The sequence below is a fragment of the Microcoleus sp. Aus8_D2 genome (assembly GCF_036702665.1).
In the GTDB taxonomy this organism is placed as follows: Bacteria; Cyanobacteriota; Cyanobacteriia; order Cyanobacteriales; family Microcoleaceae; genus Microcoleus.
Genome location: NZ_JAUBUN010000003.1, coordinates 60951 through 118621, shown reverse-complemented (window position 1 = coordinate 118621; position 57671 = coordinate 60951). Strand labels below are relative to the sequence as shown.

Annotated in this window: 49 protein-coding genes and 1 tRNA gene; 27 read left to right on the top strand and 23 right to left on the bottom strand. The window is 46.6% G+C overall.

Features of this window, described 5'->3' with window-relative positions; genetic code table 11:
- Nucleotides 1-504 precede the first annotated feature (504 nt).
- The gene (locus QUB64_RS03640) at nt 505-2577 is read left to right on the top strand and encodes a serine/threonine-protein kinase (RefSeq protein WP_333267597.1); all 2073 of its coding nucleotides are present in this window, start codon (nt 505-507) and stop codon (nt 2575-2577) included.
- 302 nt (nt 2578-2879) lie between these two features.
- Here QUB64_RS03640 and QUB64_RS03635 read toward each other — a convergent pair whose 3' ends face one another.
- The gene (locus tag QUB64_RS03635; RefSeq protein WP_333267595.1) at nt 2880-3518 is read right to left on the bottom strand and encodes a transaldolase family protein; all 639 of its coding nucleotides are present in this window, start codon (nt 3516-3518) and stop codon (nt 2880-2882) included.
- Nucleotides 3519-3904: 386 nt separating this feature from the next.
- Between QUB64_RS03635 and QUB64_RS03630 the strand changes: the two genes are divergently transcribed.
- Nucleotides 3905-4132, top strand: coding sequence for a hypothetical protein (locus tag QUB64_RS03630; RefSeq protein WP_333267593.1), 228 nt, complete (start codon nt 3905-3907; stop codon nt 4130-4132).
- Between the two features lie 455 nt (nt 4133-4587).
- Nucleotides 4588-5847 carry a glycosyltransferase gene (locus tag QUB64_RS03625; RefSeq protein ID WP_333267591.1) on the top strand — a complete coding sequence of 420 codons (1260 nt, stop codon included), beginning with the start codon at nt 4588-4590 and terminating at the stop codon, nt 5845-5847.
- 104 nt (nt 5848-5951) lie between these two features.
- Here QUB64_RS03625 and QUB64_RS03620 read toward each other — a convergent pair whose 3' ends face one another.
- Nucleotides 5952-7115, bottom strand: coding sequence for a quinone-dependent dihydroorotate dehydrogenase (locus QUB64_RS03620; RefSeq protein ID WP_333267589.1), 1164 nt, complete (start codon nt 7113-7115; stop codon nt 5952-5954).
- Between the two features lie 361 nt (nt 7116-7476).
- Here QUB64_RS03620 and QUB64_RS03615 point away from each other — a divergent pair, with 361 nt between their 5' ends.
- Nucleotides 7477-10395 (top strand): sensor histidine kinase, encoded by a 2919-nt coding sequence (locus tag QUB64_RS03615; protein ID WP_333267587.1) that lies wholly within the window; start codon nt 7477-7479, stop codon nt 10393-10395.
- Between the two features lie 301 nt (nt 10396-10696).
- Here the strand turns inward: QUB64_RS03615 and QUB64_RS03610 are convergent, their stop codons facing one another.
- On the bottom strand, nt 10697-11155 hold the full coding sequence (locus QUB64_RS03610) for an ABA4-like family protein (protein ID WP_333267585.1): 459 nt from the start codon (nt 11153-11155) through the stop codon (nt 10697-10699).
- Nucleotides 11156-11638: 483 nt separating this feature from the next.
- Here QUB64_RS03610 and QUB64_RS03605 point away from each other — a divergent pair, with 483 nt between their 5' ends.
- On the top strand, nt 11639-12652 hold the full coding sequence (locus QUB64_RS03605; RefSeq protein ID WP_333267583.1) for a leucine-rich repeat domain-containing protein: 1014 nt from the start codon (nt 11639-11641) through the stop codon (nt 12650-12652).
- 336 nt (nt 12653-12988) lie between these two features.
- Here QUB64_RS03605 and QUB64_RS03600 read toward each other — a convergent pair whose 3' ends face one another.
- Nucleotides 12989-14488 carry a phytoene desaturase family protein gene (locus tag QUB64_RS03600; protein WP_333267581.1) on the bottom strand — a complete coding sequence of 500 codons (1500 nt, stop codon included), beginning with the start codon at nt 14486-14488 and terminating at the stop codon, nt 12989-12991.
- 339 nt (nt 14489-14827) lie between these two features.
- Between QUB64_RS03600 and QUB64_RS03595 the strand changes: the two genes are divergently transcribed.
- The 4 genes from QUB64_RS03595 (at nt 14828) to QUB64_RS03580 (ending at nt 20588) form a co-directional block, all read left to right on the top strand.
- Entirely contained in the window at nt 14828-16537 is a 1710-nt protein-coding gene (locus QUB64_RS03595) for a hypothetical protein (protein ID WP_333267579.1), read from the top strand.
- Nucleotides 16538-16794: 257 nt separating this feature from the next.
- Entirely contained in the window at nt 16795-17790 is a 996-nt protein-coding gene (locus QUB64_RS03590) for a pentapeptide repeat-containing protein (RefSeq protein ID WP_333267577.1), read from the top strand.
- A 43-nt stretch (nt 17791-17833) separates the two neighbouring features.
- Entirely contained in the window at nt 17834-18064 is a 231-nt protein-coding gene (locus QUB64_RS03585; RefSeq protein ID WP_333267575.1) for a hypothetical protein, read from the top strand.
- A 103-nt stretch (nt 18065-18167) separates the two neighbouring features.
- Nucleotides 18168-20588 (top strand): NACHT domain-containing protein, encoded by a 2421-nt coding sequence (locus QUB64_RS03580; RefSeq protein ID WP_333267573.1) that lies wholly within the window; start codon nt 18168-18170, stop codon nt 20586-20588.
- Between the two features lie 351 nt (nt 20589-20939).
- Here QUB64_RS03580 and ureC read toward each other — a convergent pair whose 3' ends face one another.
- The 5 genes from ureC to QUB64_RS03555 form a co-directional block, all read right to left on the bottom strand.
- Nucleotides 20940-22790 (bottom strand): urease subunit alpha, encoded by a 1851-nt coding sequence (gene ureC, locus QUB64_RS03575; RefSeq protein ID WP_333267571.1) that lies wholly within the window; start codon nt 22788-22790, stop codon nt 20940-20942.
- A gap of 137 nt (nt 22791-22927) precedes the next feature.
- A complete protein-coding gene (locus tag QUB64_RS03570) occupies nt 22928-24058 on the bottom strand; it encodes a glycosyltransferase family 61 protein (RefSeq protein ID WP_333267569.1) in 1131 nt (376 codons plus the stop codon).
- A 334-nt stretch (nt 24059-24392) separates the two neighbouring features.
- Nucleotides 24393-24710 carry an urease subunit beta gene (locus QUB64_RS03565; protein ID WP_333267567.1) on the bottom strand — a complete coding sequence of 106 codons (318 nt, stop codon included), beginning with the start codon at nt 24708-24710 and terminating at the stop codon, nt 24393-24395.
- Nucleotides 24711-24743: 33 nt separating this feature from the next.
- Nucleotides 24744-25046, bottom strand: coding sequence for an urease subunit gamma (gene ureA / locus QUB64_RS03560; RefSeq protein WP_293255018.1), 303 nt, complete (start codon nt 25044-25046; stop codon nt 24744-24746).
- A 325-nt stretch (nt 25047-25371) separates the two neighbouring features.
- Entirely contained in the window at nt 25372-26256 is an 885-nt protein-coding gene (locus QUB64_RS03555; RefSeq protein ID WP_333267564.1) for an urease accessory protein UreD, read from the bottom strand.
- Nucleotides 26257-26535: 279 nt separating this feature from the next.
- Here QUB64_RS03555 and fmdA point away from each other — a divergent pair, with 279 nt between their 5' ends.
- The 4 genes from fmdA to QUB64_RS03535 all read left to right on the top strand — a co-directional run bounded on the left by fmdA (nt 26536) and on the right by QUB64_RS03535 (nt 30602).
- Complete coding sequence (gene fmdA / locus QUB64_RS03550) at nt 26536-27711, top strand: formamidase (RefSeq protein WP_333267562.1); 1176 nt, start codon at nt 26536-26538, stop codon at nt 27709-27711.
- 63 nt (nt 27712-27774) lie between these two features.
- On the top strand, nt 27775-28038 hold the full coding sequence (locus tag QUB64_RS03545) for an FmdB family zinc ribbon protein (protein ID WP_333267560.1): 264 nt from the start codon (nt 27775-27777) through the stop codon (nt 28036-28038).
- 153 nt (nt 28039-28191) lie between these two features.
- Nucleotides 28192-28419, top strand: coding sequence for a hypothetical protein (locus QUB64_RS03540; RefSeq protein ID WP_333267558.1), 228 nt, complete (start codon nt 28192-28194; stop codon nt 28417-28419).
- A gap of 407 nt (nt 28420-28826) precedes the next feature.
- Nucleotides 28827-30602: a sensor histidine kinase gene (locus QUB64_RS03535; protein ID WP_333267556.1), complete on the top strand. Its 1776-nt coding sequence runs from the start codon at nt 28827-28829 to the stop codon at nt 30600-30602.
- A 395-nt stretch (nt 30603-30997) separates the two neighbouring features.
- Here QUB64_RS03535 and QUB64_RS03530 read toward each other — a convergent pair.
- Nucleotides 30998-31082: transfer RNA gene (locus QUB64_RS03530), tRNA-Leu, on the bottom strand.
- Between the two features lie 200 nt (nt 31083-31282).
- Between QUB64_RS03530 and ndhL the strand changes: the two genes are divergently transcribed.
- A complete protein-coding gene (gene ndhL / locus QUB64_RS03525) occupies nt 31283-31498 on the top strand; it encodes an NAD(P)H-quinone oxidoreductase subunit L (protein ID WP_015179358.1) in 216 nt (71 codons plus the stop codon).
- A complete protein-coding gene (locus tag QUB64_RS03520) occupies nt 31499-31804 on the top strand; it encodes a DUF3007 family protein (protein WP_333267554.1) in 306 nt (101 codons plus the stop codon).
- A gap of 186 nt (nt 31805-31990) precedes the next feature.
- Here the strand turns inward: QUB64_RS03520 and QUB64_RS03515 are convergent, their stop codons facing one another.
- A complete protein-coding gene (locus tag QUB64_RS03515; RefSeq protein WP_333267553.1) occupies nt 31991-32200 on the bottom strand; it encodes a hypothetical protein in 210 nt (69 codons plus the stop codon).
- Nucleotides 32201-32226: 26 nt separating this feature from the next.
- Between QUB64_RS03515 and trpA the strand changes: the two genes are divergently transcribed.
- The 5 genes from trpA (at nt 32227) to QUB64_RS03490 (ending at nt 38890) form a co-directional block, all read left to right on the top strand.
- Nucleotides 32227-33024: a tryptophan synthase subunit alpha gene (gene trpA / locus QUB64_RS03510; RefSeq protein WP_333267550.1), complete on the top strand. Its 798-nt coding sequence runs from the start codon at nt 32227-32229 to the stop codon at nt 33022-33024.
- A 723-nt stretch (nt 33025-33747) separates the two neighbouring features.
- Nucleotides 33748-34386: a DUF6658 family protein gene (locus tag QUB64_RS03505; protein ID WP_333267548.1), complete on the top strand. Its 639-nt coding sequence runs from the start codon at nt 33748-33750 to the stop codon at nt 34384-34386.
- Nucleotides 34387-35231: 845 nt separating this feature from the next.
- Nucleotides 35232-35621 carry a hypothetical protein gene (locus QUB64_RS03500; protein ID WP_333267546.1) on the top strand — a complete coding sequence of 130 codons (390 nt, stop codon included), beginning with the start codon at nt 35232-35234 and terminating at the stop codon, nt 35619-35621.
- A gap of 150 nt (nt 35622-35771) precedes the next feature.
- Complete coding sequence (locus QUB64_RS03495; RefSeq protein WP_333267544.1) at nt 35772-38174, top strand: ATP-binding protein; 2403 nt, start codon at nt 35772-35774, stop codon at nt 38172-38174.
- 119 nt (nt 38175-38293) lie between these two features.
- Nucleotides 38294-38890 carry a hypothetical protein gene (locus QUB64_RS03490; RefSeq protein WP_333267542.1) on the top strand — a complete coding sequence of 199 codons (597 nt, stop codon included), beginning with the start codon at nt 38294-38296 and terminating at the stop codon, nt 38888-38890.
- A 351-nt stretch (nt 38891-39241) separates the two neighbouring features.
- Here the strand turns inward: QUB64_RS03490 and crn3 are convergent, their stop codons facing one another.
- The 7 genes from crn3 to QUB64_RS03455 all read right to left on the bottom strand — a co-directional run bounded on the left by crn3 (nt 39242) and on the right by QUB64_RS03455 (nt 46272).
- Nucleotides 39242-39571: a CRISPR-associated ring nuclease Crn3/Csx3 gene (gene crn3 / locus QUB64_RS03485; protein ID WP_333267540.1), complete on the bottom strand. Its 330-nt coding sequence runs from the start codon at nt 39569-39571 to the stop codon at nt 39242-39244.
- Nucleotides 39572-39829: 258 nt separating this feature from the next.
- On the bottom strand, nt 39830-40780 hold the full coding sequence (locus QUB64_RS03480) for a DUF192 domain-containing protein (RefSeq protein ID WP_333267538.1): 951 nt from the start codon (nt 40778-40780) through the stop codon (nt 39830-39832).
- 19 nt (nt 40781-40799) lie between these two features.
- Nucleotides 40800-42611 carry an NAD+ synthase gene (locus QUB64_RS03475; RefSeq protein ID WP_333267536.1) on the bottom strand — a complete coding sequence of 604 codons (1812 nt, stop codon included), beginning with the start codon at nt 42609-42611 and terminating at the stop codon, nt 40800-40802.
- Nucleotides 42612-42698: 87 nt separating this feature from the next.
- On the bottom strand, nt 42699-42992 hold the full coding sequence (locus tag QUB64_RS03470; protein WP_333267533.1) for an isochorismate lyase: 294 nt from the start codon (nt 42990-42992) through the stop codon (nt 42699-42701).
- 208 nt (nt 42993-43200) lie between these two features.
- Nucleotides 43201-43950: an NUDIX hydrolase gene (locus tag QUB64_RS03465; protein ID WP_333267531.1), complete on the bottom strand. Its 750-nt coding sequence runs from the start codon at nt 43948-43950 to the stop codon at nt 43201-43203.
- A complete protein-coding gene (locus QUB64_RS03460; protein WP_333267798.1) occupies nt 43911-44510 on the bottom strand; it encodes a nicotinate-nucleotide adenylyltransferase in 600 nt (199 codons plus the stop codon). Before QUB64_RS03460 ends, QUB64_RS03465 begins: the two co-directional genes overlap by 40 nt.
- 358 nt (nt 44511-44868) lie before the next feature.
- Nucleotides 44869-46272: a nicotinate phosphoribosyltransferase gene (locus QUB64_RS03455; protein WP_333267529.1), complete on the bottom strand. Its 1404-nt coding sequence runs from the start codon at nt 46270-46272 to the stop codon at nt 44869-44871.
- A gap of 494 nt (nt 46273-46766) precedes the next feature.
- On the opposite strand from QUB64_RS03455, the gene QUB64_RS03450 reads away from it, so the two are divergent.
- Nucleotides 46767-46916, top strand: coding sequence for an isochorismate synthase (locus tag QUB64_RS03450; RefSeq protein WP_293182399.1), 150 nt, complete (start codon nt 46767-46769; stop codon nt 46914-46916).
- 188 nt (nt 46917-47104) lie between these two features.
- Here QUB64_RS03450 and QUB64_RS03445 read toward each other — a convergent pair whose 3' ends face one another.
- Nucleotides 47105-47803, bottom strand: a complete 699-nt coding sequence (locus QUB64_RS03445) for a diacylglycerol/polyprenol kinase family protein (protein ID WP_333267525.1) — start codon at nt 47801-47803, stop codon at nt 47105-47107.
- 128 nt (nt 47804-47931) lie between these two features.
- Here QUB64_RS03445 and QUB64_RS03440 point away from each other — a divergent pair, with 128 nt between their 5' ends.
- The 3 genes from QUB64_RS03440 to QUB64_RS03430 all read left to right on the top strand — a co-directional run bounded on the left by QUB64_RS03440 (nt 47932) and on the right by QUB64_RS03430 (nt 49649).
- Nucleotides 47932-48648 (top strand): DUF4336 domain-containing protein, encoded by a 717-nt coding sequence (locus QUB64_RS03440; protein ID WP_333267523.1) that lies wholly within the window; start codon nt 47932-47934, stop codon nt 48646-48648.
- 18 nt (nt 48649-48666) lie between these two features.
- A complete protein-coding gene (locus QUB64_RS03435) occupies nt 48667-48957 on the top strand; it encodes an antibiotic biosynthesis monooxygenase (protein WP_333267521.1) in 291 nt (96 codons plus the stop codon).
- Between the two features lie 185 nt (nt 48958-49142).
- Complete coding sequence (locus QUB64_RS03430; protein ID WP_333267519.1) at nt 49143-49649, top strand: DinB family protein; 507 nt, start codon at nt 49143-49145, stop codon at nt 49647-49649.
- A gap of 237 nt (nt 49650-49886) precedes the next feature.
- Here QUB64_RS03430 and QUB64_RS03425 read toward each other — a convergent pair whose 3' ends face one another.
- Both QUB64_RS03425 and QUB64_RS03420 read right to left on the bottom strand, forming a co-directional pair.
- Nucleotides 49887-50837, bottom strand: a complete 951-nt coding sequence (locus QUB64_RS03425) for a glycosyltransferase family 2 protein (protein ID WP_333267517.1) — start codon at nt 50835-50837, stop codon at nt 49887-49889.
- 140 nt (nt 50838-50977) lie between these two features.
- The gene (locus tag QUB64_RS03420) at nt 50978-51448 is read right to left on the bottom strand and encodes a tetratricopeptide repeat protein (RefSeq protein ID WP_333267515.1); all 471 of its coding nucleotides are present in this window, start codon (nt 51446-51448) and stop codon (nt 50978-50980) included.
- A gap of 76 nt (nt 51449-51524) precedes the next feature.
- On the opposite strand from QUB64_RS03420, the gene QUB64_RS03415 reads away from it, so the two are divergent.
- Together QUB64_RS03415 and QUB64_RS03410 are read left to right on the top strand one after the other, a co-directional pair.
- On the top strand, nt 51525-52937 hold the full coding sequence (locus tag QUB64_RS03415; protein ID WP_333393962.1) for a glycosyltransferase family 4 protein: 1413 nt from the start codon (nt 51525-51527) through the stop codon (nt 52935-52937).
- 37 nt (nt 52938-52974) lie between these two features.
- Entirely contained in the window at nt 52975-54894 is a 1920-nt protein-coding gene (locus QUB64_RS03410; RefSeq protein WP_333267511.1) for a hypothetical protein, read from the top strand.
- A 256-nt stretch (nt 54895-55150) separates the two neighbouring features.
- On the opposite strand, the gene QUB64_RS03405 is transcribed toward QUB64_RS03410, so the two are convergent.
- Together QUB64_RS03405 and upp are read right to left on the bottom strand one after the other, a co-directional pair.
- On the bottom strand, nt 55151-55297 hold the full coding sequence (locus QUB64_RS03405) for a hypothetical protein (protein ID WP_333267509.1): 147 nt from the start codon (nt 55295-55297) through the stop codon (nt 55151-55153).
- A gap of 317 nt (nt 55298-55614) precedes the next feature.
- Nucleotides 55615-56250: a uracil phosphoribosyltransferase gene (upp, locus tag QUB64_RS03400; protein WP_333267507.1), complete on the bottom strand. Its 636-nt coding sequence runs from the start codon at nt 56248-56250 to the stop codon at nt 55615-55617.
- 522 nt (nt 56251-56772) lie between these two features.
- Here upp and QUB64_RS03395 point away from each other — a divergent pair.
- Nucleotides 56773-57348 carry a DUF4360 domain-containing protein gene (locus QUB64_RS03395; RefSeq protein ID WP_333267505.1) on the top strand — a complete coding sequence of 192 codons (576 nt, stop codon included), beginning with the start codon at nt 56773-56775 and terminating at the stop codon, nt 57346-57348.
- Nucleotides 57349-57671 lie beyond the last annotated feature (323 nt).

Below are 57671 nucleotides of genomic sequence, written 5' to 3'. Positions count from 1 at the left end.
TCTCCCCCTCTCCCACTCTCTCCCCTTCTCCCACTCTCCCTCTCTCCCCCTCTTTTATTTCTTCCTTCGAGAGCGGTCGTGGCGATCGTACAAGGTCAAGCGGAAAACGAGCTAGAGTTCACTCCGCTTGACATTAGCGACGCAAAGGATTTAAATCAAGAGTGCTCATCAGTCTTGTACTGGGTGTGATACGATCGTCCTAAGTTGAAAATTGAGTATAACTAGACAACGTAAAAACTTAACTGGATTGTTGAGTACGCAGTCACACCGATCGGTGTTGCCGTCTGGGAAAACTCGGTTTTTAACAAAAACCTCAGTCGATCGAGAGGACTAATTAAGTACGGTAAGGCATACCGGAATTCACGCTTGAGGAGAAGACAGCTTTACTTGACCTGGAGTAATCCAGTCCCAAGCAAGTGACTTCGCTGAATCAAGAATCTCAGTCACCAAGAGTGCTGAGAGTGTCAAAGTAAAACTTGATAGAGCAACCTCAATCAGGGTTATGTGGCTTCTGTGAGTTATTGCCTCAATCCCAAATGCCCGAATCCCTCCGATCCAGCCAACTCTGGCAAATCCGCCTGTATCCACTGCGGGTCTGAACTTTTGTTGCAAGGTAGATATCGGCTAGTCGCGCCTCTCGGAGGCGGCGGCTTTGGCAGAACATTTGAAGTGGACGACAACGGCGCCCGAAAAGTGCTCAAAGTCCTCCTCAAAGAACATCCCAAAGCTGTAGAACTGTTTAAGCAAGAAGCCGACGTATTGGTCAGGCTGAGACATCCAGGTATTCCAAAGGTCGATCGCGACGGTTATTTTACATTTACGCCAGCTCACAGCACAGAGTCTTTTCACTGTCTAGTGATGGAGAAAATTGCTGGGGCCAATTTGCAAGACTGGCTGAAACATCGGGGCCGCCCGATCAGTCAAGAACAAGCTCTGAATTGGCTCAAACAACTGTCGGAAATTTTAGACCAAGTTCACCGACTCAACTATTTTCATCGGGATATCAAGCCGCACAATATTATGTGCAAGCCGAACGGGCAGCTAGTGCTGATTGACTTCGGGACTGCTCGGGAAGTGTCGGCGACTTATTTCGCTAAGGTGGGCCAAGGGCAAAATGTCACTGGTATTGTTTCTCCTGGCTACACGCCACCCGAACAAACTAATGGTAAGGCTGTTCCGCAGTCTGATTTTTTTGCTCTGGGGCGCACTTTTGTTTATTTGTTAACTGGGAAGCCACCGACTGCGTTCCCAGAGAACCCCCGCACGGGCAGATTAATGTGGCGCAAAGGAGCTCCTCAGGTTTCCGACCCCTTGGCTAATGTCATCGATTATCTGATGGCGCCTTTTCCCGGAAATCGACCTCAAAGTCCGCAGATGGTTTTGCAGTGCTTGGAGGAAATTAATCTCGACGGCGCGGAAACTCAGTTGCCGACTCAGTTACCGACGACGGGGCCAACTAAAATTCGCGGAACTTCCGGGGCGTCGGGGGCGACGAAGCAGACTTCCGTAAACCGCCTCAGACCTCTGAATTCTGGTGGCTTGAACAAGCCTGAGCAAGAGGTTTTAGATTGGAAAAAGAAGTTGCTGGCGGGCGCTGCTGTTTTGATGCTGGGTATTGGCGCGTCTCAAATTTACGGTTCGATGCGTTACGGGGTGTTTCCGGCAAATCCGGTGTGGCTGCTTTCTAGTTTGCCTAGCAGTCAGTTTTTGCAAAAAAGTTTGGATAATGTCGGAAGTGTAAATGCGATCGCCCTGTCGCCGGACGGTCAAACCTTGGTGAGCGCCAGCTTTGGGACTATTAGAATTTGGAATCTGAAGACGGGACGCCTGGTGCGGACTCTCAATCCGGTGCATTCTAAAAAATCGGTCAACACGCTGGCGGTAAGCCCGGACAGCTCGATTTTGGCTAGCGGCGGCAATGACAATAATGTGATTTTGTGGGATTTGAAGACGGGGCGGCGGGTGCGGACAATTGCTGCTCACAAAGCCGCCGTCAACGCGATCGCTTTTAGCAGCGACGGTCAAAATCTGGCTAGCGGCAGCGATGACAAAACTGTTCGGTTGTGGAATGTCAGAACCGGCAGCAGGTTGCTGACTTTGACTGGCCACACTGGAGGAGTAAACGCGATCGCTTTGAGCCGGGACGGTGAAACTCTCGCTAGTGGGAGCGATGACAAGACTGTGCGTTTGTGGAATCTCGACACCGGAGAAGTCAGAAGAATTATCACAGGCCACGGGGGTGCGGTTAATGCTGTGGCTTTTAGCCCGAACGGGCAACTTGTGGCTAGCGCTAGCAGCGACAATACGATCCGTGTGTCGAACGTGCAAGACGGGAAGCGCACTCGCACTTTTAAAGGGCATTCGAGCTGGGTGAGGACGATCGCCTTTAGCCCGGACAACCGCAGTTTGATCAGCGGGGGCGGAGATATTATTGTTTGGGATTTGAAGACGGGAAAAGAAAGAAACACTCTTTCTGGTCACAGTCAGTTTGTGAATTCTGTTGCTATTGCTAGAGATAGCAAGACTTTGGTGAGCGGCAGTCCCGATCGCACTATTAAGATTTGGCGAATGCCATAGTCATTTGTCAGTTGACAGTTGACAGTTGACAGTTGACAGTTGACAGTTGTCAGTTGTCAGTTGACAGCGTTAATCAGTTGACAGTTGATAGTTGACAGTTGACAGCGTTAATCAGTTGACAGTTGACAGCGTTAATCAGTTGTCATTAGTCATTAGTCATTCCCATGCCCAATGCCCAATGCCCAATGCCCTATGCCCAATGCCCTATGCCCAATGCCCTATGCCCAATGCCCTATGCCCTATGCCCAATTCCCAATTCCCAATTTTCCAATAATCAAGATGTTGTGCAATGAGATTTGGTATTATCCCAAAATGCCCCGCCCGTTTTTGGCAAATTCATCTACTGTTTGCTGGGACAATTCGTGAACGGCCATCGCTTGCAATATGTCCAAAGGCAATGTCAAATGATGGGCGCCAGCTAATAAAGTCTTTACTGCTTCTTCTGGCGATTTAATGCTTGCTGCCAAAATCTCTGTATTCGTTCTCTGCAAAACATTTGCCATATCTCGCACTAAGGCAAAACCGTCTCCGAGGAGTCGGGTGGCGCGATTCACGTAGGCGATCGCATATTTTGCCCCTGCTTCTGCGGCAACAACGGCCTGGGCGGCGCTGTAAATGGCTGTCACCGCACAAGGAATTTCCGGCGACAATTGCGCTACTGCTTGGAAGCCCGCCGCCGTTGCTGGAACTTTCAAAACTGTTTGTCGCCCGATCGACTCAAAAGCGGCTTTTCCTTCTGCTACCATGCCATCAAAATCAGATGCTGTTAGCTGATAGTACAGTTCCCCTGGAATCAGTTGTGCCAATTGTTTTAGTGTCTCCTGAGGAGATAGCTCGCTTTTTGCCAAAAGTGTCGGATTAGTAGTAATTCCCGCTATCCATCCGAACTTGCTCGCCCGTGTGGCTTCCGCTACAATTGCAGTATCAACATAAATCGCCATCGGCTCTACACCTTTAGTTTCTTAATAATTTCCAGACGCTTGCTTTCAGCTTGATAGCGATCGCAGCAAAATTAATTGTTAAGCTTTAACAATATCATAATCTCGGAAATATTACTGTTAAGTAAATATAACAATTCAGTGATGTGCATCACCTGCAGTAGCGCGAGTTTTGAATTCAATAGAACTTTACGTAAAAGCACCGGCTTTCTCATGGAATGTGGATAGGCGCTGTTGAAGATCGCTCACAAATGAGATCAAAACTTTCAAGTCTGTTGGTAACTGCGATTCTCGGGGACTGAAAAATTTATTTCCCAAATCCCGGATACAGATAAGTTGTATTTGTAGTCATGGTTATGTATCTAATCACTCAAGGAGGTGACTCAGAAATGACCGAAAAAGAAAATCAGTACCCACAATTCAGCTTTGAGACGTCTTCTGAACCAGCCCAATCGGAAAAAGCACCAGAAACCGCTGACGAATTTTCGGCAAATGTTAAGCCTGAAAATGCGTTTCAACTTATTCAAAATATCCAACAAGATACTTTAAAGGCTGTAGAACGTTTCTTGATGGTGAGCATAGATTGGAAGCTGTCAGAAATTTCCAAACGCAAGTAAGTTATGGAGTGCTACCGCAACGGGAAGTTATGAGTTATGAGTTGTGAGTTTAGTGGTAATTTTTGCTAAATTCACAAGTTATAACTCAGGAAATTAAAGAATTTTAGTTCATTATTTTAAAATCCCGTGTGTAGTGAGGACTAAAGTCCTCTTTTTAATGACTTAAATCTTAAACGTAGCGCTGATGACTTTTATTTTATGCCTTTAAACTGCCCCAAAAAAGTGGGTTGAGGACGGGTAACGCGCACTGACCACAGCGCTTTGATGACGGCAAAAAGTTTGTGTCAAATATAGCGATGTATGCTAGGTTGGCGAAATTTCCCGGAATCCGGGGATACCAAACCGCCTGTAGGCCCTGTAGATAGGCCTCTCGGTGCTTCGGAAAGCACCTTACAAATATAATTTGGAATGAACTGGGTTATCCTAGAGGTTATGCCAGTGGAGAGGTTTTGAGGATGAGTCGAATTGTTTTCACTACAATTGGTTCTTTGGGCGACCTCCATCCTAAAATTGCGATCGCCCTGGAAATGCGAAAACGCGGTCATGATGTCGTGTTTGCAACCCACAAGGAATATCAAGCCAAAATACAAGCCTTGGGATTTGAGTATCACTGGATGCGGCCTGATAATAGCGCTCTCGACGATCCTCAAGAGATGGCGCGGATGATGGATTTACAAACAGGCTCAGAATATATAGTGCGAAAGTGGGTTTGTGCGAGTTTGCGCGAAACTTATGCGGACTTGATGAATTGTGCGAAAGATGCAGATTTGATTTTTGCAGGCGAAGGTGTTGTGGCGGCTCGATTAGTGGCAGAAAAATTGGGGATGCGATGGGCGTCAAGTGCGATGGCGCCGATCTCGTTTTTCTCTGTTTGCGATCCGTCGGTGTTACCTATATTTCCATTGCTAGCTAAGCTGCGGGGGTTTGGATCGATCGCCAATCAAGCAGTTATTAACTTTGCCAAATTGGTCAGCAAGTCTTGGGGCGAACCGGTGCATCAATTCCGACAGGAACTTGGATTACCTCCTTTAAAAGGCAATCCCTTTATTGATGACAAGTTTTCACCGGATCTCGTACTGGCCCTGTTTCCTTCTGTTTTGGCAAAACCGCAACCGGATTGGCCGCCCAATACAGTTGTTGCAGGCTCGACATTTTACGACGGAAGTGACGGTGGAACGGAACTAGAACCAAAAGTTAAGCAATTTTTGGATGCAGGGGAACCGCCAATTGTTTTTACTCTGGGTTCGGCCGCAGTGATGGCTCCGGGTAACTTTTATCAGGAAAGTATTCAAGCGGCTAAGCTGTTAAATCGTCGGGCGGTTTTGTTGATTGGTAAAAATGCGCCTCCCAAAAATCTTTCTGAAGATATTCTGGCTGTTAGCTATGTTCCATATTCTCATATTTTCGATCTTGTGGGGGCGATCGTCCATCAGGGAGGGATTGGTACGACAGCTCAAGCACTGCGGGCCGGCCGCCCAACTCTTGTAATGCCGTACAGTCACGATCAACCGGACAATGCAGCGCGAGTGGAACGGTTGGGAACGTCGCGGACTGTGGCGCGCAAAAGTTACACGGCTTTGCGGGCTGCGCGAGAGTTGAGCGAGTTGTTAAATAATTCTATGTACGCGGAGAAAGCGGCAGAATTGGGGCGGATTGTTGGGGCACAAAATGGTGTTTTTGTTGCCTGCGATGAGATTGAAAAACTGCTTGGATAATCTGCTATTTTGGTGTAAAATCATTACTCATTGGTAAGCCAAGGTAATTCATTATTATACATAAAACCAGGTTTTAAACCCTGTCGAACTGTCGGAATGTCGGACTATTTAATATTTTCGGAACCCACGGCTTCGGAAATTGAATTAAATCCTTTTTCTTCTAATTTTTGCAGCAAACCTTGGAGAATGCGGCGCACCATCCAAGGCCCTTCGTAAACCCAACCTGTATAAACTTGAATTAAACTTGCGCCGGCGGCGATTTTTTCCCAAGCATCTTGGGCGGTGAAAATGCCGCCTACTCCAATGATTGGTAATTCGCCTTTTGTATATTGCCAGATAAATCGGATGACTTCGGTCGATCGCTCTCGCACTGGAGCCCCGCTAATTCCGCCCGCTTCTTCGGCGATGGGTTTGCCGGTTTCTCGCAAGATTTGTGTTTTTAATCCGTCGCGGCGGATGGTGGTGTTGGTGGCGATAATTCCTGCTAGTTGGTAGGTTTTTGCTAAGTCGAGGATGGATGCGAGATCCTCTTGTTCCAAATCCGGCGCAATCTTGACTAAAATGGGCTTGATTCCCCGATTTTCTTGTTGCAAAATTTCCAAAATTGTGCTAAGCCCAGCAGCATCTTGGAGCGATCGCAATCCAGGTGTATTTGGAGAGGAAACGTTGACTACAAAATAGTCGCCCCAATCTTTGAGCAGCTTAAAACTCTCCAAATAATCGGCTGCTGCCAGCTCTAACGGTGTTACCTTAGATTTACCGAGATTGATGCCCAAGGGGAAAGGAGACTCAGGCATGGGGCGCTGGGCATCCAATTTTGACTGTTTCTGTGCTGCCTGAAACCGGGCTGCCATTGCTGCGGCTCCTTGATTGTTAAATCCCATGCGGTTGAGGGCTGCACTGTCGCGAGACAAGCGAAACAAGCGAGGTTGGGGGTTTCCCGGCTGCGCTTGCGACGTGACTGTACCGAGTTCGGCAAAGCCAAAGCCAAAATTTGCCCAAATGTCGGCAGCTACGCCGTTTTTATCAAATCCCGCTGCTAAGCCGACAGGATTTTTGAAGCTCAGTCCCCACTTCGATTGTTCGAGGCGAGAATCTTGGACTCCCAAAGATTTCTGCAATCGGGAGAGCATTTGGCTGGTGGCAGGGTTTGACTGGGTTCTGGCTGCGAGTTCGAGAACTTGGAGAGTGCGGTTGTGCAGCCACTCGGCATCGGTTTTTAATACGGAAAACAACAGCGGGCGCACACCTGATTGATAAATATCCAATGACTTGTCCTGGGGCAATTGACAAATGAGCAGGCTAGTAGATTTGAGATTTGAAATTTGAGATTTGAAATTTACAAGGGCAGATGAATCTGGGAGATTGAACTTTAATCTAAAATTTGGGTATCGACCCTCAGGAGCGTCGGAAAGCAAGTATCCGTTTTTTGGGCGGGATCTATAAAAATATTCAGGAGGAGACTGGGAAGGGGAGATTTTTACTTCAACTTGGATCGACTTTATCCAAAGTTTTAGATTGAATCATAATTGAGACGACTATATTATAGGTTGATTCTTTGGCATTTGGATTTTTTTAATTTTTAAGTCGGTAATTGGAAATTGGACAAAGGTGCGGGGAAGGTGGGAAATGGGGCACGAGCAAAGACCGAAGGATTTAGACGAACAAATCGCGGCGCTGGAGCGGGTTCTCCAGACTCTCCGAGAAGAGGAGAATGTGGAAGTGCTGGTGGAGACGGCACTGGCTTACTTGCAAGCTGAATTTGACTGGCGGTTGATTTGGATCGGGTTGTACGATCGACAGGCGCACCGATTGTTAGGGAAAGGCGGCATGACTCCTAACGGCGATTTGTCTTTTCTCAAACAGCGGTTTTCCCTGAGTCCGGGGGATTTGCTGGAACAAGTGGTGATTCAGCTCCGGCCCGTGGGAGTCCCGGATTTGCGATCGGAAAACAGAGCCGGAGAATGGCGCAAAGCTGCTCAAACTTACAATATTCAAGGTACGACTCTGTTTCCGCTGCGCTACAAAGACCGCTGCTACGGCGTGATTTTGCTCGGCACGGAGGTGTGGGGATCGTCGCCCAAGCCGGCGGAAAAAACGCAGTTGGCGATCGTATTTGGAGCGCTAGCAACTGCTCTTTATCAAATAGAAAAAGATTGGCAGCGACAACAGGTCAAACACCCCGACGAGTCTCTTTTGGCGCTGATTTCGCAGTTGCGGGAACTGCGATCGCTCGACCAATATTTGCAAGCGGTAGTGGAACAAGCCCATGAATTTATCGAGCCGACGCGCACCAATGTTTACTGGTTCGAGCGAGAGCGCCGCTATTTTTGGCGCCGAGTCAGCAACCGCCAAGTTGCTCCTGGTTTGGGCTCGATCCGACCGGCTTCGGGCATCACCGTGCAAGACTTGGGCGAATTTTATCAGGCTTTAGCTAGGGAAGAAATTGTTTGGATCGGTGAATCTCACAGTTCTCTGAAAACTGAGCTGACGGGGCGGTTGATGCAGCAAATCCGCGCTCGCTCTCTGTTGGCGGCGCCGATAGTTTTAGAAGGGGAATTGTTGGGATTTTTGGCAGTGGAAGCTGGCGAGCCCAGGATTTGGCAAGACAATGAAAAACATTACCTGCGGGGAGCGGCGCAGTTAGTGGCTCTGACTGCTCCTTTGTCGGAGATGGAGGAGAGGATTGAGGAAACACGGATCGATCGAGATTTAACTGCCGGCATCGCTCGCGCCATCTACAGCGATGCTGACTGGGAGGCGACTTTGAAAAATACGGCCGAGCAGTTGTGCTCTCGGCTCAAGTGCGAATACTTTTTGCTGTTGCTGTACTGCGAAGAACAAAATCGCTTTGAAATTGTCTGCCAAAATCTGCCCCGCAACCGCAGACAAGTGCCGTCGGCGCTCAACGCCCTGGATGCGGCTGACGTGGGGCTGCTGCAAGAAAGCGGGGAACCTCTGGCGATTGAAAATTGGGAGGAAGACGTGCGGTTGGGGGCTTGGCGGGAAGTGCTGGTGGAAGCGGGGGTGCGATCGCTTTTGGCATCGAGCACTCGTGGGAAACACTCCGAGGGAGAAAACCTCAATCGCAAATCAAAAATCAAAAATCCAAAATCGATCGAGGGTTTGCTGGTTGTCGGGCACAGTGCAACTCGCACTTGGAGGCGCACAGAGCGAGAATTAGTTCGGGTAGTCAGCCAACAGTTAGGATTGATCCTGCACTCCTGGCAGCAGAGTTCGGAAATTGAAAAATATCAGCAATTTGAGCGATCGATTAAATCGGGTTTGGCGGTTTTGCAGCATTCTGGCGAGGAGCAATCAGGGCAACAGATATCTGCTGCTTCAGCGAGGATGTTCCCAGAGTTGCCGCTGCAAAAGCTCGATCGTAACTTTGCCCAACACGTTTCTATGACAATTGCCTGTCCTTTAGTAGCCATAATTACTTGGAATCCTGGCTCCGAGTCCGGTTCAATCTCTGCAGCAGTAGCTGCCAATCCCGTATTTGCCCTCAATCCCGAGGCCGTGATTCCCGTGCAAACAGATGCTTTGATCCAACAAACCCTGGTGGCTAACGGCGTGCTGCAACAGAGCATGAGCGAACTGCCGCTGGCGACGAAGCGGTGGCTGCGCAGTCCGGGAATTGGCGAGATTCTGGCGGTGGCGCTGCGGAGTGCGCCTGAACACGCTCCTGCGGGCATAGTGGTGGTTGCGGACGCTGCGGGCCGCCAGTGGTCGGAGTTGTCCGTGAATTTACTGAGTTCGATGGCGTCTCAGTTGGCTTGGTGGCGCAGGTATTTGGCGGTGCAATCGGCCCTGGAGTCGCAGCGATTGGATCTGGAGCTGCTCAACTGGTACAAGCAGCGCCGTTTTGAGGATTTTTACCGCACTGTGGGAGCGGGGGTGAAGGAGTTGGGAGAGTTGAGTCAGTCGATTTTGCAGTCGGCGAAGGAACAAAAGGATGCTCTGAAAACTTTGCGCTACCAACAGGTTTTGCGGCAAATTGGCAATGCTTTGGGGTCAATTCATTTGGTGCTGAAACAGGAACAGTGGCGGCTGCAATTCGGACAAGATGCGGTGCCTGTGAGCGCTTGGTTGAGGCGATCGCTCGATCGCACGGCCCCCCTGGTCAAACAGTCGGAAATCTTGCTGGAAGTGAACAGAGAGACTGCTGTGTCGCTGCCTGCGGGGCAGACTTTGAGCGTTCGCGGCGACAGCATCAAGCTGGATTTGATCCTGTGCGAATTGCTGGCGCAGGCTTGCAGGCGCTCTGGAGTTGGTGACAAGATTGAGATTCGCTCTCTGATGTTGGGGGAAGATTGGCTAGAATTATCTGTGATTGATAGCGGCGAGTGCGATCGACAGTTACTTGCTGGCTTCAACGGCGGTTCTCACCCGGATATATTGGCGGTGGCGTCCAATAGGTCGATCGTCCAAAATCTCTTAATTTGTCAGCGAGCAGTACGCTTAATGGGGGGAGACTTTTCCTTAGAACTTTTAGACAATAACTTAATTGTCGCCCGCTTAGTGCTGCCCCTAGCCACATCTTAAAATTCTACAGGTTCGATCGTTCGGACTTCAGTCCGCAGGCTATACCAATTTAAAAAATCCTTGCTACAATAATGGATGTTTAATTTGTTCGCTCAAATATTGTCGATGGTGCGTCGCTCGATAGATTGTTCGCCTCTTTTGGGATACTATCGATGGATCCACACCCTACCAATATCGTTGCATTGATTTGTCACGCTTGGTATTAGTAGTGAGGACTTCAGTCCGCCTCCTTAAATCCTCACTACCAACACCTGCATCCAAAAATGGATGATTAACATCCAATATCTTAAAAACCCTCTCCTTAAACCGAAGGACTAGCAGTTTCCGCCACATCAGAACTCGGGAAAAACCTTTCAGTAATCCAAGCAGTTAAAATATGAGAAAGCAATCCCATCGGCCCAGCAAACAAACACAAAGCCAAAGAATGAACAGTCCAAACACCTGTCCGCTGTCCTTCCAAATAAATCCAGCGTCCCACAAACAAATCCATCACTAAAAAATGAATCCATCCCGTAGCAGCCGCCGTTTCCTCCCCCAGAAACTTAGCAATATCTGCTAACTTAGGATTCGACAAAGCAGCGGCATTTTCGGGAGTCAGACTGCTACCAAACAAATATATGTACAAGACGGCGAGCACTGCAAAGGGAATAAAGGAATTCATCACTTTTCGGGTAATTCCCCAGTTTGGCAAGAAAATCATAATTGCCCAGAAAGGCAAAACGAATAGATTACCTGCATTGAAAATTAGTTCTGGCGTCATAGTTGGCTGTTGGCTCCTGCGAATGAATGCAATAAACGATGTTAAGATTACTTTACACAATTTTTGCTAACATTTCTCAAAAACCGCAAAAATCCGATTCACAAATTTGCTTGTTACCAGGCTCTTCCTGGCAGGGCATATCTGTGAGGAAGAGCCTCGTTTTACCTCGCAGCTTATAGGAAAAAGGATTATAAGAGGTGTTTAAGTTATTAAGTTTTCGTTCCTAAGAAGGACTGAAGTCCGAACGATCAAACCTGTAAAAAAATTAGTTGGTAGTGAGGAATGCAAGTCCGAGCGAAAGAAGGACTGAAGTCCTCAGTACAAACCTGTTTTATACTGTAGTGAGGAATGCAAGTCCTCATCAAGAAGGACTGAAGTCCGAACGATCAAACCTGTTTGACGCTCTACTTATCGTCGGTGCGCTCTTCTAGAACCCTAAAGATAGGTTTTGCGTTTAGGACTGAAATCTAAAAGCTAAAATCCATGACAACAACTTATAATAACTTTCCCGATTGGTGCAAGCACAAAGACAATCTCTCTCCCGGCGCCAAACATACCGTAGAAATACTGTTGCAAGTATCAGATACTTCCGAGTGCGATCGAGCCAACGAACTGCTTTCTAGTATAACAGAACTCAACCTTAAACTTACTCAAATTACTGATATCAGTCCCCTGTCATCCTTCACTCAACTTACCAGTCTCAGCCTCGACAGCAATCAAATATCCGATCTCGCTCCCCTGCAATCTTTAACCAAGTTGAAAACTCTGGTGATGGATGTCAATCAAATATCAGATATCAGCCCGCTTTCATCTCTGACAAATCTGACTAGACTCGTTCTCGATACCAATCAAATATCAGACATCAGTCCCCTGGCGCCTCTGATTAATCTTATCGAACTTGTCTTGTTTGACAACGAAATATCAGACATCAGTCCAGTGAAAGCTTTAACTAACTTAAAGGCGCTGATTTTATACAAAAATCAAATTACCGATCTCGCTCCTCTGGTAAATTTAACTGAACTTCAGACACTCTACCTTTACAAAAACCAAATATCGGATATCAGTCCGCTGGCTGCTTTAAAAAATCTCACTACGCTGTTTCTGTTCGAGAATCAAATATCTGATTTGACTCCGTTGAAAGCTTTGACTAATCTCAAGAAACTGGTTTTATTTGAAAATAAAATATCGGATATTAGTTTTTTGGCAGATCTAACTAATTTAGTTGAACTAAACCTCGGCAACAATCAAATATCAGACATCAGTTCGCTGAAATCGTTAACTAATTTGACTCAACTTTATTTGTTCAATAATCCGATTGCTGATATCAGCGCGCTGCAAACTTTGAAGAATTTGTTTGTACTCGATTTGTACAACAATCAAATCTCTGATATCAGTGCACTGCAATCTTTGCAAAAGTTAACGACGCTTGACTTGCGCGGGAATTCGATTGTCAATCAGATTTGCCCGGTCACTCCGGCATCAATTTGTCGGTTTTAATTGTTAAGGCGGTGGCGAAATCTGGGTGTTTATGATAAGCTATCCAACGTCAGTATCAGGAGAAAGTTATGAGCGGACACGATGCTTTGATGTTAGGAATGCTGTTGTTGCCCGGTTTGGCTTTGTCGATCGCAGTTATGGGCGCTTTTGCCGCTGGTGGATAAAATGTTCGTAGTGAGGACTTTAGTCCTACTCTAAACGATCGGAGGACTAAAGTCCGAACGATCAAACCTGCGCTTTTGCCGCTGGTGGATAAAATGTTCGTAGTGAGGACTTTAGTCCTCTTCTAATTTTGAAGAGGACTAAAGTCCTCACTACGAACCTGTTGCGACTAATTTACAAAAATTTTGCTGTAATATCGGAATTTACTAAGGTATTAGCGCACAAAATACCCGATGCTGCGACGGCGGGGACTCCAATTCCCGGCATCGTGCTGTCTCCCACCCGATACAAGCCTTTGACTGGGGTTTGTGGCCCGGGCCACGTGCCTTTGCCGGCGGCGATTGCAGGCCCGTAGGTTCCTTGATACCGGCGCAAATATCGGGCGTGGGTTAGCGGTGTGCCGATCGACTCCAGGACTATTCGCGATCGCAAATCCGGTATAATTTTTTCTAAAGCTTTAAACAGAGATTGCGATCGCGCTTGTTTCCTTTCTTGATAACCGTCGCCGTATTTCCAACCTGCATAAGGTTCCAATGTATAGGCGTGAATCGCGTGATGTCCGGGCGGTGCAAGAGTTTGATCCCACACAGTCGGAATCGAAATCATGCAGGTATTTCCGGGTACTGTAATGTCCACTTTGCTGTCATGAACGACGACGTGGTGGCCGGTCAAGCCTGCGATTCCTTCGGCTTTAATGCCTAAATGCAGGTGCATGAAACTGTCTACTGCGGGCATCGCTAAGGCAGTTTTTCGGTAGCTTTCCGGCAAATCTTCAGGCCGTAGCAATTTTGTATAAGTATCCCAAACAGTGGCATTTGAGATGACAATTGGGGCGCGGATAGTTTCGCCGTTTTGCAACCGAACGCCCGTAGTTTTCCCGGATTCAACTAATATTTGCTCGACGGGTGTTCCCAATCGCAACTTTCCACCCCAGCGCTGCAAGCCTCGGACTAACGCATCGACGATCGCACCGCTGCCTCCTACAGGATACTCGATCGCCGATCGCGATCGTTCCCCAATCATAAAAGCGATTTCCGGCGCGACGGTTCCGTGCGCTTTCAAGCCCGATAGCAAGAAGCACTCCAAATCGATCAAGCGCCGTACCCAAGGATCGTGCACGTCCCTATCCATTAATGTACCAGCCGAACTGGCGATCGCACCTAATGACGGTAACAGCTTCAGCAAAGCAGGCGAGTATCGAGACAGCAAAACAGGTATTAACTGCCAGTCGGCTCTCAACGCTAAAGCCGGAATTCCACGCAAACCTTCATACAAAACTAATAAATTTTGTTGAAATTGCTGCAATTCTATGGCGCCTTGCGGTGCGAATTTAGCTACAGCATCTAAGTAATTTCTCGCATTAGCATAAACTGGCAAACTTCCCTCAGGAAAATGGTAATGCCCCAGCGGATCGTAGGCAATTGCTGCGATCGATTCCTCCAAAATATTCAAGACTTGCCGCAAAGGATTCAGCGACTGGGGGTCACTCAAACCGCAATAAAAAGAAGGCCCCGAATCAAAGTGAAATCCCCGGCGCGAAAAGCTGTGAGCAGCCCCGCCCGCTATGGTGTGGCTCTCGCAGACGACTACCCCTTTGCCGTAGCGAGCTAGCATCGAGCCGGCGACTAAGCCGCCAATGCCGCTGCCAATTACGATCGCATCAAAGTCTTGCATTTATCAAATGTGGTATGATTGTATTATTTCTTGCTGACCCACAACAAACTGGTACGGTGCCACGTACAATTGTCGTGGATGCTCATAAAATTTTAGACCATTGTTCCTGCTCCCTGATTCAATGCTGCAAGTCAATCTCAAATCTCAAATCGAAAAATCTCAAATCGACTGACTCTTGACCAGCCCAAAAACGGGTACTGTGCCACGTACTTAAGTCTGGGAGATACTAAAATTTTAGACTCAAGTTCTGGTTCCGGTGATTCCATGCTGCAAGTAAATCTAAAATCTAAAATCTAAAATCTAAAATCGACTGACAGGGTATTTTTTGGGAGGAAAACTATGCAAGCTTTATCTATTTTAGATGAAGTTGTTCGCGAATTAGAACAAGATGTCAATCTTTCGCGCATAAAAAAAATAATATTTTTTGCTTGTAAAGAGTGTTGGGAAAACGATGCTGCCCAACTCGCCAGCGCCGATCTAGGGAACTTAATCGAAGAACTCTGCGCTAAATACAGCAGGTTAGAAGATATTGAAACTGTTTTAAACAGTATAGTTTCCAAGGTTAATAAAAAAACCGAGTACGCTTTAGTGGCAGATCAAATCGTCTGCCAACTTAGCAGGTTTTACGAATACCAAGATTTCACAAAATTAGAAACAAACATATCTAATTTTGGCGGTTACGAAGCACCTGCATTTGATGACCACTTCAGTTCGCAACTGCCCGCAGGGGAGTCGAGCGAAAGAGACCCCGGAAATCTATTTGATGTCAGACAAAAAATTTTACAGCAAACCAATCCGCTGAGGGCAAAAATCCTCATTTTTTCTACTCTTTATCACGAATTCACTTTTAGCGATCGCGATTGGCTGCTGCTGAAAACCCAAGAACTTGACAAGCTGCTGCGACAAATGTTTAATGTCTGTGGCAGCCTAGCCGAACTCGAATCTAATTTGTACGGAACTGCCGATCATCTCGACAACACCGACGAATACGACCAAGCGGCTAGCGTGATTATCAAAGCGATGAATCCTTGTTACGCAAAATTGCAACAGGAAGAACGCGATATAGCCGAAGATTCAGCTACCCAAGATTCGGTTAGCGAAGATTACGATCAGACGCATTTAAATAACAGTGTTTATGAAGACAACGAGCCGGTTAAGAGGCGCAGCGAATATTTTGAACCCGGGGATATTACTCAGATCATTCAAGCTGCTCCGGCTCACTATCATTATGACCCCCAGAAGAGTTACTTAGTGCCGGACACGGCAGAAAATGTACAGTTTAAAGAACCCAAAACCAGCAGCAATAATTCCACTGCCAATTTCAGACAGGAATTGGTAGAAACCTTCCAAATTGCAGAACCGCCGACAATTGTCGAAGGTTTCGAAGCCGCAGCTCCTGTTACTATAAATATTAGCGATTCCATCAAACGCAAGTTGGGATTGGAAGAAGAAATGAAAGGATTAGTCAGTCAAAGTGCTAACTCCGCTACTGCGCAAATAGAAAAGATATTCAGCGAGTTAGAATCTGCTATGAACGCAAAATTTTCTACAGAAAGTGCAGAGGAGCGTTTGTACTGGAAATATAAAAATCTCAGAGATTATGTAGAAAAACTTCAGGGATTTACCGACAAATTAATGGAAATCCTGAGCGAATTGGAGTCAAAAGAAAGCGGGCGCTCTCCTGCTGAAATCCAGGATAATATTGCCGAAAATATTTCAGCCACAGAGCAGCAAAAGTCTAGCCCTCAACCAAATCAGTATCAGCTTGTGGAAATGGCAAAACAAGGCAAACCAAAGGCGATCGCCATTTTGATCAATCAATTGCTACAACCCAAGGGAATTACTGCCACAGCGGGATTTAAAGAGGGTTGGCTCCACGTCATTCTGGAGTCTGCCGAAGTCCCAAGCCAACAGGATACAGCTACATACATTTACAAAAAACTGGGTACTTTAAAATCACAGTCTCTGACTCATGTGAAAATTCACGGGCGACAGTTAGGGCACAAAACAGTCGCTTGGACTCAAGATTTTGTGAATAAAACTAATTAAATGCCAAGATTAAAGTCTGAGTATACAAAAACTTTCGTCCCTATTTTCAGAGACTAGAAATGCCAGAAATATATAAATCAATACGGTTCAGTTAAGCCCGCTCCCCCCGCGCAGGGGGGACAAGAGTGTTCTCTTTCCTCCCCGCAAAGATTCGGGGAATGCGAGGGGTATCTCCGGGTAATAAACAGTGTTAACAATCGCGTATCGATCTATAAATAGTAAGTAGATTTTGCCCAATAATTAACAACCCCAAAAATATGAATGCCAGCGAAATTTTAAGGCGATATACATCAGGAGAACTAGATTTTCAAGGTATGAATCTGAGAGGCGTCCACCTGAGCGGTGCGGATTTAATCGGCGTCAATTTAAGCAGTGCCGATCTCTGCGGTGCAAACTTAGCGATGTCATACCTAAACAGAATTAACCTTCAGCGCGCAAATTTAACTAATGCAAAGTTGTGCGGTGCTAACTTAAATCAGGCAAACTTGAGCGCAGCAAATTTGTCCGATGCAGACTTCCACGGAGCAACTTTGCAAGGTGCAGATTTTCGCAAAGCCAACATCTCTTTGGCAGTTTTTATCGATGCAAATTTGAGCGATGCAGATATGCGAGGCGTCAATTTGCAAGGTGCTGATTTGCGCGGCGCGTGTTTGCGCGGTGCAAATTTGCGCAAGGAACAGCGGATTTTTGAGGGTGCAAATTTACGGGGTGCAAATTTGCAAGGTGCTGATTTGCGGGGTGTCAATTTGCTAGGTGCTGATTTGACTAAAGCTAATCTCAGTCAAGCGAATTTGACTGAAGCTTTTCTGCGGGAAGCAAATTTGACTCAAGCAAATTTGAGCGAAGCTATTTTAGATGGCACTTTTTTGACTGAAGCAACTTTGGTAGAAACAAATTTTTCCTGGGCTATCATGACAAGTGCTAAGTTGGAAAGAGCTGTATTAATTGATGCTGAATTAGCTGGTGCTAATTTGCGCGGTGCATTTCTTCCTGATGTTAAGTTGAGCAATTCTAATTTAGTTATGGCTGATTTGAGTCGTGCTAATTTGGTGCGGGCTGATTTGAGTCGTGCTAATTTTAATCAGGCTAATTTGAGTGAGGCGGATCTGACTGATGCTTATCTTGCTCGAACTGATTTGCGGGAGGCGATTTTGCACCGCACAAGTTTGATTAGGGCTGATTTGAGCACTGCTAATTTAGCGGGTGCTCAATTGCGCGGTACGATTATGCCCAGTGGAGAAGTACACGGTTAGGAATGGGAATTGGGCATGGGGCATTGGGCATGGGGCATGGGGCATGGGGCATGGGGCATGGGGCATTGGGAATTGGGCATGGGGCATGGGGCATGGGGCATGGGGCATGGGGCATGGGGCATGGGGCATGGGGCATGGGGAATTGGGAATTGGGAATTGGGGAATTGGGAATTGGGGCATGGGGCATGGGGCATGGGGCATGGGGCATGGGGAATTGGTAATTGTAAGGTGGATAGCTTATCGCTATAGTTCGATCGCCCAATTAGGTACGTAGTTGCGCTTCAGCGCTCTTTCCATATATCAAAGAGCGCTGAAGCAAGCGCAACTGCATACCTTGAAATTTTATAATCAATCCATATTTTAAAATCTACAATCAAATGGCAAAACCAGTTGATTTTCCTAAATACCTGCAATTCCTGGTTGAGTCTTATCAAGAAAAACAGCATCTCTACACGCTGACGGATTTACAGGTGGAGGTGCGCGAGGAAATGCCACCCCAGGAAAAATTGCCATTTCCCGCAGAAAATAAACCAGAAACGAAAATCGATCGCCTGGAAGTGCTAGCGGGACTCCGCAAATACGTGCAGCAGGGAAATGTGTTGCTGCTGGGAAAGCCCGGTTCGGGAAAATCGACGGTTTTGCAGCGTTTTCGGTGGGAATTGGCACGAGAAGCGTTGGAGAAGGCCGATCGACTGATTCCGGTATTGGTACAGTTGAAGTACGATGAGTCGATCCTAGAGGCAATCTGTGCAGAATTTGAGAATGCACAGCTCAATGTTAGCCCGGAAGAGGTAAACGATTTGCGGGTGCGTGGCAAGTTGCTGCTGTTGCTGGATGGGGTGAATGAGATACCATCGCAAAAACGGCGGCAGGAGTTGCAGCGATTCCACGATAAAAATTCCCATACGCGGATGATTTTCACGACGCGGGATTTGGCGCTGGGGGGATCTTTGGGAATTGAGAAGAAGCTGGAGATGTGCGCGCTGACGGAAGCGCAGATGCGGGAGTTTGTGAGCAAGTATTTGCCGCAACATGGGGATTTGCTGCTGCGACAGTTGGGAAATCGCCTGCGGGAAGTTGCAGAAACGCCGTTGCTGTTGGTGATGATGTGTCAGGTGTTTGAAAATAGCGGGAAAATTCCCCAGAGTAAGGGCGAGTTGTTTCAGGAGTTCGATCGCCAGTATGACGAGTTTAAGGGCGCTCAGTCGGTTTCGGAGGATTTTCGGCGCTTCAAGTCGGATCTGTTGCAGCAGTTGGCTTTTGTGATGTTACAGGGCGATTCGCAGCGCCCTACGGATGGCTGGGTGGCGATTTCTCGCGATCGGGCTGAGGGGATTTTGGAGTGCTGGTTGCGCGATAAGGGGGTGCTGGATGCACCAACCAAGGCGAAGGAATGGCTGGAGGATTTGCTGGAACATCATCTGTTGCAGGTGGCGGCAAAGCGGGAGGAAATTGAGTTTCATCACCAACTGTTTCAGGAGTATTATGCGGGGCGGGCGTTGCGGAAACTGTTTGATGAGAAGCATTCGGATGCTACGGGCGATCGACGGTTGCAGCATTTCTATTTGAATTATTTTAAATGGACGGAGCCTCTGGCGTTCATGCTGTCGTTGTTGGCGGATGAGGTGCAGGCGGTGCGGGTGGTGCGGCTGGCTTTGGATGTGGATTTGATGTTGGGGGCGCGGTTGGCGGGGGAGGTGCAGCGGGAGTTTCAGCAGCGCGCGGTTGGGTTGGTGGATGGGTTGGATGTGCCGGGGTGGTTGAAGGTTGCGCTTTTGGGGGAAGTGCGATCGGATGCGGCGATTCCGGGATTGCTTAAACTCGTTGAACATTCAAACTCTGATGTGCGTAGGAAAGTGCCATATGCCTTAGGTAAAATCGGTTCTGAGGCAGCGGTTGAGGGATTACTTAAACTCGTTGAATATTCAGACTTATATGTGCGTAAGAAGGTAGCAGATGCCTTGGCTAAAATCGGTTTTGAGGCAGCGATTCCGGGACTATTTAAACGTGTTGAAAATTCAGAATGGTATGTGCGTAAGAAAGTGGCAGATGCGTTAGGTAAAATCGGTTCTGAGGCGGCGATTCCGGGATTACTTAAACTCCTTGAAGATGCAGACTCTGATGTGCGTAACATGGTGGTAGATGCGTTAGGTAAAATCACTAAGCAGTACACAGAAAAAGTTGTCTCCCATCTCCCCCATCTCCTTACCTTAATCCCCTCCGAATCCGGCAAAGAAGTTCACCGCCTCATTCTCGCCATCCAAGCCGCCTGCGAATATTACAACTACTCGATTCGTCAGTTATCCCTAACACCGCAGCCAGCCAAACCACCCCAACTAAACGAGCTCCTTGCTAAAATTGACCAAACCACCCAGCAAATCCACAACAGAACAAAACAAATGGCTGACAAACCCACCCAAGACTTCACCAATGCAACCTTCCAATCCCTCGTCAACTTCGGTACCAACAATGGCAATCAAGCCCAAAACCTCCACATCCCTGCCCAGCAATCCTCCCCTGAAGCTGCACTGAATGCAGTGGTGCAAATCATTCAGGCATTAGAAAAAAAGTATACCTACGTGCAAGACGAACAACAGGCCCTCAATATTATTGATGCAGAATTTAAGGAAATAAAAGAGCAAAAACCCATCGAGTGGCAAAACCTAATCAGCGTCAAACGGCTTTGCAACGGTGGCAAAAAAGCAGCGGTAAAAGTTGGCGAACACTTCACCGAATCAAACCCCTGGGGTAAAGGACTTGTTGCCTTCATTGAAGGCGTATCCGAAGAGGTAAAATAGCCATAGGACTGATACACGGGAGGTCAGAAACCGGGTTTTTTACGAAGATACTTCGTTGTTATCCAAAGATTCGGTAAAAACCCGGTTTCTTTGGCGGAGTGCGTCAGTCGTGACGAAACGACAAAATTTGTAGGGGCGGGTTCACCAACAATCTACGGTAAAAATGAATGATCTCATAAACCCGCCCCACCCCACAAACAATCAAAATGTACCATAATTTAGGGCAAAATGTTCATGTAAATTATCGCGGGGGGGGGGCGGGTTTATGAGATTGTTTGTGAATTTCATAGATGGTTGGCTCACGGGCCCCTACAGAATTTTGGGATGTTTTTGATGAGATTACATCACCAATCAAAACAGAAAATATCGCTGCGCCATTGGCAAAACAGTTGCCGGTTCGCAAGTTAACAATTGCCCATCCGCCCTCACTTCATAGGTTTCTGGATCGACTTCCATATGTGGCAAATAATCGTTCAGTTTCATATCTCTTTTACTAATCTGCCGCGTGCCCGAAACTGCTACAGTGGGCTTTTGTAAACCTAGCTGTGCTGCAATATCTCGATCGCGCGCCACCTGCGAAACAAACGTCAAACAAGTCGCCCCAATCGCCCCGCCAAAACTCCCAAACATCGGCCGCATATGCACCGGCTGCGGCGTCGGAATGCTCGCATTAGCATCTCCCATCTGCCCGTAGGCGATCGCACCTCCTTTAATTACCAACTCCGGTTTCACCCCAAAAAACGCCGGCCGCCACAAACACAAATCCGCCAACTTACCCTCTTCCACCGAACCCACATACTGACTAATTCCGTGAGTAATCGCCGGATTAATCGTATATTTCGCAATATACCGCTTCGCCCGAAAATTATCATTCCGACCCTCTATTTCCCCCCCTTGGTAAGGGGTGGTTATCCCTCTTGTTTCCCCCCCTTGGTAAGGGGAGGTTATCCCTCTTGTTCCCCCCCCTTGATAAGGGGGGGTTAGGGGGGGTAAATTTGTTTCCCCCCCTTGGTAAGGGGGGGTTAGGGGGGGTAAATTCCCCCTTTGCACCTTCATTTTATGTGCAGTTTGCCACGTCCGAATAATCACCTCTCCAACCCTTCCCATCGCCTGCGAGTCAGAAGAAATCATACTAAACGCACCCAAATCGTGCAAAATATCCTCAGCAGCAATAGTTTCCCTTCTAATTCTCGACTCAGCAAAAGCCACATCTTCAGGAATCCCCCGATCCAAATGGTGGCAAACCATCAACATATCTAAATGTTCTTCCAAAGTATTGACAGTGTAAGGGCGAGTCGGGTTAGTTGACGAAGGCAAAACATTAGCTTGACCGCAGACTTTAATAATATCCGGTGCGTGGCCGCCGCCAGCACCTTCTGTGTGATAAGTATGAATTGCCCGATTTTTAAATGCCGCAATTGTAGCTTCCACAAATCCCGCTTCGTTGAGAGTGTCGGTGTGAATTGCCACTTGCACGTCGTACTCGTCAGCTACACTCAAACAATTGTCGATCGTTGCTGGCGTAGTTCCCCAATCTTCGTGGAGTTTCAAACCCATTGCACCAGCCAATACTTGTTCGACTAATCCTTGAGGTTGACTGCTATTTCCCTTACCTAAAAATCCCAAATTTACCGGGAAAGCATCGGCTGCTTGCAGCATTCTGTAGATATGCCAAGGCCCCGGAGTGCAAGTGGTGGCGTTTGTACCTGTTGCTGGGCCAGTGCCGCCGCCGATCATCGTAGTGACTCCAGAGGCGATCGCCACTTCGATTTGTTGCGGGCAAATAAAATGAATGTGAGTATCAACTCCCCCCGCCGTCAGAATCATTCCTTCACCAGCAATCACTTCCGTACCGGGCCCGATAATAATATCTACCCTATCTTGAATGTAAGGATTTCCAGCTTTCCCAATTTTGAAAATTTTCCCATCTTTAATGCCGACATCTGCCTTAACAATTCCCCACCAATCCAATATCAAAGCATTAGTAATTACCGTATCAACAGCACCGTCAGCATTAGAAATAGGCGACTGTCCCATGCCATCGCGAATGACCTTTCCACCGCCAAATTTCACTTCATCCCCGTAGGTTGTGAAATCTTGCTCAACTTCTATGAATAATTCAGTATCGGCTAACCGCACGCGATCGCCCGTTGTCGGCCCGAAGGTTTCGGCGTAGGCGCGGCGATCCATTCTGTAACTCATGCTTTCTCCTAATATTAATAATTTTTTTAGTTAGCAGTTGAGGATAGCTTAAATTATACTATGTGCCGAGCCGCTCCATCTGAGTTAGCAAATATTTACAATATTTGTGCGATCGCCCATTTTAGCGATTTGTAAATTCATTCCAGCATTTTCTTGATTTCCCTTCTCAAAACCTGCACATCCACCGTCATATCCATGCCAATTAAACTCCAATCTTCCGAATCATCACTGTCATCAACCATACGGGAGTATTCTAATCCCAATAGCTGCGAAATGTAATAGAAAAACGGCGGCGTGTACCCTCCATAAAAGCATTCCAATACTTTCGTTCCCGGCTGACACCACAGCAAATTTGTAAAACCAGCGCCGTGAGGGCCCACAACCACCTGCGCTTCTGCAAACAGGCGAATTTGTTCATCCACAGTGCGCGAGATATCTTCCAAAATTTCAAAATCAAACTCTTTCAACACCTCTCGTACTTGTGCCTCATTTTTAACCTGGCGCCGCCCGCTTCTAGAAAGATAAAGTTTTCTGTAAGGCTTGACATTTTCCTTAAGACAGAATTTGTTCCGCAAAAGCTCTATATCGTAAGGACTGGGAAAATACCAATCTTGATTGTTTCCCACCACGACACTTTCTGCATGATATCCCGTATCTCTAGCGCGAGTGTCGATTAGCGAACTTTCAGGAATACCGAGTTTTGTCAGAAATCCCAACTCAAAATCTGTATGTCGCAAAGGATAACAAATTTTAGCTTCTTGCCAAATTTCCTTACCTAAAGCCTCCTCAATCCGACAAAGTTTAGCCAGCACAAAAATGACATAATCGTAATAACTGCACCACAAATGCGACCAAGGAGCAACTACCAGCGGATAGGTAATTTGGTGGGGTTTATAAGGCCATTCCAGAATCCCCGCACCGCTAATCCTAAAATCCAAGTCTAAAAGCAACTTGTTATTTAGTAGCGTGTTTCCCGACGTACAAATAGTTAGAGAATCTATTTTTTTATTCACGGAAATTTTCCAAACATAATCTGGATCAAAAGACACGGTTGTTTCTGTGGTAAAAAACCGAGAAGGCACTCCGTTTACTGAGGTTAATGCGGGTATGTTGACTGGTTCGTGCTGTTGTTTGTAAACGATGCTGTTATCTAACAATTTGATGCTGGTGCGCCGATCTAACGGGGTTCTCCAAACACGTCTCGACGTTTCCAGCAAGCTCTGCTTCAACATCTGTTTGATCTGGTCAACTAATTTTGGGTTCATCATGCGCTTTTGCTGTGTATGTTTGCGGTTTTAATAACCAATATCGATCGCAAACTGCAGACTTTAACTCGCTCACAAGTCTGAGATTTAACTAACAAAAGAAAGGCACTTATGCACTGATGCATAGAATTTTTTTTGAGAGTGCTTTGTCACTCTCCAGGGGTAGCACTGGAAGTGATACTATTTTCGATTTTCGATTTTCGATTTTCTCTGGGGATGACTTATCACGATCCTGGTTTGGATCGCGGGCTGACAGTTGCATTTTTTTAACTGGTATGAGTTTTAAGTTAAAAAGTTCCAAATTCAAAACTCAACACTTGCGAACTGTTTTCTGATTTCATGCTTCAGCATCCAGATGACCGTTCACTTTTCCATTAAAGCCGTAGACTTGACGACTACCAACAAACGGCACTAATTGAACTTCCCTTTCATCTCCCGGTTCAAATCTAACTGCTGTACCTGCGGGGATATCCAACCGCATTCCTTTTGCTTGTTCTCGATTAAATTCTAAGGCTTCGTTCGCCTCATAAAAGTGATAGTGGGAACCGACTTGAATGGGTCGATCGCCCGTATTTCCGACCAGCAACCGCACCGTTGGGCGATCGGCATTCAGCACAATTTCACCGTCTGAAACAATCATTTCTCCCGGAATCATATCTGTCTCCTGCGAGTCTCTGCGGTTAAATTTTTAACGAATCGGATCGTGCACTGTCACCAACTTAGTTCCGTCGGGAAAAGTCGCCTCAACTTGCACTTCATGCACCATTTCCGGTATCCCTTCCATCACATCTTCCCGCGTCAGCAGAGTTGTCCCGTAGCTCATTAAATCTGCGACGGTGAGGCCATCTCTTGCTCCTTCTAAAATGGCGGCTGAAATGTAGGCTAGTGCTTCTGGATAGTTTAATTTTAAACCTCTTTGTTTCCGGCGCTCTGCTAGCAGGGCGGCGGTGAAAATCAGCAGTTTGTCTTTTTCTTGGGGGGTGAGTTGCATTTTTATTGTTGTAAGTGCGATCGCATTATTTGTGATCTCTCAACTATCAGCGGCCGTAATTTATCGCTAATTACATCCCATAACCCAACGATAGTGTTAACATCCGGTTTCTGTCAAGGTGGTTTATGCTTTTATTTTTGGACTTTAGCAGAGTACCGGAAAAAGAGTGTTTGTCGATCGCATATTTCTTCTGGTAAAACTCGGCTATCTTGTCGCAGGGAATGTCAATCGGAAGTTGTATGTCTTGTGCTGGGGGCGGGTAATGCATTTGATTTGTTGCAGCGGAAACAGAAACTATCTGAAACTAAAAAACTCACAGAGAATGCTATTTTATCCAAACTCTCGGCAAACAGCAAGGGCGCTCTGAAAAAGACCAACGCAGCAATTGCCAAATGGCGACAAACCAGTCTCTGGCGGCAGCGGTGGACGAACCGCGATATCGGCACAGCAAACCGTTGGGAATGCGAGTAACGCCGGTAGCAGAATTAACTGCTACAGATGCTGGATAAATTGTTTCTTCGCAGCGCAAAGCTCGCACTTTTTCCACCATCTCGGCTGTGACGGCTTCGCCGATCCAAGCGAGGGTAGCGACTACGGGTTTTCCGGCTAAGCCGTGAGGACTTTCGAGCATTTTTCCCCCGCCTTTGAGCCATTGTCTGTCAATCCACAGAGGGCTGTTTTGCTGCCAGATTTCGGTGTGCGATCGCCATTCTCCCGACAAGAACTTTTCGCCCCTAGCACTGCGTCCAAACCGCGTAATTTCCCACAGCAAAATACTGGTTTGCGGTGCCAATTCTACCCGCAAATCTTGTCGATAAATTGCGCCGTCAAAAACGATTGTTTCCTGCGGTAGCCATTCCAAATTACCGCCGGAATCTACTTGAATGTCAATATTTTGTTGTGCTAACTGTCCGCTGCTGCGATATATTTTACCAGCGGCGGCGGTGGTGATTAAGGCTTTGGCGTTTGGTTGGAGGTGGAAATTGAGCGAAAGGCGATCGCCCCCGACAACTCCCCCAGCCGTGTGCAAAACTACGCTGTGACAAACCTCTTTCCCTTCAGGATAAAACGGACGCTGCACCTTGAGGGGTGCTTGCATTTGATTGTGAATGATTTGAGTTGCGCCGTCGCGGTTCGCGTAGGCTAAATTGAGGCTGCCGTGCCAACCATTTATCTTATTTGCAGCTTGTTCAGTTGAAGATTCAGTCACAGATTTTTGCTAAAGACAGCCACTATCAAAAACATACCACGGCTGCTGCGCCCTCCATCAAATTTTTACAAAATGATAATCGCGATCTTAAATATTTTGGCGATCGGCACTTATTCGTATAATATTTTACATTTATCAAATATCAAATCGGGCAAGATGCGTGTAGCACATAAAAATGACGGGATTCACTTAAACCTCAACAGCTTACTCCGCTCTTAGTAGCCTGTCAAACCACTGTTTGCGTCCCAGACTCAATCATTTACTAAAGGAGTGCAGACTATGCCTCAAGTTCTCTTCAAAGTTGACTTGACCAAACCGATGTCCGAACAGGAATTAGTCGGTCACAACCGCTGGCATCCAGATATTCCAGCAGTAGTGTCCGTCAATCCCGGCGAGGTATTTCGCATCGAGTGCAAAGACTGGACAGACGGACAAATTAAAAATGACGACAGCCCCGACGACATTCGCGATGTAGATTTAACAGTAGTTCACGTTTTGAGCGGGCCAATTTACGTTAACGGCGCGCAACCCGGAGATATTTTAGTAGTCGATCTCCTCGACATCGGGGCTTTGCAAGGGGACGAATGGGGTTTTACGGGAATTTTTGCTAAAGAGAACGGCGGCGGCTTCTTGACCGAACATTTTCCGACTGCTGCTAAAGCAATTTGGGATTTTCAGGGAATTTATACCGCTTCCCGACACATTCCAAAAGTCAGGTTTGCTGGGATTACCCATCCGGGTTTAATTGGCTGCGCTCCTTCTGTGGAATTGTTGAATAAATGGAACAAACGGGAAGCGGAATTAGTAGCAACAAATCCCGACCGAGTACCACCTTTAGCAGAACTGCCGAATCCCAAAAATGCAGTTTTGGGTTCGCTGACAGGGGCCGAATTCGATCGAGTTGCTGCGGAAGCGGCGCGCACTGTTCCTCCCCGCGAACACGGCGGCAATTGCGATATTAAAAACCTGTCGCGGGGTTCGAGAGTTTACTTCCCGGTTTATGTCGAAGGCGCGAAACTTTCGATGGGAGACATTCATTTTTCTCAAGGTGATGGGGAGATTTCCTTCTGCGGGGCAATTGAAATGTCGGGGTACATCGACCTCCACGTTGATATTATCAAAGGCGGAATGGATAAATACGCGATGGTAAACCCAATTTTCAAACCCGGGCCTGTGGAACCGCGTTATTCTGAATACCTAGTTTTTGAAGGGATTTCTGTTGATGAGTTTACGGGTCAGCAATATTATCTGGATGCCCACGTTGCTTATCGGCGAGCTTGCTTGAATGCGATCGAATACTTGAAAAAGTTTGGCTTTACTGGAGAACAAGCGTATTTGCTATTAAGCTGTGCTCCGGTTGAGGGTCGAATCAGCGGCATAGTTGATATTCCCAATGCTTGCTGCACGCTTGCTTTACCGACAGAAATTTTCGAGATGGATATTCTGCCGTCTTAATTAGTAGGGCGGGAACTACCCGCCTTCGCTCCTTCCATTCCAAATCTACCATCCAAAATTGCTATGCCTCTTTACGATTTTCGGTGTGAAACTTGCGGCTTGTTTGAGAAGTGGCGCCCTCTTGCAGAATCAGATACTCCTGTGCTTTGTCCAACCTGCGAAACTGCTGCTAAACGCATCTTTTCGCCGCCGATGATTTTAACAGGAAATCTGCGGTTGAAAGGTCAAGAAAATAAGGAACCGCAAGTCGTTAAGCGTTCTGAGGAACCGAAACCGCAGCGGAATCGGGAACACCGAGGGGGACGACCTTGGATGATCGGTCACTGATGCAGTCCGACTGTGCGACAGGGGTTTCAATCCCTGTCTCATAGCTAAAAAAAATGTGCCAATAAATAATTTGGGATTAAAAGAGCAGCGAATCAATGAGTAGAGGAAATTCGCGCAACTGCTGTCGAACTGCACCAATACCCCACTCAACAAATGTTAGCAAAACAGTGGGGAATTACTCAACTTTACAATAAGTTTTTTGAAGAACTAACCAGCCAACTTTATAAACTCCACGCTCAGCTCGATCGCCAAGTCATGCAAGCTGACGGATTTACTGACAGCGACGATATCTTAGCAAAACTCCTCGAATTGAACCTAGATCTCGCAAAAAAAGAAAAACGGGGAGAATCCGTAGTTGGGTCTTGTACCCCAACCAAGTAAAAATACTGATTGCAGTTATCATAAGTTTTGTAAACTTGCGTATAATCACATAAGTTGTTGATACAGATCACAAACACTTTGCTCTAAGAACAGAGATAATTAACAGGGGGTGGGCTAAATCGCCTCGGCTGGCAGCTCAAACAGCGATCGCTCTGGCAGACTTCATAGAAAGATCGGTTTCGACATTTTGTAGGCAACCGAGTGTCCGAAAAAAACCGCAAAAGTTAAAAACCCGAAAAACTCTCGTATCTCCCGCTCGGGTATTTTCAGAAGTATAATACGAAGTATTATGTGTTTTAACTAAGTTAAATGATTAAGTGAAAAATGGAGGTTTAGGCTGTTTATCGATATTGCAAAAAATTGTGCAGGATGTCAACTACTCCTGATTTTTTTGGGAGGAACTTTCGATGTTATTATTTACCGACCCTCAGCCAGAAGATAGCAAAGTAGACCAAGAGAACTCTGCTAAAAAAACATTGTTACAGCATTCATCTATTAATTTCAATTGGCTAAGGGAACGATTCAACCATTTGCGGATCGGCCAAAAAATTAGCTACGGCTATGCTTTAGCTATCGGCATAGCGATTTTGGGCACGGGTACGGGACTGAAAGTGGGAGACTACTTTCGCAAGCAAGCTTTAATTCAGGTAAATGTTGCCCAACAGCAGCAGCAACAGTTGCAAAATTTGCAAAATACCGTGTTTGAAGCCCGATCGCAGGCGGCGAGATTGCCTGCTGTTTTGGGAAACACGGTGTGGCTGCAATACGAACGCGATCGGTTTGTCCAGAAAATCAATCAAGCGAAAAGCCTGATTTCCGAAATACAACTTTTTGCCATAAAAAATCCCGACCGGCTAGCAATAGAAGAGAAAAATTTGCAATCTACATTGCAAAGGTATGCCATCGTCATTGATTACTACGGTCAGCTAATTAAATTGCAGTTAAAAGAAGCCCAAGCTTGGGATTTGCCGGCAAACCGCATCGACTCCGCACAGTTACAAATGTTGAGGACTAGGAGTGGGGAAGAGGCGATCGTATTAGATCAACTTGCCGACAATTTGACCGCTCAAATTGCAGAAATAGAAGTTCAAAAACTGCAAGGGGCAGAAGCATTAGAAGAAGCTGAAGGTTTGCGCAACCGAATTATTCTGGGGAGTATGGTGATTTCAGCACTGATCGCCGTCTTACTGGCGGACAAAACCAGCCGCGCGATCGCCCAACCCCTCGAAAGCGTCACCAACGTCGCCCAGCAAGTCGCTCGCGAATCTAATTTTAACCTGCAAGTACCAGTCACAACCGAAGACGAAATCGGAGTTTTAGCAGCTTCTTTCAATCAATTGATTCAGCGAGTTAGCGAGTATACACAAGAACTCAAACAAACTCAATCCCAATTAATTCAAACCGAAAAAATGTCGTCTCTCGGTCAAATGGTGGCGGGGATAGCCCACGAAATCAACAATCCCGTCAACTTCATCGGCGGCAACATTGACTATGCCAACAGATACATCGAAGATTTGGCAGATTTGGTAACTCTCTATCAAAAATACTATCCAAACCCACCGGATGAAATTCAAGACTGCATTGAAGACATTGAATTGGAATTTCTCAGAGAAGATTTGCCAAAAACCCTCTGTTCGATGAAAATGGGAGCCGATCGCATTCGTGAGATTGTCGTATCCATGCGCAACTTTTCCCGCTTAGATGACGGCCAAATGAAACCGGCAGACATTCACGAAGGAATAGACAGCACCCTGGTAATTCTCAATCATCGGCTTAAACAAGGCATTCAAGTTATTAAAGAATACGGCAATTTGCCTCTGGTTGATTGCTATGGAGCGCAACTGAATCAAGTATTTATGAACGTGCTCGGCAATGCAATAGATGCGCTGGAGGAGGTGAAAAAGTCCGACAAAGGGTTTTCGCCAACGATTTGGATGATCACGGAAGTTACGGCAGACAATACTGTCACTGTCAAGATTCGGGATAACGGGCCGGGAATTGCGGACGCAAGTGCCCAACAGATATTTGACCCATTTTTCACCACAAAGTCGATCGGCAAAGGTACTGGATTGGGATTGGCTATTTCCTATCAAATCGTTGCCAAGCATCAAGGCAAAATTGAGATGAATTCTCAAATAGGACAGGGGACTGAATTTGCGATTACTTTGCCAGTTGCTGCGTAATATCACGCGGGGCGGGGACACTGCTCAAACCCATTGGTGTCAACAATCGCCTAAAACCGTTGATAAATCTCGCTTTTATCCGAGACCCGATCCCCCTAAATCCCCCGAAAGCAAGGGGGACTTTGAGAAGATTCTTGTCCCCCCCTTAAGAAGGGGGGCTAGGGGGGCTCGGGCCTCAGCGGTAAACAGCAGTCTGTAACTACGTTTGATGTTAAGTTGACACTAATGGCTCAAACCCCATCCCACAAATCTTGCAAGAATTACTATAAGCTGGCGCGCATCTAATTTGAAGAATCTTCTTTCTTAAAACTCTTGTGGGGTGGGCTTCTAGCCCGCCCAGAAAAATAAAGTTAAATGCCGCAACAGCTTATTAGCTCACAAAGCATGGAATTTAATGGGGGTGGAGGGACTTGAACCCACACGACCGTTTCGGGTCAACGGATTTTAAGTCCGTAGCGTCTACCATTCCGCCACACCCCCCTTTCGTGAAGCTGCTGCTGTGGGTTTGAGCCACTAACCGCAACAGCCTTTTATTCTACAACCAAAACCCCAATTTACGCAACCCCTAATCGAAAAATTCCCAAAAGTCGCGCGGGATCTCCCCAAGCGGTACAATAGTTAACCAGCTAGCGGAGCGTCTCAGCCCACTTACCCCTGTTATTTTTCCCCTAAATCAATCTATGTATATTACCTTACTGCTTTACGCCGTGTTGGCCGGAACTTACCTCCTGGTAGTACCCGCGGCCACCTACGCTTACCTGAACAGTCGCTGGTACGTGGCCACCTCTTTTGAGCGTGGCTTCATGTACTTCTTGATGTTCTTCTTTTTCCCAGGTATGTTTCTCCTCGCTCCTTTTTTGAATTTTCGCCCCAAACGGCGGCAGATAGAAGCCTAAATGCGACGTATTGACGTAATTGGAATCAGTCTCGGCTTTTTTGTAGCGGGTGGGTTGGCCTACTTGGTGCTACAAATCGCCGGACTCGACAGCATGAATGCAGGGATTTGGAGTCAGTTATTTTTGGTCGCCGGCTTGATTGGCTGGCTGGTGACTTATTTATTTCGAGCGCTTACTCAAAGTATGACCTACAGTCAGCAACTCAAAGAGTACAAAGATGCTGTCTTGCAAAAGCAGCTCGATGAACTCACTCCTGAAGAATTAGCCAAACTTCAAGCCGAAATTGAGCAGGAAAAAGATAGTTAGTCAATGGGCATGGGGCATGGGGGATGGGGGATGGGGCATAGGGCATAGGGCATGGGGCATGGGTCAATAGTCATTGGTCAATAGTCATTGGTCATTGGTCAACAGTCAATAGTCATTGGTCATTAGTCAATAGTTATAAAATCTCTTTCTAATGACGGGAGCATCTGGATTGTGTGGTGCTTGTTTTTAGAAGTGCGATCGCCTCGCTCGCCGGAAGAGTACCTGAAACGATTTGGATTGCGATCGCTCGGAGATTATATAATGACAGACGACTGATGACCAATGACTAATGACTAATGACAGATGACTAATAACTAATGCCCAATGCCCAATGCCCAATGAGCAATGCCCAATGCCCAATGCCCAATGCCCAATGCCCCATGCCCAATTCCCCATGCCCAATGACTGATGACTAATAACTAATGACTATTTCTAATTGTTTTGAAACCTTGCGCAAAAGCAACCAATGTGCATTGATTCCTTTTATTACTGCTGGCGACCCAGATTTGGAGACAACCGCTAAAGCGCTACAAGTTTTGGATGATAACGGTGCAGATGCGATCGAGCTTGGCGTTCCCTATTCTGACCCGCTAGCTGACGGGCCGGTGATTCAAGCTGCGGCTACGAGGGCTCTACAGCGGGGAACGCGGTTAGATCCGGTGCTGGAAATGGTAGCGAGAGTTAGTCCGAATTTGCGATCGCCCATCATTCTCTTCACATACTACAACCCGATTTTGTACCGAGGTATCGAAACCTTCTTGCAGCAAATCAAAAGTGCCGGAGTTCAGGGATTGGTGGTACCAGACTTGCCTTTAGAAGAAGCCGACAGCCTGATCCAACCTGCCAACAAATTAGGGATTGAACTAACATTATTAGTTGCTCCCACAAGTCCCAAAAGCCGCATAGAAGCGATCGCCCGCCAGTCTCAAGGATTTATTTACTTAGTCAGCGTGACGGGTGTGACGGGAGTGCGCGAAGGCTTAGAAACGCGAGTAAAAGAGTTGCTGCAAGAAATGCGCAGCATCACCGACAAACCCATCGGCGTCGGCTTTGGTATCTCGAAACCAGAACACGCTCGCCAAGTGAAAGAATGGGGTGCAGACGCTGCGATTGTTGGCAGTGCTTTTGTCAAACGCTTGGCCCAAGGCACTCCTGAACAGGGTTTAGAGGCGATCGGCGAATTCTGCAAGAGTCTAAAAACAGCGATTCAAAATGATTAGCAACTGTGCAGATACTTTCAGCCATTAGACAGATGTGGGCGATCGGGATGTGCGGCGACAATTGCGATTAAAGACCTTGTTGTACTTGAGATCATACACCTTTTTCCTTCTGGTTCCTGACCGGAAGGTTTTTTTTGTTCCCAAAACGCAAAACATTTCAACGCAGTGCGCGCACGGAGAACCAAACGCCCAGCCAAGTAGGGAAACGGCCCAGCACATTGGTGTCAACAACCAGGTCAAATGTATTACTGGTCTACTGTTTGACAATTAGGACCAGATCCCCCCGGCGCCCCGCAACGATTCGGGGGGGACAGGATTGCTCTCAAAGTCAACCCCTACTCCCCTTAAGAAGGGGGATGCGAGGGGGATCTAGACTTGGATACAAACGAGAGAGACAAAGGTTTTCAAGCTTAAGTTGACACGGCTTTGGGCATGGCCGTGTCCTTACCGGGGTGCTGCGACTTTTAATAATTGGTAGAAGATTGAGGATTGTCGCATGAGTGAAGTACAGATACTGGGTAGGGACACGGCAGTGCCGTGTCCCTACTGTATTTAATCCGATTTAAAAATACTATAACTTGAGGAATGTAACTTGAGATAGATGAAAAGCTCCTGTTTATCTTCGTATATTAAAAAAAGTGTTTAAGTGCCTATTTTTGTAATGCTAGCCATCTACTGAACCACCAGGCATTTAAGCAGATAACAATAGAAAGGAGCATTTTTATGAACAGACTAACTGCATTTCTGAAAAAAATTCGAGCTGTACAAATTTTAACAGTGTTTCTCGCTGGCATTTTAGTATTTGTGAGCACTGCCTGCAAGGGATCTGATGTCATAGTCGGAAAAACGGCCGACCAAATTAGAGAAGAAGTGCCTTCAGAGGCTGTAACTTCCGTATACAAAGGCGGCCAGAATCAATACAGCGATGACGATCCCAGAAACCCAACCGCTACAGCAGCAGAAGCAAAAGCTCAGCTTCTCAAAGAGCAAGCGCAGCACCGGATAGAGACCAAATCTAGCAACAATGTAGGCGAAAACGTGCGGCGAGTAGCAGACGATGCGCCGGACAAACTCGACCAAATTGGCGAAAAACTTAATGACAATGTTCGCACCGCTCAGCGGAAAGCTGATGAGTTTGGCGACAAAACAAAACAAGGCTTTGCTAATCTTAAGGAAAACACTCGCGAAGGCTTGAAAGGAGCCAAAGAGATTGTTAAAGAAGCTACTGAGGGAGCAAAAGAAAGAGTCGCAGAGGGTACTGAGTCGCTGAAATACAATACCGCCCAAGGCCAAGAAAATGTCAAAGATGCAGCGCGAAATGTTAAATACAACGCTGAAGATGCCTCGGATAAGGTTCGCTAGAAAGTGAATCGAGATATTGACAGAACTCAACGAGCAGCAGAAAGAGCGATCGACTAATCTCAAATAACGCTGTTTCCTGCTCTCAAAGCTACATTCCGACAGGGGTTAAAACCCCTGTCGGAATGTAGCTCGCATTCGTCTCAAGACGACTGCATATTAATATTTGAGTCGGTTTCAAACCCCTAAGAGGGCTGATTAGCCCGGAACTAGAGTGCAGGGATCGTTTCAGCAGAATGAAACAGCCGGCACTTTTCTACGTGGGGACGGTCGTGCTGCTGATTTTACAGCGGATTATTTATAATTTCTATAGATTCTCTTTGAAGTTTTTGAGGTAACAATTTTGACATCTGGTAGCGTAAATTTTGCCGCTCGACCTATACCCTTTCTCAGAAAGGTGAGGTACGCTTGGGTTTTCGGTAATCGGGAAAAAGGTAATCGGGAAAAAGGTAATCGGTAATCACCGAAAAGCTTGCGGTTCAAAAGCTTGATCGCCCATTATTCATTACCCATTACTCATTACCCATTACCCATTACCCATTACCAGACATACCTCACTCGGGAGCGATCGACCTCTATTAAATTCACTTAATTACATATTGTATTTCTCATAACACTATACTGCCGTGTTGCTACTGTCTTTTGCGTTCATTTAAGCGCTTTTAATATGAAGGGCAGAAATTTATACGTAAGTAATAAGCTCCAATCGCGCTCGCCCAAGTATAAAATGTTGTTCTGTAGCAAATAAGTAGAATTTGCGATCGACAGCTAGAAAATTGTGCCGTTTATGCCCTAAGATAGATACACTCAGTTTTGTCAACTCAATGTCTGGCTTGAGGTCAGCCGATATGGACGCAACAGTAGATGTAGTAGATTTGACTGCGGTGATCCCTGGCTCTCGCCCGATCGCGCAATTTTACATTGACGATCGATCGGCTGTCGGGCCGTGCGCGATCGAGCGAGAGCAACCCGCCAGGAGCAAACTCTTGGAGTTTCGCAACCGGCTCGCAACGGTCAAAAATCTCGATATTCCGAGCACAATTCCGGCCCGCAGTCTAAAACTCTACGCCCCCAGTTACGTCCTTGTGGAGGATTTCCGCGATCCGGTAGTGCCAGAATGCGATCGAGTTGCATCACCGGCAGTTAATTGCATCGCTCGAAATAGTCCTCAAGCGAACAGACATTCTCGACGAACTCGAACGCAGCCCAGTTATTTAAAAATAGATGAAACCTCATAATTTGGAATTTTTATTGATAGTAACTGGCCAGATTAAGCGGGATAAACTTTAGCAAAACAAGGCGACGGATTCGCCATATATTCGAGCCGTAATCAGAAGCCAATCGACAGGGGAGATGCAGGCAAAAATTATTGGGAAAATTGTGTTGCAATGCTAGTAACGATGATGCACGACTTTTACGATGCGCTGGCACATTTAGCAATCTATGCAGGTGCCGCACCGACGCAGCGCAAACAAATCATTAAGCGCGTTTGGATAAGTCTGAAAAAACTCAAAGAATGCGCGCACCATACCCCCATCGATTACCAGCACAAGCTCGAGCTGGTTGAGGCAGAATGGCTCCGCGTTTTAGGGAAGAAAGCAGAAGCAATGGAACTTTACGATCGAGCTATTGCTGGAGCTAAAGCTAACGAATATTTGAATGAAGAAGCTCTCGCCTGCGAACTTGCTGCTAAGTTTTACCTGTCATTGGGAAGAGAAAAGATTGCCAGACTATACATGATAGACGCCTATGATTGCTATGTCCGCTGGGGAGATCCAGCCAAAATTGATGACTTAGAAAAATGCTATCCTCAATTGTTGTCACCGATTTTGCAGCCAGCAAAACAGGCTGCAAATTCATTAGCAACTTTCGCAACACCTGCTAACCAAAATCAATCGCTGCATCCATCTATTCATCCGTCTGTGTCGGGGAGCGTCTCAGATTTCGGAAGTTTTTCAACTCTGCTAACAGCTTGTCAAGCGCTGTCTAGTGAAATAGAACTCGATCGCCTGATTGCTAAACTGATGCAACTGGCGGTGACAAATACAGGAGTTGACAAAGCAGTGCTGATTTTGCCCAAGGGTAATCAATGGGAAATCGCTAGTGCGATCGCGATCGACGACAATTTGGGTGTCCAGCGGGCGATCGGCTTACCATCCGCAACACTCGATGAAAACAGCGATATCCTGCCCCTGAAAATTGTTGACTGCGTTAAAAACTTATTGAAACCTGTGATTGTGCGGGACATAGCTGAAAAATGTGATTGGGATTCCGACTCTTACATCCTCAAATACAAACCACAGAGCGTGTTGTGTTTGCCGATGCTCCATCGAGGTAAATTAGTCGGCATTTTGTATCTAGAAAATCGGTTAAACGCAGGAGTTTTTACCCGCGAGCGCCTGCAATTTCTCAATCTCCTGTGTTCCCAGGCAGCCATCAGTTTGCCAAATGCTCTGCTCTATCATAAATCTCAGGATTACAGCCAAAAATTAGAGCGATTGCTAACAAAATTCAGCCGCACCGAAGCTCAGCTTGCCGAGCAGAAACAAATGCTGCAAGCGATTCTTGATGTCGCTCCGATTTGGATTTGGATGGTTAATCCTCAGGGAAAAGTACAGTTTTTTAACAAGACATTTTGTCAAGATATCGGCCTGCCTCTGAGCGCTTTCCTAGCTGTCGATCATTACCAAGAGATACTGGGGGAAAATGCAGCCGGGTGTATGGTTTCCGATGCCGCCTGCCTTGCCCAAGATTTGCCGCATTACTCCAGCGAAACTATCACATTGGTAGACGGCAAACAACACTATCTAGAAGTCACGAAAGTGCAGTTAAAAAATTCCGAAGGCGAGACTATCGGGATTATTGGTTTGGGCGTTGATGCCACCGCTCGCAAGCGCTCAGAGGAACTTTTGCAACAGCAAAATCAGCGCCTAGAACAAGCTTTAAAAGATTTACAGCAAGCACAGTTACAGCTCGTACAAAACGAGAAAATGTCGGCTTTGGGTAATTTAGTCGCCGGAGTCGCCCACGAAATCAACAATCCCATTGGGTTTGTTGCTGGCAATTTAAACGAAGCTAAAAGGAGTTTCGGGGATGCTATGGAACACTTGGAATTGTATCGCTCCGGTGCGCCAAAATCGGAAATTGCCGACCACGCCCAAGAGATAGACCTCGATTATATCTTGGCAGATTTACCGAAGATGATTGATTCAATGCAAGTCGGGTGCGATCGCATTTCCAGCATCAGCACGAGTTTGCGTACCTTCTCCCGAGGCGACAAAGACTACAAAGTTGCTTTTAATATTCACGACGGCATTGATAGCGCCCTTTTAATTTTGAAACACCGCCTCAAAGCCAACGAACACCGCCCGCAGATCGAAGTGATGGCTAAATACGGCAGCCTCCCAAAAATCGAATGTTTTCCCGGTCAATTGAATCAAGTTTTCATGAACCTGCTTGCGAATGCGATCGATGCTTTAGAAGAGTCAAATCTCGGACGCACTTTTGACGAAATTGCTGCCAATCCCAACCGCATCATGATTTGCACTGATGTACTGGAATCTGGGTACATTAAAATTAAAATTGCTGATAACGGAACCGGGATGGAAGCAGAAGTGAAAGAGCACATATTCGACCATTTGTTCACGACAAAAGGTGTCGGTAAAGGAACTGGATTGGGGTTGGCAATTGTCCATCAGATTGCGGTAGAAAAACATGGCGGCACTATCGAAGTGAATGCAGAGCCTGGAGTTGGGACTGAGTTTGCGATCGTTTTGCCTGTGAAAGGATAAATTTTAATTAAACTTAAATGTTTTTGGGGCGATCGCGTGATAACATTTTATTTTACCTGTCAACTGTCAACTGTCAAGTGTCAACTGTCAACTGTCAATTCTCTTGGAGGGTTTTTTAAATGCCCTACAGCCAATTTAGGCTCGAACAAATCAAGTCAGAATTTGGAATAACTCTCTGCGAGCAATTCGGACTTTTTGCAGAGATTCCTGATGCTAGTTACAGCCAGTTTTTGTCCGAAACCCTAGAGTACAATATTCCGCTAGCTCTAGCAATTAACTCTGAAAAATCTCGCTCTGAAATGATTGTAGCGCCAATTTTGATTGAACTCAGAAAACAATTTGACAATGGAATAGGCTTATTTTCTGGTAAAGATTTTACGGTAGATACCCAAAGAGGTTTAAACGGATTTTGCGATTTCCTGATTAGCAAATCGCCGGAACAATTAATTATCGAAGCGCCCGTTATTGCTTTAGTCGAAGCCAAAAATGATAATATAGAATCTGGTTTGGCTCAATGTATGGCTGAAACGATCGCAGCTCAGTTGTTTAACCAACAAAAAGGTAATGAAATTAAGAAGGTTTACGGAGTTGTGACAACGGGCAGTCTCTGGAAATTTATGCAGCTAGAAGACCAAACTATCTCGCTCGATATAAATGAGTATTTTGTGGGGAATCCTGGCAAAATCATCGGTATTTTGAAAAGTTTTATCGAATAAGACTGTACAAAAGGTTGGTAGTGAGGACTTTAGTCCTTTCTCAAATCAGATCGCTAAATTCCAAGAGCACTGAAAAAGTCAGAATTATTGGCTAAAAACAATGAGTTTCCTGCAAGGAAAGGGCCTCCGCTACTTGAGTAAATTTCAGTGCCATTGGACATCAGCCGTCGGATGGATGCGGACTGAAGTCCTCACTACGAACCCATCTTACAGTTTGTAGTGAGGACTAAAGTCGTCGGATGGATGCGGACTGATGTCCTCACTACGAACCCATCTTACAGTTTGTAGTGAGGACTAAAGTCGTCGGATGGATGCGGACTAAAGTCCTCACTACAAACCTTTTCTAATTTACTAAGTTGGTAAACTTAATTTTATTACCTGTCCAACTGATACCTCGTGCTTGTGCGTCGCTACTACCACTGCACCTTCTAATCGCGGATCGTAACATCCAACCCAAGCCGCAGGATGAGATTCGTGCACTAAATACCCGTACAGCCAAATTGCTCCTCTACCTTCAATGACAATTCCTTGGCTAAATTGAACGTCTTGAGGAATTTTCAAACCTTGTAAATCTTCGGGTGTGATAATACCGTCTTGAGTTGTAATTCGCAAGCGCAAATGTTGGTAGGCTAAACCGTCTTGAGTTTGATTGGGGATTATTGTTAATTCAATAGGGTTCATTAGGATGCAGAAATGTTGAATGCTGTTTTCAGTTGACAGTTGACAGTTGACAGTTGACGCAAGGAGGGCGACCTTTACGTGGAAGTCCGAGGATTGGAGTAATGAATAGTCTGATTTTAATTTCTCCCGATCGGGCTTTGGGCTTTCAACCAATTCTTTCTGGTAAGGAAGAAGGAAGAATGCTTATAGTAGCTCATTTTGGAGGCATCTGTATTTGACGTTTAATTAGGTGGATTTACTTAAAATCATATACCTTGTTTAGGGCAAATTGGGAATTCGATCGCCAATTTTCAATCCCAACTGGGCCGCCCTACCGCCTTTGATCTCGATCGCTCCGTCAACTGGAAAATCCGGGCCGTAGCTGGGGCAGGTGTCGCTCAAACACGGCGGTACGTTGGGAATTATCGCCTGCACGATGCCTTCGCGCAAAAAAATCATATCGAGCTCGATTTGCACGTTTCTCATCCAGAAACCCACATTTCGCGGGGGGGCGATCGGGAAAAGCATTCCCCTGTCATCCGGTAATTCTGTCCGAAACATTAAGCCAATTGCTTGTTGTTGCGGAGTTTTCGCCACTTCTAGTCCGATCCTCTGCGAGGGCTCCGCTAACGCCCGATCGCCCAAAACAGCATTCACAGAAACTGGCAAAATCTGACCCATATCCATCCCGCCAAACAGCGATATAAAGTTGGATTCAGTCAGATTAAATCTTCCCGAAACGACTCCTAAATAGTTGCCAGAATTTTGATCTTGCATAACAGTTTGGTTATTAGAAACAGAAATGTTCAAATCGCTAAACTTAATGCCATCGGTCAAGACAATTTTATCATTGCCGTTGCCAAAATCTGTAATTACATCCGCTTGGGCGACAGTAGATGCGGCGGAGGTTCTTTCAATCACAAATAAATCATCGCCCGCGCCTCCTGTCAAGATATCTTTGCCTTCGCCACCGATTAGCAAATCGTTACCCCGATCGCCCTTAATCGCATCTTCACCTTGTCCTCCATAGATTGTATCGCTTCCCTGGCCGCCAAACAGCGTATCGGCGCCTTCGTTTCCGGCGATCGAGTCATTGTCGCGATCGCCAAAAATCAGGTCATTTCCCGCCAAACCTTGAATCGTATCATTACCCGCAAATCCTCTAATCGTATCGCTGTTGGGACTTCCCAGCAGAAAATCGAAGCCGAAAGTACCGCCAATGTTAACCATTTTGCGTTTAATGATACGTTTAATAAGAGGAAGATTTGGCGATCGGCATCCGCCAACCGGTACCAAAAGCTCGATCGCTAATTTTCAAACCAGGCGCTGCTTGTCGCCGTTTAAACTCCGATTGCCTGACTAATTTTACTACACGCTGAACTACGGCTTCATCGTGTCCCGCCGCGACAATTTCTTGGACTGATTCGTGATGTTCGATTAACCGCTGCAAGATGTCATCCAAAACATCGTAAGCAGGCAAAGAATCTTGGTCAACCTGTCCCGGTTTCAGTTCAGCACTCGGCGCTTTATTGATAATATTAACCGGAATTATTTCGCTGTCAGGGGACGGGGGCACCGCACCTACATCTCCGCCCGCATTCAGCCACCGACAAAGCGAATAAACCCGAGTTTTCGGCACATCAGAAATGACGGCCAATCCGCCATTCATATCGCCGTAGAGAGTGCAGTAACCCACCGACATTTCCGACTTATTGCCGGTGGAAAGCAGCAAATGTCCGAACTTGTTAGAAATTGCCATCAACAGATTGCCGCGAATCCGCGATTGGATATTTTCTTCAGCAATCCCGAAAGTGGTATTGACAAACAAATCGGCGAGAGTGCGATCGTAAGTTTTCATCAAATCGCCGATCGGCAATAGTTCGATCGCAATTCCCAGATTTCGGGCTACTTCCAAAGCATCATTGACAGAATGATCCGAACTGTAAGGAGAAGGCATCAGCACCCCCAGCACATTTTCCGGCCCGATCGCACAACTAGCGATCGCCGCCACCAAAGCCGAATCTATCCCCCCACTCAAGCCAAGTACAACCTTATAAAAACCGCACTTGCGAACATAATCTCGGACTCCCAAAACCAAAGCCGCCCAAATTTCTGCATCCCCAAATGGCGGTTCAAAACTTAAATCGGTTTTTGTTGTGGAACGGGCATCTTGCCCGTTCCCGCCACTGCTAATTAAACCTAATTTTTGTTCTTCACATAATCCCAAATCACTTGTCGAACGGGCATCTTGCCCGTTGCCACTACCAATTAAATCTTGTTTATTTTCGTCATATTCCACCACCGCCCAATCAGTTTCAAAAGAAGCCAATACCTGAATCAAATCACCCTTTCGATTCACAGCAAAACTGCTACCATCAAAAATAATATCATCATTTCCCCCTACCTGATTAGCGTAAATAATCGGTATCCCTGAGCGGCTGACACTGTGCTGCAACATCGCCGATCGCACTTCCCGCTTCCCGACAGAATAAGGCGATGCCGACAAATTCACCACTAAATCCACGCCCACTTTTGCCAAATCGGAAATAGGATCGCCCGCGTAACTGCGTTTACCCCAAAACTCCTCATTGTTCCACAAGTCTTCACAAATTGTCACGCCGATTTTGACTTCGCCAACAGTCAAGTAATTGCTGTCATCTCCCGGTTCAAAATATCGGTCTTCATCAAATACATCATAAGTCGGCAACAAGCGTTTATGAAAAACTTGTTTAACCGCGCCATTTAGCAACAAAACAGCGCTGTTAAACAATGATTTTCCGCCGAGTTTCACAGCATGAGGATTAGGTACGACAGTGCCGGCGATGACTGCCAACTCCGGCGGCAAATCTTGCGCCAGTTGCTGCAACTGTGCGCCTGCGGCTGCAATGAAACTCGGATTCATCAACAAATCTCGCGGCGGATAACCGCTCAGGGAAAGTTCCGGTGTTAGCAATAGGTTTGCACCCTCAACCTGCGCTTTTTTCGCAGCCTCCAGAATGAGGTTGGAGTTGCCAAAGATATCACCAATCGTCGGGTTGAGTTGTGCGATCGCAATTTTCATATCACCAATTCACCTCATAAATCTTGCTAACAGTCCGCCCGGGCGGACTTAATTTCCTATATTCCTACATTTGAATCTAGGGAAACATTACTCAGATTTGTAATGTTTGAACTCTTCCTCAATATAATAATTTACCAAATCCCGGTAAATATTTTCAACCACATCAGGATTCAAACCTGATTCTATCGCCCACTCGCGCCGCTGCTGTAACATCTCATGAAAGCGATCGGGCGATCTCACGCTAGCTTCACTCGTTTTGAACCTTGCTGCTGCGATGACGTATTGAAATCTCTTGCTCAAAGCATCGATCACTTCTCGATCGATGATATCAATTTCCTCCCGAACCTCGTGAATATTAGCACATTCATCAGGGTCTTTCATCTGCTGCACTCCTTAATAGCTTATTTTTTAATGTTACTAAATTGAGCCCTGAATGTCAGTCGATTTTCCATTTTTCGATTTTCCATTTTTCGATTTACTTGCAGCGCAGAGAATCTGGGAGCTTGAATAAGAGTCTAAAATTTTAGGATCGACCCTAAGCGCTCGGGGGCTTGTACCTGTTTTTTGAGCGGGGTCATGTAGGGAACAGCTAAATAAACACCAGCGGCTTATTTTTGAAAGGAGCAAAAGCTGCCGCATCAAAGCGGTACAAACTCGCAGGGCGGCCGGCCCCCCGCGAAACCTTAACACCCGTATCGCACAAAAAACCCAATTTCAACAATCGAGTTCTAAAATTAGAATAATCCGCAAAATTCTCCCCCAAAATAGTCGTATAAAGTTGATACAAATCGCTCAAAGTAAAAAGCTCTGGCAAAACTTCAAAAGCTACCGGGCTGTATTCAAGTTTGTTGCGCAGTCGTCGGTATCCGTATTCGAGAATTTGATTGTGATCGAAGGCTAGCTTAGGAACTTGTTGCACGGGATACCAAGCAATGCCGCCGACGCGGTGGCCGACACCCGCAACGACACTCCCAGCAATTAACTCAGCTTCCTCAAACCGAACTAAAGCAAAATAACTCACCGAAAGATAGCGATCGCCCCTGGTGAATTCTCTCGGATCGCGCCCCGGTTCTCCAAAAGTATAGAGTTGCTCCAGATACAAATTTTTGACCCGAATTTTCTCAGACAAAATCCGGTAAGCTGCATTTTCCAGAGACTCTCCGTGGCGCACCAAAGTACCCGGAAGGCTCCAAGAATCGATAAACGGTTCGTCTTGCCGCATTACCAACAGTACCAACAAGCGGTTCTGCACGGTATCGACGGAGAAAATCACATTATCTACTCCTACTTTAAAGTCAGCTAATGAGCAACCTTCGCTCTTTTTTGTGCCTCGTGCCATGCGTACAAATGCTCCCGATTAATGTAATCTTCGATGGTCGGAGTTAGGGCGTCCGTGTCTCCTGTTTCGCGATAGGAGGTAGAAGAAACATCGGGAGCATTCAAAGATGCGATCGCCACTTCTGCACCCATGCGCCTCAACTGCCACAAATCTAATTGTTCTGAGGGATAACCAGGCCGCGGTACTATCAACAACTCCACTTCTTTTAACAACTGTTCAAATTTGTACCAGCGAGGCAGTTGTCCCACCAAGTCCGAACCGATGACCATCGTCAATTCTGCATCCGGCCACTGCAATCTTGCTTGTTCCACAGTTTCTAGCGTCCTCGGACTGCTGAGTTCTGGATGCAAGCAAAGATTGTGTCTGGGCGAATTAATTTCTTGAATGATTAACAGCAGCATTGCCGATCGATGTTCGAGGGATGTTTGGTGCGACTTGAAAGGATTGTCCGACGCCCAAACTGCTACCCAATCAAAATACTGAGAAAGCCAATTCAGGATTGTTTTGTGTCCCGCAGTAGGAGGATCGGCGCTGGTTCCAAACAAGGCAATTTTCTGCATAGGGAATGGGTAATTGGGCATTGGGAATGGGGCATTGGGAATGGGGCATTGGGAATTGGTAATCGGTAATTACTCGTTACCAGGCTCCAGCCTGGTAATGCAGATCAGTCGGCTCTGCCGACCTTTTCAAGAGCGAGGCAGAGCCTCTGGATCGGGGTTCCCAGGCTTAGCCTGGGAACCAGTTAAAACGTTTCGTAGTGCGGACTTCAGTCCGCGCAGCCGAGCGGACTGAAGTCCGCACTACGAACCGTTTACTCGTTTTACTCGTTACCAGGCGAACAACAATGACTGATGACTAATGACTGCTGACTACTGACTACTGACTGCTGACTACTGACTAATGACTAATGACTAATGACTAATGACTTTTTTTAGTTTCTTGAGTAAGAATCTGCAAATCCCTAGAAATTTCCACCGGCGGCGAAATCGGGTTATCTAGTTGGCGAGTTTGTGCGGGCAGACTGGCGACAGAAGCAGCAGTTCGTTTAGCGATCGCCTCCAAACTTTCCGGGCCCTGCACTCGTTTGCCCTCCTTGACAACCAATTGCATTAATGGTAAGTGAGTATCCGAATTGTGAATAGTTTCCCCGGACAATCCCAAACAATCTCCGAGCATTGCCCCATTTTGAATATGTCTAAAAATTTGCTTTCTTCCTGGATATGTTACCTTGCCGCTGGCCTCCTTCATCACCGGCATCCCGTCAATTTCCACCAACTTATAAACACCGTTGACAGGCGAACCGCTGACTAACTTGGTTCCCAAACCGTAACCGTCAATGCAAGCGCCTGCACTTTTTAATTTAGCAATTTCTAGCTCGTCCAAATCGCCGCTAGCAATAATTGGCACGCCCGGAAGGATCGATCGCACTTCCCGAGACAATTTTACCAAATCCCCCGAATCCAGCCGCACGCCTTGCAAGGGAATTTCACCGCTGTTTACTCGCGACGCCAACATCCGCGCCGCCGCCACAGTATCATAGGTATCGATCAGCAGCGGTGCCCCGGGAAAATAGCGGTGAAAAGCTGCAAACGCCTCGTCTTCGCTGCCTTCGAGAGCAGCCACAGCCATTACCAGAGCATGAGCGATCGTACCCACAGGCTGGCGGCCCAACTTCAAAGCAGCCAAAACATTAGAAGTTCCATCGAACCCAGCAGCCAGAGCCGCCCTCGCCGCCCACACAGCAGCTTGAGGCCCAAAAGCCCTGCGCGTCCCGAATTCCAGCAACTTAGCCTCCGGGCCCGCCACATCGCGCAGTCGCGCAGCCCGCGTCGCAATTAAAGTTTGATAATTGATCGCATTCAACAAATAAGTTTCGACTAACTGAGCCTGCCACAGAGGAGCCTCGATCCGCAATAGAGGTTCGTTGGCAAATACCGCCGTCCCCTCCGGCACCGCCCACACATCCCCAGTAAAGCGGGCTGTAGCGAGTAGATCCCAAAATCGCTCCGGGGCTCCGGCAAAAATTCCGGTGGACTGCAAGGCTTGAATTTGTGGCCCAGAGAACCGAAATTTCTCTAGATAGTCGATCGCTTGAGCTAAACCCATGGCGATCGCATAACCAAAACCCTCTGGTAGCCTGCGCGCGAACAATTCAAAACTCGCAGGGCGATCGTCGATCCCTTCCCCGACGTAACAAGCCGCCATCGTTAGCTGGTAGAGATCGGTCAAAAGGCTGTAATCTGCTGGGGAAACCGTCAGTTCCCGGTCTTCTAAAATTTCCTCAAAACCTGTGAGGTACAGGCTTTCTGTCGCAGTTTTCATAGCGAAAAACCCCGGACAAACTTCGTTTTTTTAATTATAGTGACAACTACCATATCTTTTTGTAAAAATTTGATTAAGATTGCTGATAATATCTGAAATTTTCCTGATTTACGCCCTTTGATAGCGGGTGTCAGGTGAATTTATGGATTAATATTATGGTATAATCAATTAAAATATCGATTGAACAATCTCAGCAATTAACCCAAAGAACTCAAGCGTTGCGGTTTTTTTAGGAAAATATTTCGTTGCAGCCCTCGATCGAAGTTAAAAAACCGGGTTTTGAAGGGCGTGCAGCGCCTGTTTGGGTTGAGCCAAGAAAAATATATCAGGAAACCGGGGCGATCGCCCAAAAACGCGCCATTTCTCAAAGCTTCAGTTTGCTTCGATGTTGCAGACTAATAAGTAATTAAAACAAATATTACTAAAGCGATCGCAAGACAGAAACTCAGACTAATCTATAAAGTATCAACAGCCAGAAAAGAGAGGCGGTTCTTATGAATCTTTCTAAATCTGTGGTAGGCGCAATGCGTTACGTTTCGGAAGCTGCATCGAGGATTTTTAGACGGAGCGATGACGATTATCCGGCTACTGGCGTTCAACCTTTTGAAGGTACGCCACCCAAAGGCTCTAAATGGGACAGATGAAAAGCCGATCGGGCTTTTATAGCGAGGTAGGCAAAGACATTCGTCTCACACAATAACGGTAAATTTTTCAACTACTTTTAAGTATCTTAAATTTGCCCCAGCTAAACTTTGTTTGGCTGGGGTTTTGCCTTTATAAATTGGTAGTGATGACGTTAATGTTCAGAGTTTTATGAGGACTGAAGTCCTCACTACGAACCAATTACCCAAAATTGATTGAGCAAAAAGGCGATCGCCCCACTACCGATCGGCACAGTCAAATTGTCAATTCCCAACTTAGACACCGACTCCAAAGTAGCAGCAACCAAAGCCACAATTGCTGACACAGCCAAAGTTTGCCAAACTGCGCCGCCAACCGCTAGCAAAATCAAACTGCTAACAGCAAAACTCACCAAATACATAGTTGCAGAACCTTCCCAACTCTTCTGCATTCCCCAAACTCGATAAAGATGTTTGCCGTATTTCTGGCCGATGACAGCAGCCAATCCGTCGCCCCAAGCCATCACTAAAATGCCCAAAGCAGCGTATTCCTGATGTTGCATCGGCCAAAACCAAGCGACGAGAACGCTAATACTCACAGCATAGAAAAAAGTCCCGAAACTCTTGCGGTGGATACTGTTAAGACTCGGCAAAATCGGAACTTGGTAGGAAATTAGGGCGATCGCACCAGCCAAAAAACCAGCCGAAATCCCCACCCAACCGGGAATTTCCAGCCACCAAGCCAGCAAAATCACGTTTCCAGTACCGATGTGAACCACCTTCCGCGATACCTCCGCATCGACAGCAGTAAAGCGGTTTAACCCTTCAGCCACCAGCAAAATCACGCCCAACCAGGCTCCCACGAGGGAAATTTGTAACCACACAGTCGGAATTTCAGACAATATAAACACGATATTTAGGAAAAACTGCGATCGGGCACTGTTTACTACTTTAGTGGAAAGGCGATCGCGATCGTTGAGGGTGCGATGTTAAAAAGCGCTACAATTGACCCTGTTTCGGAAGCTGCTTAAATTTGGAGATGCTCAGAGAAATCGATCGAGATATTTGGGTTGCCGAACACCCGTTGCGGTACTTTGGACTCAGCGTTGGCACGAGAATGACGGTAATTCGGCTGGCTAATCGCGAGTTAGTCGTTATTTCTCCGATTCAAGTCAATGATACAATAGTGAGTCAGCTTGGCGAACTGGGAACGGTCAGCCACATCATAGCGCCCAATCTGTATCACTATTTGTTTGCAGCCAATTTCAAAAAGCTCTACCCAAACGCGAAATTCTGGGCTGCACCGGGTTTGGCAGCTAAAAAACCAGATTTGTCGATCGATCGAACCATCCAGGGTGAAGCAAATAGTTTATGGAACGGGCTAGAATATATTTTTTTCTACGGATTCAAAACCGTTAGTTTAAGAGGTTTTGATTTACTGAATGAATGTGTTTTTTTTCATGCTGCAAGTCGCACTCTGATCTTAACTGACACTGCCTTTCACTTTGATGAGAGTTTCCCAATCATCACACAATTTGCGAGTCGAGCGATCGGCGGATATAAAACTTTGAGTCCATCGATCTTGGAGCGAATTGCGACAAAGGATAAAGAAAAAGTTAGAGAGTCAGTTAAGAAGGTTTTAGGTTGGGACTTTGAGCGAGTAATTGTCGCTCATGGCAGCATCATCGAGACTCAGGGAAAGCAAAAGTTTAAAGAGGGATACGAGCAGTTTTTAGGTTGCTCTGTGAATGTTTGAAATTAGAGGACAATAGGTGTGATTAGTATACAATATGTCTTAATTATTCATGAAGTAGAAAATTATCCAGCTTGGAAAAAAGTATTTGACCATGCTGCAAGCATCAGAAAAAAAGCTGGCGAGCGCTCCTATCAGGTTTTGAAGTATGAGAATGAACCCAACAAAATTGTTCATTTCTCGGCGTGGACATCCACAACAGATGCCAGGGCATTTTTTGAGTCGCCTGCACTGGTTAAAATTAGAGAAGAAGCGGGAGTCAAAGCTCCTGAATTTATCTATTTAGACCAATTAGAGTCAGGCGTATTGTAAAAGACATATAGCAATCCTAAATGATTCAGATAAATTTGTAGGGGTAGTGGATGGTGCGTGGCTACCCCCTATCTACCAGGGCTCTTCAAGGGGCCCGATCGCCCCTACAATAATTATGCAAATGATTTAGGATTGCTATATTTGTATAATGTCAGTTGTTCAAACTAGGTTGTTAAGTTTTAAATATGTATGACGGTAGCTACTACCAGCTAATGGCTGAGTATAATTGCTGGATGAACCAAAATCTATATTCTGTCTGCTCAGGAATTCCTGATGAACAACGCAAACAGGATGTTGGTGCATTTTTTAAGTCGATTCATGGCACTTTGAATCACTTATTGTATGGTGACAAAGCATGGATGGGTCGTTTCACTCTTCAGCCATTTTCGGTGACTGCAATCGGTCAAGAACTGTATGCTGATTTTGATGTTTTGAGAGCAGAACGGGAGACAACCGATCGCCAAATTATACAATGGTCTAGCCACCTTAGTTCTGACTGGCTGAGTCAACCGTTTGAATACACAAGCAATGTAGACGGTAAATGTCGCGTGCTACCGACTTGGGTTTTGGTGACACATATGTTCAATCACCAAACTCACCATCGAGGGCAACTTACCACACTGTTAACACAACTTGGCTACGATCCAGGTGTTACAGACATTCCCTGGCTACCCGCTATATCATTGGGATAATTTATGCTCGTCAAGAAGACTCGGCGGTTGAAACCAGGTTTATACAAACAATGTCCGCGCCTTCGCCGACTAAAGAAAATCAAGAATTAAAACCGCCGTTTCGCTAGATTTTGTCTCCATAAATGTGATTTTAACCGTACACTCTTCAACCTGCTCCCGTCACGTGAGTGTCTGTATAGACGCGGTTTCAACCGCCGTCTCAACCGCCCGGTATTGTCTCGAAATCATCTTTCACAACTACCGTTTCAACAACTCTCGCACGATCGCAAAAGCTCTCCCCCGCCACTCCACCGGCAGCAGCGACAATCCCAAAGCAGCCCACATTTTCGCCTCAGAAACCGACTTCCCAGCTCGCACCATCCGTCGCCCTTTTTCAGTTTCTCCCACCTCAATCAGCCGCAAACCTAGCGCTAATTGAGTTTCTGCAAGCCTCTCGATCCTGACTGTTTCCAACTTCTCCGAGTCAAATTCGTAGCTGGTCAAATAGCGCAATTTATCGCTCAAATACGGAATTGCCCGATCGCATCCTTGCTGTCCTGCATGAAATCGATACTCCATCAACAGCTCCGGCAAGTAATAGCACTTTTTGCCCGCAATTGCAAGTCTTACGAACAAATCGTTATCTTCGCAGTTTTGCCAATTTGGCCGCAGAAATCCGACTGCTTCCAGCGCGCGGCGCCGAAACAAAGTCGCGCCTATTTGCAAACTCTGTCTCAGAAAAACTGTGGATAGCAAATCTTCAATAATTCCCGCCGACAACTCGGTGCGCCCCCACCGCTGCGAATTCAGTTTTGTCTCGTTTTCGTCAATATTATTGTGAATGTCGATCGCCCAATGGTCGGTACTGACAAAATCTATGCTGGGGTCTTTATCTAAAATAGCAGATGTCCGCTCTAGAAATTGCGCGGTCAGGCGATCGTCATCGTCAAACTTGATAAAATATTCGCCCCTAGCCGCCGCAAAGCCCGATCGCATATTATTGCTTTTGCCGATATTCTGCGGGTGTCGAATGTAGCGAATCGGGCGATCGACAAATTCCGACATCAACAGCGCAGTGCTGTCAGTCGAACCGTCATCGCAGACAATTAATTCAAAATCTGTATAAGTTTGATCTAGCACGCTGGCGATCGCACTAGCCAGCAAATGCACTCGATTGTAAGTAGGAATGCAAACACTAATTTTCGGCACTACGACTATTTTCAATTTGAGATTGTGGAAAAAATTCGCACCTCAGTCCAGGGAAAGAAACCACCAATGCCCTGCGCAGGCCTATGCCCTGTTTTGCCTATGCCCTGTTTGCCCTGTTTGGCCTGTTTGGCCTATGTATTTTAAGTCAAACGAGCCGTACATTCAAGAATTAACTTTTGATTCACCAAAGCAAAAGGTTGAATTTCCAAAGCGCGGCGAAAAGCTCGAATAGCACTTCTGTATTCTCCCAGAGCAGCGTAGCACAAACCCAGACCGTGCAGCGCCCCAAAATGCACCGGATTCAGTTGGAGGACAGTTTCGCAGTCGTGGATCGACTTTTTATAATTTCCTTGGGTATAGTGAAGTACGGCGCGCCGGTTCCAAGCTTCAGCAAAATCTGGCGCTTCCGCAATCAGTTTCGTCAACAAATCCAAAGCGTGGCGAACATCCCCTGCATCTAGGGAAACTTGCGATCGCCTGAGAACTTGCATCCCGTATTCACCCTTCTGGTTAAACCAAGTGCGCCAGAGTTCTGTAGTAGCCCGATCGCGCACGCTTTCGTCAGACTTTTTCAAGTCTTCGAGCAGCGCCTTGACAGATAATTCGTCCATAAGTGGGAGGATTGTTAAAAAGGTTTTATCAGTCAATTTTATCGCGACAGCGGCAACTTTATTTATCCAACATCCCATGCAGATTTTGATGCTTTCTTCGACTTTTCCCTATCCGCCAAGCCGCGGCGGAACTCAGGTAAGGACTTTTAATTTATTGCAATACTTGAGCCGGCGGCATGATGTAATTCTCGGTACAGTGCGATCGCCAGATGTCACTGACTCACAAATCGACGCATTGCGGCAGCAAGTTAAAGAATTGGCAGTTTTTCCCCACCCGCAGACACCCCCCCAACCCCCCCTTGCTAAGGGGGGGCTAAGACTCCATCAGGAGACTGAGGGGGTGTTATTTCCCCCGCCTAACCAGGAGACTGAGGAAGAATTCTTTCCTCCCCCCCTTAACAAGGGGGGGACTGAGGGGGGGTTCTTTCCTCCCCTCAATCAGGGGATCGATCGGAAAATGAACGAAATACTCGGAAAACTGCACAGATTTAGTCAATTTTTGTGGTCCGGGACGCCTCCGAACGTACTATCGAGTTACTCTCAAGCAATGCAGAATTGGGCAGACGAATTGGTAGCAGCCGGCAAATGCGATGCTGTCACCTGCGAACACAGCGTTAACGAGATTTACGTGCGTCCAGAATGGCGGCAAAAATTGCTGACAGTTGCAAATATTCACAGTTCCGTTTGGGGAACTTGCAGGGAAATGTTAGCCACCGGCACTTCCCAAAACCCCCTGCGCGATCGACTAAATTTACCCCTACTCGCCCGCTACGAAACACGCTACTGTGCCAAATTCTCCCGCATAGTCGCCACAACCTCCACAGACAGAGAGCAACTCCTAGAATTGCTGTCCCCTCGGGGCCTCACAGGGAAAGCAGATTTTTTTGTCCCTCCCATTGATGTGATTCCTAACGGCGTGGATTTGGCAGAATTTCCGTACCGCTCGATCGATCCTGGAGGACACACCTTAATCTTTGCAGGCGCCATGAACAATTTGCCCAATATTGACGCGGCCAGGTTTCTCAGTTTGCAAATATTGCCAAAGTTGCAGCAGCGCTATCGGGATGCTACCCTCACCCTAGTCGGGGCCTCGCCAGTCCCCGAAGTCCTCGCCTTGGGGAAACTTCCGGGAATTCAAGTAGTAGGCCGGGTGCAAAGGGTGGCAGAATATTTGCATCAGGCTGCTGTTTGTGTGGTGCCCATGCGGATTGGTTTTGGAATTAAAAATAAAACTTTGGAGGCGATGGCTGCGGGAACCCCCGTGGTTGCGAGCGATCGAGGTTTGGAGGGTTTAGCCGTCGGTGGCGGCCCAGAACCCATCAGGGCCTTGCGGGCGAACGAAGTTCAGGAGTATGTTGAGGCGATTACCAGTTTGTTTGAAAATCATCAGCTAAGACTGTCTCTGTCTCTGAACGCGCGATCGCTCGTGGAAAGCCAATACACCTGGGATATCATAGGTCGGCAGTACGATCGACTATTCCAAATTTAAACTCTAAATTCTAAATTCTAAATTCTAAAATTCGACGATGGAACACAAAATAAACTCCTCAAAAAATCGAGCCAAACCCCCAGAAAAGCCAAAAGTTGCTCCTCCTCCCACAAGACGCCGCCGCCAAACCCGACGCCCCAAAAATCTTCAAGAGCCCCAACTTCCCATACCTGCTGCGCCAACTCCCGCCAGATATCCCTGGAAAAGATTGGTAGCTAATTTGACAGCCCTCAGCGTCTTGTGCGGCTGTGCAGCTTTGATGGGAGGCGGCGCTTGGCTGAGTTACCAGCTAATTGTCGATCCCAACAGCAACAGATTGATCTCTCAGTTTGTACCTGGATGGTCGCGCTTACCTACAGGTAGCAGAGATACCATCCAAACTCTCGATCAAATCAAAGCCAGCATCCGCAAATTGGGATTCATCACCGGAGAACCCCTGCCGCTTCCCGTCGAGGAATCCGCTGATAATTCTATTTCCGATTTGCTGTTGCCGGTGATGGTGGAAAGGACTGTTAATGCTTCTACTGTTTGCAAAAATCCTTGCCGTCAAATTGTCGAACTTCGCGTGTACAAGCGAGTGCAACTTCCCGATCGCGATTCCGATACCGTGCAGTATTTTCAGCTAGCAAGTTCTGTGAATGTCGAAGGCCCGGCGGAATCTTTTGTCATCGCTTCTTTGGATGACTCTGTGTCCAACAATCAAGCCTCAAATCAGTCGCTACCGCTGACCGAACTGCGCCGCTTTGACGGCAAGCCCCCCTCATTGGGCATTTGGTTTAATGTCAGCGGTAAACTGGTGCGGGGCGACAAGAAAATTCCCTACGGACAAGTCGTTCGCTACAACCCCAGCCAAAATCATTTAATCTCGCTGTTGGATTGGGCGAGTGTCGCCGGACAAGCGCCGAATTGGCAGCAAATTGTTAAGAGCCAAAACCCCCAGTTGGCGATCGACCAAACAGTTGGTTTAGAGCCACAATTTACCATTTATCAAATTGGCCCGCGCAAATTTGTGCCGAACCCAGTTCAGTTAACGGCGATTTCTTTAGAAGAATTTGCCTTCAATGACGAGACTTATAAAAATGGGCTGCGGCTGGCGAAAAGCGGGCTGTGGTCTCCAGCATTAAATGTCATGCGTATTGCTAAGGGGAAAGCCGGTCAAAATTGGCCCGCTGTCGCACAAGCTCAGCTAGAGACGATCGAATTTCACGCTAAAATTACTCGGGCACAGGCGATCGCATCTTGGGCCAGTCCCAGCCAACAAGTTCTCGCAGAATTGATCGACGGCCGCTGGAGCCAAGCTTTACAAGTATTTGAAGCCGATCCCAGCAACAGTCACGAAATTGCCACCACCCTCAAAAATGACGGCGGGCGGATCATGAACCGCGTAGACGCCGCCTTGAGAGTCAATTCCGCCGACGCCGATGTCAAGGCTTGGGGCACCCTGATTGTAGCCTCTCAAGACGGAACTCGCGAGGCGATGAATTGGCTCGACCAGCAATCAGATACTGACAGCGAAACTCGAAGTAGAATTCGCAATTTAGTCAATAAACTTGAGGAAGCAGTTTCTCAAGCACAAAGTTTAGAAGACCACAAGAGTCAAATTATGGGTTCTGCTACTTTAATTAGCAGTATCAATCCCGCTGAGTGGCTGGAACCCGAAGCGAAAAACGAGTTAAAACTAACCGGAGAACAAGTTTGGTATCAGGTACAAGTAGCGAGTTTTTATGACGGCACCCGCTGGGTTAATCCCCCCTTTGCAGATGTAGAAGTGCGCTCTTTTCCTGCTACTCAAATCAAGTGGTTGTGGGGGCGGCTGGGCTTGCAGGCTGACCCCAAGATTAAGATTGAGGTAGCAATGGCTAACGGTCAACAAAGAGTCGCTGTGGGAACCGTCAAAGCGGTGCAGATTCAAGACGGAAATCTGCGCTTGCTGGCGGCCGTGGACAGGCGCTCCTGATCTGGCAAAAAGCATTCAGCACAGGGAAAAGTCCCGGACGCACTCTTGACACGAAGAAACCGGGTTTTTTACCATTTCTGCCCGTCGCAGCAGAAGTATTTCCGTAAAACAACCCGGTTTCCGGCCACCCGTGCGTCCAAAACTAGGAAGCAGGAAAAAGTTTTCCTTTCCCCCCTTTCCCAATCCCCCCTATCAATCTCAGACAACAATTTTGTTAAGTTAATTTACACCACTTCCACACCAAAACCCAGAGATGTTACATCGCGCCCTTTTTAGAGAGTGCTGCAATCATCTGTCGTTTCACTGCTTTAGCCCAAAGCTCAAACTCCAAACTGTTGATGTTGTTAATTTTCACTTCCTCAACAGGCTGATGTGGGGCTTCCTTCTGTGCTGTAGTCTCCATTTTTTTTCCTCATCCAAAAAATGTTATTAGTCGATCGTAAGCAGTGAGCATCATACCTCTATTTTATGTACTAATTGCTGCCATTAGTTATACTAAATACATAGAAATTAACCATAATATGCAGTAAATACATCTAGATAATGCAATTTGTGAATACTCTGTCATAAATCCTGTAACCCATACTATATATAGGTTTTTCCAGACATGAAAATGTGACAATTTACATGGTATGGCAATATAAAACCAATAGTTATGTTAGTAAACTTAATTTTAAATGAATGTATTGGTATATACAGCAATAAAATATTTTATTGAATTTACATAGTGCCGTAAAGCCGATCGCCCGCATCTCCAAGTCCGGGTACAATATAACCGTGTTCGTCCAAACGCTCGTCCACCGCAGCCACATAAATCTGCACGTCAGGGTGCTGTTCGTGAAAGTGCTCAATTCCCTCCGGCGCCGCCAGCAAGCACAAAAACTTAATAGACTTCGGATTAACTTCTTTAAGCCGATCGACTGCCGCCACTGCTGAGTTACCAGTAGCCAGCATCGGATCGACAATTAAAACATCTCGCTGTTCGATATCCTCGGGAACTTTGAAATAATATTCGATCGCCATGTGAGTTGTCGGATCGCGGTACAAACCAATATGTCCTACCCTCGCTGACGGAATCAGTTCTAAAATACTGTCTAAAAGCCCCTGACCCGCGCGCATAATCGAAACAATCACAATTTTCTTAGACGCAGCCAGCATCGGTGCATTCATTTTGGCGATCGGCGTTTGTATTTCTTCATATTTCAGCGGCAAATCTCGCGTCACCTCATAGGCTAGCAGCATCCCAATTTCTTTCAGCAGTTGGCGAAATTTCGCCGTGCTCGTTTGAGTTTGCCGCATGAGAGTTAACTTGTGCTGTATCAAAGGATGGTCGATGACAGTAACTTTAGCACTCATTTTTTGTTAAGAGTTAATTTACCTTATTATAATCCCTCCTTTCCTGGATCTGCCTGAGAATACAGAACTCGTCTTGTTTTCCCCGTTCCCCGCTACCAGACAGATCCTTTTACTACAGCTACGGAGCCTCATGTTCCAGAATTAAACCATCTTTTTCAAACAAATATCGACCGCAGAAAAATCCCGGCTCAACAAACAATTTTCCGCGCAGCCCCCGACTTTAAAAACAGAGCTTTGTTCCCGAAAAAGGCTGGAAAAAATATCGCTATTTTGTCATCGAATCCTCCGGAACAATCTTTAAATGCCATGAATCTTAGAAAGTATCAGGACAAAACAGGCATTAGTCCATCAACTAATGCTACTCGAAAAAGTCCGGAGCCAGGTACAGGTATCTAGCTCCCAGTCAGACTCTGACTGCCTTTTCAGTAAAGGCTTGCCATCTCCTAATTGGAAGGGCATCGCCTCAATCTTCCTTGAATTATTCAGGTTTGTCCTAACAAAAAAACATTAAGGAGAACATCCATGAAATTTGTAAAACTCTTGCTAGCCACAGCATTAATGACTGCTTCTATCACCCCCGCCTTTGCGGCTACTCCATCAGTTCAAATATTAGGTGCAAGCTACGGCGGTAGCGGTTGCCCAGACCGCTCAGCCAGCGTCAGCGTCAGCCCCGACGGTCAAGAACTCAGCATCCTATTTGATAAGTTTGTAGCCCAAGGAAATGTCTCAGCAGAAACCCGGAAAAGCTGCAATTTGAGCATTCCCATCAAAGTACCCCAAGGCTTCCAAATTTCTATCTACGATGCTGACTATCGCGGTTACGTTGCTCCTAGAACCAGCGGAAACCTCCGAGCCGAATACTTTTTTGCCGGAACCCGCGGCCCAGTTTTTTCTCGAAATTTCAGCGGCGAAACTAACTACAACGTTCGAGATAGCTTAGCCACTGTAGCAGATGTTTGGTCTCGCTGCGGCGACAGTGTAAATATGCGAGTAAATGCTGCGATGACAGCCAGCGGTGCCGGCACAGCCACCGTTGACTCCTTCGATTTAGCTCATCGCGGTTTAGTTTATCACGTCAAATATCGCACTTGCCGCTAAACCCAAAGCCACCAAAATCGGTTAAAAAACGATAATTAGGTTCGTAGTGAGGACTTTAGTCCGCATCAAAATTAGAGGACTAAAGTCCTTACTACAAACCTGCTTTCTTCTAGCTTATTCGTGAATTTTTAACTGGTCAAAAAATGATATAAAGGTTTGTAGTGAAGACTTTAGTCCGCATCAAAGTTAGAGGACTAAAGTCCTTACTACAAACCTTATTTTTTCTGACTTTAGTCCGGCTCAAAATTAGAGGACTAAAGTCCTTACTACAAACCTTGTTTTTTCTGACTTTAGTCCGGCTCAAAATTAGAGGACTAAAGTCC

What these genes read in the sequence shown, in the direction of transcription:
- QUB64_RS03465 (WP_333267531.1), bottom strand. Translation starts at nt 43,950, where the DNA reads ATGGCACGAGGCACAAAAAAGAGCGAAGGTTGCTCATTAGCTGACTTT.
- QUB64_RS03580 (WP_333267573.1), top strand. Translation starts at nt 18,168, where the DNA reads ATGGCAAAACCAGTTGATTTTCCTAAATACCTGCAATTCCTGGTTGAG.
- QUB64_RS03490 (WP_333267542.1), top strand. Translation starts at nt 38,294, where the DNA reads ATGCCCTACAGCCAATTTAGGCTCGAACAAATCAAGTCAGAATTTGGA.
- trpA (WP_333267550.1), top strand. Translation starts at nt 32,227, where the DNA reads ATGACTATTTCTAATTGTTTTGAAACCTTGCGCAAAAGCAACCAATGT.
- QUB64_RS03625 (WP_333267591.1), top strand. Translation starts at nt 4,588, where the DNA reads ATGAGTCGAATTGTTTTCACTACAATTGGTTCTTTGGGCGACCTCCAT.
- QUB64_RS03605 (WP_333267583.1), top strand. Translation starts at nt 11,639, where the DNA reads ATGACAACAACTTATAATAACTTTCCCGATTGGTGCAAGCACAAAGAC.
- upp (WP_333267507.1), bottom strand. Translation starts at nt 56,250, where the DNA reads ATGAGTGCTAAAGTTACTGTCATCGACCATCCTTTGATACAGCACAAG.
- QUB64_RS03455 (WP_333267529.1), bottom strand. Translation starts at nt 46,272, where the DNA reads ATGAAAACTGCGACAGAAAGCCTGTACCTCACAGGTTTTGAGGAAATT.
- QUB64_RS03395 (WP_333267505.1), top strand. Translation starts at nt 56,773, where the DNA reads ATGAAATTTGTAAAACTCTTGCTAGCCACAGCATTAATGACTGCTTCT.
- QUB64_RS03540 (WP_333267558.1), top strand. Translation starts at nt 28,192, where the DNA reads ATGTTAGCAAAACAGTGGGGAATTACTCAACTTTACAATAAGTTTTTT.
- QUB64_RS03505 (WP_333267548.1), top strand. Translation starts at nt 33,748, where the DNA reads ATGAACAGACTAACTGCATTTCTGAAAAAAATTCGAGCTGTACAAATT.
- ureA (WP_293255018.1), bottom strand. Translation starts at nt 25,046, where the DNA reads ATGCAACTCACCCCCCAAGAAAAAGACAAACTGCTGATTTTCACCGCC.
- QUB64_RS03470 (WP_333267533.1), bottom strand. Translation starts at nt 42,992, where the DNA reads ATGAAAGACCCTGATGAATGTGCTAATATTCACGAGGTTCGGGAGGAA.
- crn3 (WP_333267540.1), bottom strand. Translation starts at nt 39,571, where the DNA reads ATGAACCCTATTGAATTAACAATAATCCCCAATCAAACTCAAGACGGT.
- QUB64_RS03410 (WP_333267511.1), top strand. Translation starts at nt 52,975, where the DNA reads ATGGAACACAAAATAAACTCCTCAAAAAATCGAGCCAAACCCCCAGAA.
- QUB64_RS03520 (WP_333267554.1), top strand. Translation starts at nt 31,499, where the DNA reads ATGCGACGTATTGACGTAATTGGAATCAGTCTCGGCTTTTTTGTAGCG.
- QUB64_RS03480 (WP_333267538.1), bottom strand. Translation starts at nt 40,780, where the DNA reads ATGGTTAACATTGGCGGTACTTTCGGCTTCGATTTTCTGCTGGGAAGT.
- QUB64_RS03600 (WP_333267581.1), bottom strand. Translation starts at nt 14,488, where the DNA reads ATGCAAGACTTTGATGCGATCGTAATTGGCAGCGGCATTGGCGGCTTA.
- QUB64_RS03630 (WP_333267593.1), top strand. Translation starts at nt 3,905, where the DNA reads ATGACCGAAAAAGAAAATCAGTACCCACAATTCAGCTTTGAGACGTCT.
- QUB64_RS03495 (WP_333267544.1), top strand. Translation starts at nt 35,772, where the DNA reads ATGCTAGTAACGATGATGCACGACTTTTACGATGCGCTGGCACATTTA.
- QUB64_RS03450 (WP_293182399.1), top strand. Translation starts at nt 46,767, where the DNA reads ATGAATCTTTCTAAATCTGTGGTAGGCGCAATGCGTTACGTTTCGGAA.
- QUB64_RS03610 (WP_333267585.1), bottom strand. Translation starts at nt 11,155, where the DNA reads ATGACGCCAGAACTAATTTTCAATGCAGGTAATCTATTCGTTTTGCCT.
- QUB64_RS03545 (WP_333267560.1), top strand. Translation starts at nt 27,775, where the DNA reads ATGCCTCTTTACGATTTTCGGTGTGAAACTTGCGGCTTGTTTGAGAAG.
- QUB64_RS03475 (WP_333267536.1), bottom strand. Translation starts at nt 42,611, where the DNA reads ATGAAAATTGCGATCGCACAACTCAACCCGACGATTGGTGATATCTTT.
- QUB64_RS03535 (WP_333267556.1), top strand. Translation starts at nt 28,827, where the DNA reads ATGTTATTATTTACCGACCCTCAGCCAGAAGATAGCAAAGTAGACCAA.
- QUB64_RS03430 (WP_333267519.1), top strand. Translation starts at nt 49,143, where the DNA reads ATGTATGACGGTAGCTACTACCAGCTAATGGCTGAGTATAATTGCTGG.
- QUB64_RS03585 (WP_333267575.1), top strand. Translation starts at nt 17,834, where the DNA reads ATGGGGCATGGGGCATGGGGCATTGGGAATTGGGCATGGGGCATGGGG.
- QUB64_RS03635 (WP_333267595.1), bottom strand. Translation starts at nt 3,518, where the DNA reads ATGGCGATTTATGTTGATACTGCAATTGTAGCGGAAGCCACACGGGCG.
- QUB64_RS03405 (WP_333267509.1), bottom strand. Translation starts at nt 55,297, where the DNA reads ATGGAGACTACAGCACAGAAGGAAGCCCCACATCAGCCTGTTGAGGAA.
- QUB64_RS03415 (WP_333393962.1), top strand. Translation starts at nt 51,525, where the DNA reads ATGCAGATTTTGATGCTTTCTTCGACTTTTCCCTATCCGCCAAGCCGC.
- fmdA (WP_333267562.1), top strand. Translation starts at nt 26,536, where the DNA reads ATGCCTCAAGTTCTCTTCAAAGTTGACTTGACCAAACCGATGTCCGAA.
- QUB64_RS03570 (WP_333267569.1), bottom strand. Translation starts at nt 24,058, where the DNA reads ATGATGAACCCAAAATTAGTTGACCAGATCAAACAGATGTTGAAGCAG.
- QUB64_RS03595 (WP_333267579.1), top strand. Translation starts at nt 14,828, where the DNA reads ATGCAAGCTTTATCTATTTTAGATGAAGTTGTTCGCGAATTAGAACAA.
- QUB64_RS03500 (WP_333267546.1), top strand. Translation starts at nt 35,232, where the DNA reads ATGGACGCAACAGTAGATGTAGTAGATTTGACTGCGGTGATCCCTGGC.
- QUB64_RS03590 (WP_333267577.1), top strand. Translation starts at nt 16,795, where the DNA reads ATGAATGCCAGCGAAATTTTAAGGCGATATACATCAGGAGAACTAGAT.
- QUB64_RS03440 (WP_333267523.1), top strand. Translation starts at nt 47,932, where the DNA reads ATGCTCAGAGAAATCGATCGAGATATTTGGGTTGCCGAACACCCGTTG.
- QUB64_RS03565 (WP_333267567.1), bottom strand. Translation starts at nt 24,710, where the DNA reads ATGATTCCGGGAGAAATGATTGTTTCAGACGGTGAAATTGTGCTGAAT.
- ureC (WP_333267571.1), bottom strand. Translation starts at nt 22,790, where the DNA reads ATGAGTTACAGAATGGATCGCCGCGCCTACGCCGAAACCTTCGGGCCG.
- QUB64_RS03460 (WP_333267798.1), bottom strand. Translation starts at nt 44,510, where the DNA reads ATGCAGAAAATTGCCTTGTTTGGAACCAGCGCCGATCCTCCTACTGCG.
- QUB64_RS03515 (WP_333267553.1), bottom strand. Translation starts at nt 32,200, where the DNA reads ATGGGGAATTGGGCATGGGGCATTGGGCATTGGGCATTGGGCATTGGG.
- QUB64_RS03615 (WP_333267587.1), top strand. Translation starts at nt 7,477, where the DNA reads ATGGGGCACGAGCAAAGACCGAAGGATTTAGACGAACAAATCGCGGCG.
- QUB64_RS03420 (WP_333267515.1), bottom strand. Translation starts at nt 51,448, where the DNA reads ATGGACGAATTATCTGTCAAGGCGCTGCTCGAAGACTTGAAAAAGTCT.
- ndhL (WP_015179358.1), top strand. Translation starts at nt 31,283, where the DNA reads ATGTATATTACCTTACTGCTTTACGCCGTGTTGGCCGGAACTTACCTC.